The 52168-nt window shown below is 69.3% G+C and carries 49 protein-coding genes and 1 tRNA gene; 24 read left to right on the top strand and 26 right to left on the bottom strand.

Annotated elements, in window-relative coordinates:
- Nucleotides 1-91: 91 nt before the first annotated feature.
- Together EV278_RS12490 and EV278_RS12485 are read right to left on the bottom strand one after the other, a co-directional pair.
- Nucleotides 92-565, bottom strand: coding sequence for a PaaI family thioesterase (locus EV278_RS12490; protein ID WP_132091528.1), 474 nt, complete (start codon nucleotides 563-565; stop codon nucleotides 92-94).
- 25 nt (nucleotides 566-590) lie between these two features.
- A complete protein-coding gene (locus EV278_RS12485; protein ID WP_243692173.1) occupies nucleotides 591-2177 on the bottom strand; it encodes a DHA2 family efflux MFS transporter permease subunit in 1587 nt (528 codons plus the stop codon).
- A 64-nt stretch (nucleotides 2178-2241) separates the two neighbouring features.
- Here EV278_RS12485 and EV278_RS12480 point away from each other — a divergent pair, with 64 nt between their 5' ends.
- Together EV278_RS12480 and EV278_RS12475 are read left to right on the top strand one after the other, a co-directional pair.
- Nucleotides 2242-2835, top strand: a complete 594-nt coding sequence (locus tag EV278_RS12480) for a TetR/AcrR family transcriptional regulator (RefSeq protein WP_132091576.1) — start codon at nucleotides 2242-2244, stop codon at nucleotides 2833-2835.
- Nucleotides 2832-3971, top strand: coding sequence for an HlyD family secretion protein (locus tag EV278_RS12475; protein ID WP_132091525.1), 1140 nt, complete (start codon nucleotides 2832-2834; stop codon nucleotides 3969-3971). The genes EV278_RS12480 and EV278_RS12475 overlap by 4 nt, the downstream gene beginning before the upstream one ends.
- A gap of 107 nt (nucleotides 3972-4078) precedes the next feature.
- On the opposite strand, the gene EV278_RS12470 is transcribed toward EV278_RS12475, so the two are convergent.
- A tRNA-Leu gene (locus tag EV278_RS12470) sits at nucleotides 4079-4165 on the bottom strand.
- A gap of 112 nt (nucleotides 4166-4277) precedes the next feature.
- On the opposite strand from EV278_RS12470, the gene EV278_RS24015 reads away from it, so the two are divergent.
- From EV278_RS24015 to EV278_RS12425, 10 genes are all read left to right on the top strand, one after another.
- Nucleotides 4278-4442: a hypothetical protein gene (locus tag EV278_RS24015; protein WP_165916625.1), complete on the top strand. Its 165-nt coding sequence runs from the start codon at nucleotides 4278-4280 to the stop codon at nucleotides 4440-4442.
- A 127-nt stretch (nucleotides 4443-4569) separates the two neighbouring features.
- Nucleotides 4570-5856: an amidohydrolase family protein gene (locus EV278_RS12465; RefSeq protein ID WP_132091523.1), complete on the top strand. Its 1287-nt coding sequence runs from the start codon at nucleotides 4570-4572 to the stop codon at nucleotides 5854-5856.
- 108 nt (nucleotides 5857-5964) lie between these two features.
- Entirely contained in the window at nucleotides 5965-8082 is a 2118-nt protein-coding gene (locus EV278_RS12460; RefSeq protein ID WP_132091520.1) for an ATP-binding protein, read from the top strand.
- Nucleotides 8083-8179: 97 nt separating this feature from the next.
- A complete protein-coding gene (locus EV278_RS12455) occupies nucleotides 8180-9196 on the top strand; it encodes a methionine ABC transporter ATP-binding protein (RefSeq protein ID WP_132091517.1) in 1017 nt (338 codons plus the stop codon).
- Nucleotides 9193-9858, top strand: a complete 666-nt coding sequence (locus EV278_RS12450; RefSeq protein WP_132091514.1) for a methionine ABC transporter permease — start codon at nucleotides 9193-9195, stop codon at nucleotides 9856-9858. Before EV278_RS12455 ends, EV278_RS12450 begins: the two co-directional genes overlap by 4 nt.
- A gap of 142 nt (nucleotides 9859-10000) precedes the next feature.
- A complete protein-coding gene (locus EV278_RS12445; protein WP_132091511.1) occupies nucleotides 10001-10369 on the top strand; it encodes a hypothetical protein in 369 nt (122 codons plus the stop codon).
- A gap of 143 nt (nucleotides 10370-10512) precedes the next feature.
- Nucleotides 10513-11316, top strand: a complete 804-nt coding sequence (locus tag EV278_RS12440; RefSeq protein WP_132091509.1) for a MetQ/NlpA family ABC transporter substrate-binding protein — start codon at nucleotides 10513-10515, stop codon at nucleotides 11314-11316.
- A 162-nt stretch (nucleotides 11317-11478) separates the two neighbouring features.
- The gene (locus EV278_RS12435; RefSeq protein WP_132091506.1) at nucleotides 11479-12222 is read left to right on the top strand and encodes a GntR family transcriptional regulator; all 744 of its coding nucleotides are present in this window, start codon (nucleotides 11479-11481) and stop codon (nucleotides 12220-12222) included.
- 203 nt (nucleotides 12223-12425) lie between these two features.
- Nucleotides 12426-14837 carry a TonB-dependent receptor gene (locus EV278_RS12430; RefSeq protein WP_132091503.1) on the top strand — a complete coding sequence of 804 codons (2412 nt, stop codon included), beginning with the start codon at nucleotides 12426-12428 and terminating at the stop codon, nucleotides 14835-14837.
- Nucleotides 14837-16084 carry an MFS transporter gene (locus EV278_RS12425; protein ID WP_132091500.1) on the top strand — a complete coding sequence of 416 codons (1248 nt, stop codon included), beginning with the start codon at nucleotides 14837-14839 and terminating at the stop codon, nucleotides 16082-16084. The genes EV278_RS12430 and EV278_RS12425 overlap by 1 nt, the downstream gene beginning before the upstream one ends.
- 69 nt (nucleotides 16085-16153) lie before the next feature.
- On the opposite strand, the gene EV278_RS12420 is transcribed toward EV278_RS12425, so the two are convergent.
- Complete coding sequence (locus EV278_RS12420) at nucleotides 16154-16876, bottom strand: TorF family putative porin (protein WP_132091497.1); 723 nt, start codon at nucleotides 16874-16876, stop codon at nucleotides 16154-16156.
- 253 nt (nucleotides 16877-17129) lie between these two features.
- The gene (locus tag EV278_RS12415) at nucleotides 17130-17933 is read right to left on the bottom strand and encodes an SDR family NAD(P)-dependent oxidoreductase (protein WP_132091494.1); all 804 of its coding nucleotides are present in this window, start codon (nucleotides 17931-17933) and stop codon (nucleotides 17130-17132) included.
- A gap of 89 nt (nucleotides 17934-18022) precedes the next feature.
- Between EV278_RS12415 and queF the strand changes: the two genes are divergently transcribed.
- Nucleotides 18023-18478, top strand: coding sequence for a preQ(1) synthase (gene queF, locus EV278_RS12410; protein WP_132091491.1), 456 nt, complete (start codon nucleotides 18023-18025; stop codon nucleotides 18476-18478).
- A 33-nt stretch (nucleotides 18479-18511) separates the two neighbouring features.
- On the opposite strand, the gene EV278_RS24625 is transcribed toward queF, so the two are convergent.
- Nucleotides 18512-21370 (bottom strand): Plug domain-containing protein, encoded by a 2859-nt coding sequence (locus tag EV278_RS24625; RefSeq protein ID WP_132091488.1) that lies wholly within the window; start codon nucleotides 21368-21370, stop codon nucleotides 18512-18514.
- Nucleotides 21371-21671: 301 nt separating this feature from the next.
- On the bottom strand, nucleotides 21672-22289 hold the full coding sequence (locus tag EV278_RS12400; protein ID WP_132091485.1) for a nitroreductase: 618 nt from the start codon (nucleotides 22287-22289) through the stop codon (nucleotides 21672-21674).
- A gap of 75 nt (nucleotides 22290-22364) precedes the next feature.
- Here EV278_RS12400 and EV278_RS12395 point away from each other — a divergent pair, with 75 nt between their 5' ends.
- Together EV278_RS12395 and cysE are read left to right on the top strand one after the other, a co-directional pair.
- Nucleotides 22365-22985 (top strand): NUDIX hydrolase, encoded by a 621-nt coding sequence (locus EV278_RS12395; protein ID WP_132091482.1) that lies wholly within the window; start codon nucleotides 22365-22367, stop codon nucleotides 22983-22985.
- A 99-nt stretch (nucleotides 22986-23084) separates the two neighbouring features.
- Complete coding sequence (gene cysE, locus EV278_RS12390; protein WP_132091479.1) at nucleotides 23085-23915, top strand: serine O-acetyltransferase; 831 nt, start codon at nucleotides 23085-23087, stop codon at nucleotides 23913-23915.
- Nucleotides 23916-23995: 80 nt separating this feature from the next.
- Here cysE and EV278_RS12385 read toward each other — a convergent pair whose 3' ends face one another.
- Nucleotides 23996-24943: a hypothetical protein gene (locus EV278_RS12385; RefSeq protein ID WP_132091476.1), complete on the bottom strand. Its 948-nt coding sequence runs from the start codon at nucleotides 24941-24943 to the stop codon at nucleotides 23996-23998.
- A 140-nt stretch (nucleotides 24944-25083) separates the two neighbouring features.
- Here EV278_RS12385 and EV278_RS12380 point away from each other — a divergent pair, with 140 nt between their 5' ends.
- Entirely contained in the window at nucleotides 25084-25677 is a 594-nt protein-coding gene (locus EV278_RS12380) for a PAS domain-containing protein (RefSeq protein ID WP_347812826.1), read from the top strand.
- Between the two features lie 161 nt (nucleotides 25678-25838).
- Here the strand turns inward: EV278_RS12380 and EV278_RS12375 are convergent, their stop codons facing one another.
- Nucleotides 25839-27503: a choline dehydrogenase gene (locus tag EV278_RS12375; RefSeq protein ID WP_132091470.1), complete on the bottom strand. Its 1665-nt coding sequence runs from the start codon at nucleotides 27501-27503 to the stop codon at nucleotides 25839-25841.
- Nucleotides 27504-27664: 161 nt separating this feature from the next.
- Between EV278_RS12375 and EV278_RS12370 the strand changes: the two genes are divergently transcribed.
- The 4 genes from EV278_RS12370 to EV278_RS12355 all read left to right on the top strand — a co-directional run bounded on the left by EV278_RS12370 (nucleotide 27665) and on the right by EV278_RS12355 (nucleotide 29556).
- Nucleotides 27665-28141: a DUF305 domain-containing protein gene (locus EV278_RS12370; RefSeq protein WP_132091467.1), complete on the top strand. Its 477-nt coding sequence runs from the start codon at nucleotides 27665-27667 to the stop codon at nucleotides 28139-28141.
- A gap of 106 nt (nucleotides 28142-28247) precedes the next feature.
- On the top strand, nucleotides 28248-28535 hold the full coding sequence (locus EV278_RS12365) for a hypothetical protein (RefSeq protein WP_132091464.1): 288 nt from the start codon (nucleotides 28248-28250) through the stop codon (nucleotides 28533-28535).
- Entirely contained in the window at nucleotides 28535-28975 is a 441-nt protein-coding gene (locus EV278_RS12360; protein WP_132091461.1) for a periplasmic heavy metal sensor, read from the top strand. The genes EV278_RS12365 and EV278_RS12360 overlap by 1 nt, the downstream gene beginning before the upstream one ends.
- Entirely contained in the window at nucleotides 28972-29556 is a 585-nt protein-coding gene (locus EV278_RS12355; RefSeq protein ID WP_243692172.1) for an RNA polymerase sigma factor, read from the top strand. Before EV278_RS12360 ends, EV278_RS12355 begins: the two co-directional genes overlap by 4 nt.
- A 191-nt stretch (nucleotides 29557-29747) precedes the next feature.
- Here EV278_RS12355 and copD read toward each other — a convergent pair whose 3' ends face one another.
- The 4 genes from copD to EV278_RS12335 all read right to left on the bottom strand — a co-directional run bounded on the left by copD (nucleotide 29748) and on the right by EV278_RS12335 (nucleotide 33967).
- A complete protein-coding gene (gene copD, locus EV278_RS12350) occupies nucleotides 29748-30677 on the bottom strand; it encodes a copper homeostasis membrane protein CopD (RefSeq protein WP_132091459.1) in 930 nt (309 codons plus the stop codon).
- Between the two features lie 2 nt (nucleotides 30678-30679).
- Nucleotides 30680-31039: a copper homeostasis periplasmic binding protein CopC gene (copC, locus tag EV278_RS12345; protein WP_132091456.1), complete on the bottom strand. Its 360-nt coding sequence runs from the start codon at nucleotides 31037-31039 to the stop codon at nucleotides 30680-30682.
- An 83-nt stretch (nucleotides 31040-31122) separates the two neighbouring features.
- Nucleotides 31123-33303 carry a copper-translocating P-type ATPase gene (locus tag EV278_RS12340; protein WP_132091453.1) on the bottom strand — a complete coding sequence of 727 codons (2181 nt, stop codon included), beginning with the start codon at nucleotides 33301-33303 and terminating at the stop codon, nucleotides 31123-31125.
- Between the two features lie 133 nt (nucleotides 33304-33436).
- Nucleotides 33437-33967 (bottom strand): gamma carbonic anhydrase family protein, encoded by a 531-nt coding sequence (locus EV278_RS12335; protein WP_132091450.1) that lies wholly within the window; start codon nucleotides 33965-33967, stop codon nucleotides 33437-33439.
- Nucleotides 33968-34282: 315 nt separating this feature from the next.
- Between EV278_RS12335 and EV278_RS12330 the strand changes: the two genes are divergently transcribed.
- Together EV278_RS12330 and EV278_RS12325 are read left to right on the top strand one after the other, a co-directional pair.
- Nucleotides 34283-35068: a PhoH family protein gene (locus EV278_RS12330; protein ID WP_132091447.1), complete on the top strand. Its 786-nt coding sequence runs from the start codon at nucleotides 34283-34285 to the stop codon at nucleotides 35066-35068.
- Between the two features lie 184 nt (nucleotides 35069-35252).
- Complete coding sequence (locus EV278_RS12325; protein WP_132091444.1) at nucleotides 35253-37241, top strand: oligopeptide transporter, OPT family; 1989 nt, start codon at nucleotides 35253-35255, stop codon at nucleotides 37239-37241.
- Nucleotides 37242-37439: 198 nt separating this feature from the next.
- Here the strand turns inward: EV278_RS12325 and EV278_RS12320 are convergent, their stop codons facing one another.
- From EV278_RS12320 to EV278_RS12310, 3 genes are read right to left on the bottom strand one after another with little or no spacing between them, the layout of a single operon-like run.
- On the bottom strand, nucleotides 37440-38126 hold the full coding sequence (locus EV278_RS12320; RefSeq protein WP_132091441.1) for a GNAT family N-acetyltransferase: 687 nt from the start codon (nucleotides 38124-38126) through the stop codon (nucleotides 37440-37442).
- On the bottom strand, nucleotides 38123-38398 hold the full coding sequence (locus EV278_RS12315; protein ID WP_132091438.1) for a hypothetical protein: 276 nt from the start codon (nucleotides 38396-38398) through the stop codon (nucleotides 38123-38125). The genes EV278_RS12320 and EV278_RS12315 overlap by 4 nt, the downstream gene beginning before the upstream one ends.
- 18 nt (nucleotides 38399-38416) lie before the next feature.
- On the bottom strand, nucleotides 38417-39055 hold the full coding sequence (locus EV278_RS12310; RefSeq protein ID WP_132091435.1) for a TetR/AcrR family transcriptional regulator: 639 nt from the start codon (nucleotides 39053-39055) through the stop codon (nucleotides 38417-38419).
- 70 nt (nucleotides 39056-39125) lie between these two features.
- Between EV278_RS12310 and EV278_RS12305 the strand changes: the two genes are divergently transcribed.
- Nucleotides 39126-40397, top strand: coding sequence for an MFS transporter (locus EV278_RS12305; RefSeq protein ID WP_132091432.1), 1272 nt, complete (start codon nucleotides 39126-39128; stop codon nucleotides 40395-40397).
- Here EV278_RS12305 and EV278_RS12300 read toward each other — a convergent pair whose 3' ends face one another.
- The 9 genes from EV278_RS12300 to hfaA all read right to left on the bottom strand — a co-directional run bounded on the left by EV278_RS12300 (nucleotide 40398) and on the right by hfaA (nucleotide 50873).
- Entirely contained in the window at nucleotides 40398-40820 is a 423-nt protein-coding gene (locus tag EV278_RS12300) for a type II toxin-antitoxin system VapC family toxin (RefSeq protein ID WP_207905481.1), read from the bottom strand. It lies immediately after the preceding gene.
- The gene (locus tag EV278_RS12295) at nucleotides 40820-41104 is read right to left on the bottom strand and encodes a type II toxin-antitoxin system Phd/YefM family antitoxin (RefSeq protein WP_132091426.1); all 285 of its coding nucleotides are present in this window, start codon (nucleotides 41102-41104) and stop codon (nucleotides 40820-40822) included. Before EV278_RS12295 ends, EV278_RS12300 begins: the two co-directional genes overlap by 1 nt.
- A gap of 69 nt (nucleotides 41105-41173) precedes the next feature.
- Entirely contained in the window at nucleotides 41174-41383 is a 210-nt protein-coding gene (locus tag EV278_RS12290; protein ID WP_089924627.1) for a DUF3126 family protein, read from the bottom strand.
- 51 nt (nucleotides 41384-41434) lie between these two features.
- Complete coding sequence (locus tag EV278_RS12285) at nucleotides 41435-42409, bottom strand: LysR substrate-binding domain-containing protein (protein WP_132091423.1); 975 nt, start codon at nucleotides 42407-42409, stop codon at nucleotides 41435-41437.
- Between the two features lie 354 nt (nucleotides 42410-42763).
- The gene (locus EV278_RS12275) at nucleotides 42764-45688 is read right to left on the bottom strand and encodes a M16 family metallopeptidase (RefSeq protein ID WP_132091417.1); all 2925 of its coding nucleotides are present in this window, start codon (nucleotides 45686-45688) and stop codon (nucleotides 42764-42766) included.
- Between the two features lie 278 nt (nucleotides 45689-45966).
- A complete protein-coding gene (locus EV278_RS12270) occupies nucleotides 45967-47118 on the bottom strand; it encodes a hypothetical protein (protein WP_132091414.1) in 1152 nt (383 codons plus the stop codon).
- A gap of 1119 nt (nucleotides 47119-48237) precedes the next feature.
- A complete protein-coding gene (gene hfaD / locus EV278_RS12265; protein WP_132091570.1) occupies nucleotides 48238-49428 on the bottom strand; it encodes a holdfast anchor protein HfaD in 1191 nt (396 codons plus the stop codon).
- Nucleotides 49394-50407: a holdfast anchoring protein HfaB gene (gene hfaB / locus EV278_RS12260; protein ID WP_132091411.1), complete on the bottom strand. Its 1014-nt coding sequence runs from the start codon at nucleotides 50405-50407 to the stop codon at nucleotides 49394-49396. The genes hfaD and hfaB overlap by 35 nt, the downstream gene beginning before the upstream one ends.
- Nucleotides 50397-50873: a holdfast anchoring protein HfaA gene (gene hfaA, locus EV278_RS12255; protein ID WP_132091408.1), complete on the bottom strand. Its 477-nt coding sequence runs from the start codon at nucleotides 50871-50873 to the stop codon at nucleotides 50397-50399. The genes hfaB and hfaA overlap by 11 nt, the downstream gene beginning before the upstream one ends.
- Nucleotides 50874-51108: 235 nt before the next feature.
- Here hfaA and EV278_RS12250 point away from each other — a divergent pair, with 235 nt between their 5' ends.
- Nucleotides 51109-51540, top strand: coding sequence for a CBS domain-containing protein (locus tag EV278_RS12250; protein ID WP_132091405.1), 432 nt, complete (start codon nucleotides 51109-51111; stop codon nucleotides 51538-51540).
- A 70-nt stretch (nucleotides 51541-51610) separates the two neighbouring features.
- Here the strand turns inward: EV278_RS12250 and EV278_RS12245 are convergent, their stop codons facing one another.
- A complete protein-coding gene (locus EV278_RS12245; RefSeq protein WP_132091402.1) occupies nucleotides 51611-52051 on the bottom strand; it encodes an Rrf2 family transcriptional regulator in 441 nt (146 codons plus the stop codon).
- Between the last annotated feature and the right edge of the window lie 117 nt (nucleotides 52052-52168).

Raw genomic sequence — 52168 nt, 5'->3', positions numbered from 1 at the left:
GCGCTACGACAAGCTGGCGGCCACCTTCATGGGCTTCGTAACCCTCGCCGCCATCATGCTATGGCTCAAATAGCTAAATCGTCACCACAGCCTAGGACCGCTGGGTTGAGGCGTCCGGTGGCCGTTTCTCGAACACCAGCAGCGTCGATGTCGCGGTCGCACAAAGATTGCCTGCGGCGTCGTGAAGCGTCGCCTCGGTAAAGGCTGCCCGCCCGCCCATCGACAAGAGCCGGCCGACCGCGCGCACCGTCCCGCTTCGCTCGGTGAGCGCGCGCAGGAAGGACACCTTCAGTTCCAGCGTGGTGTAGGCGAAGCCTGGCTTGAGGGCGGTGTGGGCGGCGATTCCGCAGGCGCTGTCGAGAATGGACGAGATATAGCCGCCGTGGACCGAACCCATCGGATTGTACGCGCTGCCGTCGGGCTCGGCCTCGAACACCGCGTGGCCGTAAGCCGCCTCGATCAGCGACATGCCGATTTTCCGGCCGAACGGCGGCTGGACGCCGCCCGCCAGCAGCGCCTGCACCTGTTCGAGCCCGCTCGCTCCGCTATCGGCTTTGTACGACATCCAGGTTCTCCTTCAGGGTCACGGCCTAGTGCGCGTCCGGGGGCGGCTTGGCGCCGGCCAGGGGCGGGGGCTTGCAGAACGGGGCCATGACCAGGGCGGCCACGAACAGCATCGCCATCACCCGGAAGACGTCGTTGAAGGCCAGGGTCAGGGCCTCACGACCCACCACCTTGGCCAGTTCGCCTTGCAGGATCAGGGCGGCTTGGCCCGCGTCGGGCGTGCGCTCGGCGATGCGGGCGGCCAGGGTTCCGAGGGCGCCGGTTCCCGAGCGGCCGGCCTCGCCCAGGGCTTCGCCGAAGCGGGCGACGTGGATGCGGGCGTTGTCGCCCAACCAGGTGTTGACCACGGCGATGCCGATGGCGCCGCCCAGATTGCGCATCAGGTTGAACAGCCCCGAGGCGTAGCGCAGCTCGGCCATCTCGAAGCCGCCCAGCGCCAGGGTGACGCTGGGCACGATGCACAGCATGATGGCGAAGCCCCGCAAGGCCTGGGGAGCGAGCAGCGCCGCGAAGCCCCACTGGCTGGTCATGTGCGAGGTCAGCCAAAGGGCCGCGGCGAACAGGGTCAGGCCGATGCTGACGACGATACGCTGATCAACCCGGGTCGAGAGCCGCGCGGCGATCACCGTCGACAGGATCTGGGCGATGCCGGTGACGAACACCGTCGTGCCGATCTCCAGGCTGTCGTAGCCGCGCACCCGGCCCAGAAAGACGGGGATCAGGTAGGTCGATGAATAGAGCCCGAAACCGATCACCAGGTTGAAGGCGCAGGCGAAGGCGAAGGTCGGCTTGCGGAACGGCGTCAGCTTGACGATGGGTCCGCCGGACCGGAACGAACGCTCGACGAAGAGCAGGAAGGCCACGAACGCCACCCAGGCGGCGATGGCGATGTGCGTGTCCTCGAACCACTGCTTGCGCGGGCCCTCCTCGAGCACATACTCCAGCCCGCCCAGAAAGACGGCCATCGCGACCAGGTGGGAATAGTCGATGGTCTTCAGCATCTTGAGCTTTGGGCGATCGACCTTGATCAGGGTGATCGCCAGGAGCGTCACCAGGGCGCCAGGCGCGATGTTGATATAGAAGATCGAGCGCCAGCCGACCGCCTGCGTCAGCCAGCCCCCAACCGTCGGGCCCAGCGTCGGGGCCAGCACCGAGACCATGCCCAGAATGGCCGGGATCATCGCCCGCTGGGGTCCCGTGAACATCGCAAAGCCGGTGGCGAAGACGGTCGGCACCATGGCCCCGCCGGTGAAGCCCTGCAGCACGCGGAACAGGATCATCGAGTCGATGTCCCAGGCCATGCCGCACAGGGCCGAGGACACGGTGAAAAGCCCCGCTGACAGCGCGAACAGCCACCGCGTCGACAGCGCCTGCCCCAAGAAGGCCGCGAACGGGATCATCACCAGCTCGGCCATCAGGTAGCCCGTCTGCACCCAGCTGATCTCGTCGGGCCCGGCCGACAGGCCCGCCTGCACGTCGTTCAGCGAGGCCGCGACGATCTGGATGTCGATCAGCGCCATGAACTGGCCGAACGCCATCACCGCAAAGATCAGGAATTTCGTCCGGGTCGGCAGGGCGCCGGGATCGATCGGAGTCTGGTTCGCGCCGCTCACGGGCCGCCCCTTGAAAGTATGATGTCTATAATATTGTATGCGTCATGCAATCGAGGCCGGCAAGATGCGTTACGACAGCGAGCACAAGGCGCGCACCCGCCAGAAGGTGTTGGACGAGGCCGCCAAGGCTATCCGTGAGGACGGGCCGCACCGGCTGGCCGTGGCCGGGGTGATGGCGCGCGCCGGCCTGACCCATGGCGGCTTCTATGCGCACTTCGCCTCCAAGGAAGCCTTCGTCGCCGAGGCCATCGCCCACATGTTCGAGGGCGGGCCGACGGCGATGCTGGAAAAGGTCAAGGGCGCGCCGCCGCGCGATGCCCTGAGCGACTACATTGACTTCTATTTGTCGGCCCGCCACCGCGACACGCGTTCCGGCGGCTGCCCGCTGCCGTACCTGGCGGTCGACTCGCCGCGGCTGTCTGAAGTTTCGCGCGCGCGCTACGCCAGGGGCGTGGCGCACCTGACGGAGATCCTCGCCACCCATCTGGCGGCGCTGGGCCGTGACCACGCCGAGGACGAGGCTAGCTCGACCCTGGCCGAACTGGTTGGGGCCGTCACCCTGGCCCGCGCCGAGCCCGATCCCACCCGTTCCGACGCCATTCTGGAGCGCTCGCGGACACATCTGAAGCGTCGCCTCGGCTTGGAGGCCGCTCAATGACCGACGCCACGCTCAAGGAGGCCTTCGGCGAGGAAGGACGGGTCGAGGCCCCTGCCGCCCGGCCGCGCAAGGGCCCATTTTCCCGAAAGACCGTGCTGGCCGTCGGCGGGGCGATCAGCGTCGCCGCCAGTGGTTCGGCGCTGATCGCCATGCCCAAGAGCTCGGTCTCGACCGACGCGGCCTACCTTCAGGCCGACAGCTCCAGCGTCGCGCCGCGGGTGCGGGGCCTCGTGTCGCAGGTGCTGGTCGGGCACAATCAGATTGTTCGCCGCGGCGATCCGCTGGTCCGCATCGATCCGGAGGAGTTCGACGCCCGCGTCGCCGCGGCCGAGGCCGACGTCGCCAACGCCGAGGCGACGGCCGCCGGCGCCCGCGCGGCCCTGGTGTCGCTGGACGCCGAACAGCGCCTGGCCGGCTCCAACGTGCGCGCCGCCCGAACGGCCATCGCCGCCGCTGACGCCGAGAACAGCCGCGCCCAGGCCGACCGCAAGCGCTACGAAGACCTGGCCGACAGCGGCGCGGTGGCCCGGCGCGATGTCGAGCGCTTCCGCGCCGCGGCTGTCGGAGCCCAGTCGACCGCCGATCGCAGCCGCGCGCAGCTGGCCGTCTCCGAGGATCAGGCCGGGGTCACCGCCGCCAGGCGCGCGACGCTGCTGGCGGGCCTCTCCCAGGCCGACGCGGCGGTGGCCCGCGCGCGCGCCGCCCTGGTGCTGGCCCGGCAGGACCAGGCCCACGCCGTGATCGTCTCGCCGATCGACGGCGTGGTCGGCGACCGTCAGGCCGAGCCTGGCGACTATGTCCAGCCCGGCACGCGGCTGATGACCATCGTGCCGACCAAGGCGCTGTACGTCGTCGCCAACTTCAAGGAGACCCAGGTCGAGCGCATGCTTCCCGGCCAGGACGCGACGATCAAGGTCGACGCCCTGGGCGGCAAGGCGCTGAAGGGGCATGTCGAGAGCTTCGCTCCGGGGTCGGGTTCGCAGTTCTCCCTGCTGCCCTTCGAGCCGGGCACGGGCAACTTCACCAAGATCGTCCAGCGCGTGCCCGTTCGTATTCGCATCGATCCCGGTCAGGCGGATGCCGATCGCTTGCGGCCGGGTCTCTCGACGACGGTGACGGTGCGCCTGAAGGACTAGTCACCGTCCTGATGTGGCGCGTCGCCCGAAATCTCGCGGCTTCCAGCGCCCGAGCGGCCATGCCGATGAGGCTTGGCGGGCGCCGTGGGCTGAGCCAGTCCGTAAAATGGTGCGGGCGGCCGGGATCGAACCGGCATAGCCTTGCGGCTGACAGATTTTAAGTCTGTTGCGTCTACCAGTTTCGCCACGCCCGCGTTGGTCGCACGACCCCTACAGCAGGTCGATTCCGGCGTCGAGGGCGGGCAACGCCGGACGGGTGGCCGGAACGCGGTCGGGCGTGAGGGCTTCTCCATCCAGGAGGACGCCATGACTCACAGGAAGACCGACGAACTGGCGGAGGCGCTCAAGGCCAATCCCAAGCCCAGGCTGGACGACCAGGGCGACATCGCCGCCGACGACGCCGGGGCCACCGCCATGGCCGAGCGGGTGACCCGTTCCGCCGGCGTGCAGGGCGACGAGGAAGACCGCTAGCCGCGACCGCCCGCCTTTCCGGCATCGCTTGCAAACGGGGCCGTCACGGCTCGACGCGGGGCCGATGCATGATAGCGTCGCCGTTCTCGATCGCCTGAGGACTGGGCGAGGGTTGGGGATAGTGATCATGCAGCGTGAACTGGCCGTCCTGGCCCTCCTGGCGGCCTGCGCCGCGCCCCTGGTTCCCGTCGCGAGCCAAGCGGCCGAGGTCGAGGTGGTGCGCGCCGCCCGGCTGCTGGACGTGGCCACCGGCAAGTATCTGGACAGGCCGCAGGTGGTGATCACCGACGGGCGGATCTCGGCGGTGGGCAAGGCCGGCGACGCGGTCCCGGCCGGGGCCACGGTGGTCGACCTGCCCGATGCGACCCTGCTGCCGGGTCTGATCGACATGCACGTCCACCTGGACAGCGTCGCCGAGATCGGCGGCTACACCGGCCTGCAGTACAGCGACGCCTTCTGGAGCGTGGTCCAGACCGCCAACGCCAAGCGCACGCTGGAGGCCGGCTTCACGACCGTGCGCAATGTCGGCTCGGAGAATTTCGACGACGTGGGCCTGCGCGAGGCGATCGACGGAGGCTACGTGCCCGGCCCGCGCATCGTCACGGCCACCTACGCCATCGGCGCGACGGGCGGCCACTGCGACCAGACCTTCTTCCCGCCGTCGATGAACCAGAAGGCGCCCTACAACGTCGACAGTCCCGACGAGGGCCGCAAGGTGGTGCGCACCCTGAAGAAGTACGGCGCCCAGGTGATCAAGATCTGCGCGACCGGCGGGGTGTTCTCGCATGGCGACGAGCCGGGCCAGCAGCAGCTGACCCTGGCCGAGATGCAGGCGATCGTCGACGAGGCGCACATGGCCGGGCTGAAAGTCGCCGCCCACGCCCACGGCGCGGCGGGGATCAAGGACGCCATCCGGGCCGGCGTCGACACCATCGAGCACGCCAGCCTGGTCGACGATGAGGGGATCAAGCTGGCGATCCAGAAGGGCGCCTACTTCTCGATGGACATCTACAACACCGACTACACCCAGGCCGAGGGCGCCCGGAACGGCGTGCTGGAGGACAACCTGCGCAAGGACCGCGACATCGGCGAGGTGCAGCGCGAGAATTTCCGCAAGGCGCTGAAGGCCGGGGTGAAGATGATCTACGGCACCGACGCCGGGGTCTATCCGCACGGGACCAACGGCAAACAGTTCGCGGTGATGGTCCGCTATGGCGCGACTCCGCTGCAGGCCATCCAGGCCGCGACCCTCACCGCCGCCCAGGCCCTGGGCCGCGACAAGGACGTCGGCCAGGTGGCCGTCGGCCGCTATGGCGATCTGATCGGCGTGTTCGGCGACCCGCTGGAGGACATCACGACGCTGGAGGAGCCGGTGTTCGTGATGAAGGGCGGGGCGGTGGTCGTGCGGCCGTAGTCGTCACGCTGCTACACAATGCCGCGGCGATGGCGGCGCCGAGTTAACGCCAAGGTTTCGCGGTGATGCTAGGCCAGTGTCCTGTCGTTCCTGGAGCCGCTGCGGACCATGAGGCTGACCTCCGCCCACCGCGCCTTCCGCCGCACCATGACCCTGATCGCCGGCGGCAACCCGCTGAGCACGGCGCTGCTGGCGATCGTCCAGGCGGTGGAGGCCGAGGACCCGAGCACCGTCTGCAGCATCCTGCTGCTGGACGCCGAGGGCGAACGCCTGCTGCTGGGCGCGGCCCCCGGCCTTCCCGATTTCTATAACCAGGCCATCCACGGCGTGCAGATCGGCCCGTCCGCAGGCTCATGCGGCACGGCGGCGTTCACCGGCCAGCGGGTGATCGTCGAAGACATCCAGACCGATCCCCTGTGGCGGGACTACAAGGCGCTGGCCGCCCAGGCCGGCGTCGCCGCCTGCTGGTCCGAGCCGATCCGCAGCGCCAGCGGCAAGGTGGTCGGCACCTTCGCCCTCTATCATCGCCAGTTGGCCAGGCCGAGCGAGGAGGACATCGCGTTCATCGAGGCGGCGGCGGAACTGGCGGCGATCGCCATCGACCGCCAGCGCGCCGAAGACACCCTGATCGCCAGCGAGGCGCGCGCCCTGCGCGCCGCCCAGAGCGCCCTGGAAACGGCCAGCAACCTCTCCACGTTCTTCGAGGTGTCGCTGGACATGCTGTGCATCCGCGACCTGGAAGGACGGTTCGTCAAGCTGAGCCGGGCCTGGGAGACCGTGCTGGGCTATTCGGTCGAGGAACTGCTGGGCGCGCCGCTGCTGCCGTTGCTGCATCCCGACGACGTCGCTGCCACCCAGGCGCACATGGCCCAGGCCAACGACTCGGGCGAGGTTAGCGGCTTCGTGAACCGCTACCGCCGCCGCGACGGCGAGTACCGCCAGCTGGAATGGCGGGCGCGGCGGTCGGGCGACCTGATCTTCGGCGTGGCCCGCGACGTCACCGAGCGGCTGCGCGACGAGGCCGAGATGGCCGCGGCCCGCAGCGCCGCCGAAGCCGCCAACCAGGCCAAGAGCGACTTCCTGGCCAATATGAGCCATGAGATCCGCACGCCGCTGAACGGCGTCATCGGCATCGCCGCGACCCTGGGCGACACGCCGCTGAGCCCCGCCCAGCGCGAGATGGTCGACCTGATCCGCTGTTCCGGCGCGACCCTGGAGCGCCTGGTGTCCGACATCCTCGACGTCTCCAAGATCGAGGCCGGCCAGATGACCGTCGAGACCGGCGTGTTCGACCTCGAGGCCGCCATCGACGGCCCGCTGGACGTCACCCGGCTGCGGGCCGAGGGCAAGGGTCTGGCCTTCCGGGTCGAGCGCGGCGAGAGCGCCCACGGGACCTTCCTGGGCGACAGCGTCCGCATCGGCCAGGTGCTGGGCAACCTGCTGTCCAACGCCCTGAAGTTCACCGACCAGGGTGAGATCGTCGCCCGGATCGACGTCGAGACCCTGGAAAGCCCGGCGGCGGACGGCCAGGCGGATGCGCGCCTGATCCTGGAGGTCGAGGACACCGGCGTCGGCTTCGACGCCGCGCAGGGCGAGATGATCTTCCAGCGCTTCAGCCAGGCCGACTCGACGATCACCCGCCGCTTCGGCGGCACCGGTCTGGGCCTGGCGATCAGCCGGACCCTGGTCGAGATGATGGGCGGCGAGATCTCGGCCCGGTCGCAGCCAGGGAGCGGGAGCCTGTTCCGCGTGGTCCTGCCGCTGCAGCCGATCGAGGCTGCGGACGTCGCCATGGCCGGCGAGGCGGGAGCCGGCGCGACCCCGGCCGCCAGACCCGACGGGCTCCGCGTGCTGCTCGCCGAGGACCACCCCGTCAACCAGAAGGTCGTGCAGCTGATCCTGGAGCCGCATGGCGTCGAGGTCACGGTAGTCGACAACGGCGCCCTGGCGGTCGAGGCGTTCAGGACCGGCGTCTATGACCTGGTGCTGATGGACATGCAGATGCCGGTCATGGACGGCCTGGCCGCGACCCGGGCCATCCGGCGCCTGGAGCCGCATGACCGAAGCGTCCCGATCATCATGCTCAGCGCCAACGCCATGGCCCATCACCGCCAAGACGCCTTGCTGGCCGGCGCCGACCTGCACCTGGCCAAGCCCGTCACCGCGGCCGACCTGCTCAATGGAATCGGCCAGGCCCTGGACGGGCGCGAGCGTCGCGCGGGCTGAAAGCGACCGGCCCGGCTTCACCTTTGGCCCGCCAGCGCCTAAATCGTGCGGCTCGCGGCGTTCGCGCCGACCGACCCTCCGCTGCAAGGCCGCGCCCGTGATCACCTTCGAAGACGTCTCCAAGACCTATGGCGGGCAGGCGAGCGGCCGCGCCGCCCTGGCCGGGGTCAGCCTGTCGGTCGCGCCCGGCGAGGTGTTCGGGGTGATCGGGGCCTCGGGGGCGGGCAAGTCCACCCTGATCCGGCTGATCAACGGCCTGGAGACGCCGTCGAGCGGCAAGGTGATCGTCGACGGCGACGATGTGGCGGCCCTGGGCGTGGAGGGGTTGCGCTCCCTGCGCCGCCGGGTCGGCATGATCTTCCAGCACTTCAACCTGCTGTCGTCCAAGACCGTGGCCGGCAATGTCGCCTTCCCGCTGAAGCTGGCCGGACGTCCGGACGCCGAGGTCAGGGCGCGGACCGCCGAGCTGCTGGCGCGGGTGGGGCTGAGCGACTTCGCCGGCAAGTATCCGGCCCAGCTGTCGGGCGGCCAGAAGCAGCGGGTCGGCGTCGCCCGGGCCCTGGCCACCGGCCCCAAGGTGCTGCTGTGCGACGAGGCCACCAGCGCCCTCGACCCCGAGACGACCGAACAGATCCTGGAGCTGGTTTCGGGCCTCAACCGCGAGCTGGGCCTGACCATCGTGCTGATCACCCACGAGATGGACGTGGTCCGCCGGGTCTGCGACCGGGTGGCGGTGCTGGAGGCCGGCAGGGTGGTCGAGACCGGGCCGGTCGAGCAGGTCTTCCTGCATCCCGCCAGCGCCACGGCCCGGCGCTTCGTGATGGAGGTTGAAGGCCCCCTTGGCGGCGTTCCCGGCGAGGCCGGCGCCTCGGTTGACGGTCGCCTGGTGCGCCTGACCTTCCGCGGCGAGGCGACCTACAGGCCGATCCTGGGCGCGGTGGCCCGCGAGACCGGCGTCGACTATTCGATCCTGGGCGGCCGTATCCATCGCCTGCGCGAGACCCCCTACGGCCAGCTGACCCTGTCCCTCACCGGCGGCGACGTCGAGGCGGCGATCGCTCGGTTCCAGGCCGACGGCGTCCGGGTGGATCTGGTCGGGGGGGCGGGCCGATGAGCGGTTTCATGGACAATATCGACTGGGCCGAGATCGGCCAGGCGACGCTCGACACCCTGTCGATGCTGGGCGGCTCGATGATCCTGACTGTCATTCTCGGCCTGCCGCTGGGCGTGATCCTGTTCCTGACCGGACCGGGCCAGATGCTGCGCAACCGGCTCGCCAACGGCGTGCTGTCGCTGGTGATCAACATCCTGCGCTCGGTGCCGTTCGTGATCCTGCTGATCGTGATGATCCCGTTGACCGTTGCCCTGGTCGGCACCTCGCTGGGCGTGGCCGGAGCGATCCCGCCGCTGGTGGTCGGCGCCGCGCCGTTCTTCGCCCGGCTGGTGGAGACCGCCTTGCGCGAGGTCGACAAGGGCGTGATCGAGGCCAGCTTCGCCATGGGGGCCAAGCGCCGGCAGGTGGTGCTGGGCGCGCTGCTGCCGGAAGCCATGCCGGGCCTGATCGCCGCGGCGACGGTCACGGCCATCGCCCTGGTGTCCTACACCGCCATGGCCGGGGTGGTGGGGGCCGGCGGCCTGGGGGATCTGGCCATCCGCTTCGGCTACCAGCGCTTCCAGACCGACGTGATGGTGGTGACCGTGGTGCTGTTGCTGGTGCTGGTCCAGGCACTGCAGATGGTCGGCGACGCGGTGGTGCGGAAGGTCTCGCACCGCTGACGCGGCCCTCTCAGCCGGCTTCGCCGACAGCTCCCCCAGAGGAGGAGCAGCTTGCAGAGCGTAGATCCTCCCCCTCTGGGGAGGTAGCCCGAAGGGCCGGAGGGGGCTCACGGTTTCGGCCGATCTGGGCTAGGAAGCCCCCATGACCGACAACGACACCCCCATCCTCTCCGCCCCGCCGCCCGAACACTGGGACGAGAGTTTCGCTCAGGGTCTGGTCGGCAAGACCATGCTGGTCAACCTGACCTTCCTGGACGCCGAGGGCGAACTCGAGGGGCGCGAGGCCTTCTACGGCGTGGTGATCACCGCCGATGCGGAGGAGGGGATCCTGCTCGACCTGCTGGGCCCGCAGGACGGCGACACCACCACCCTGCCGCCCCAGACCTCCAACATCCGCCGCGCCGAGCCGGGGCTCTATCCGCTGACCGACGGCGAGACCGTCGAGAACCCCGACTTCCTGTCCAGCTGGACGATCGCGGGACCGGAAGAGCCGGCGAACGACGAAGAGTAGTCATCCGGAACGGGCGTCCGAGCCCGCCCCTCAAGCACGCGAAATAGCCAAGACTCTGCGCGTCGGTTCAGGAAAACTGATTTCCCGATCCGCCGGGAAGCGGGCAATACCCTACCCGCATAGTCGTCTTAACGGAGCCGTTCATGGTCGCCCGCCGCGCCCTTCTCGTCAGCCTCGCCGTCCTCTCGCTGGCCGCCTGCGGCAAGAAGCCCGCCGCCAGCGGCGCCGGCGACACCCTGACCGTGGCCGCCACCGCCGTGCCCCACGCCGAGGTGCTGGAGTTCATCAAGCCCAAGCTGGCGGCCGAAGGGCTGAAGATCGACGTCAAGGTCTTCAACGACTACGTCCAGCCCAACATCCAGGTGGCGGAAAAGCGCCTGGACGTGAACTATTTCCAGACCCTGCCGTACCTGGAGACCTTCAACGCCGACAAGGGCACGACCCTGATCCCGGTGATCGGTGTGCACATCGAGCCGCTGGGCGCCTATTCGCGCAAGGTCAAGGCGATCGGCGAGCTTCCCGACGGCGCCGTGGTGGCCATCCCCAACGAGGGCAGCAACGAGGGCCGGGCCCTGCTGCTGCTGGCCCGCAACGGGGTGATCACCCTGGGCGACCCCAAGAAGGCGCTGTCGACCCTGAAGGACATCACCGCCAACCCCAGGAACCTGAAGTTCAAGGAGCTGGAGGGCGCGACCCTGCCGCGCGTGCTGGACCAGGTGGACCTGGCGGTGATCAACACCAACTACGCCCTCGACGCCAAGCTGGACCCGTCCAAGGACGCCCTGCTGATCGAGGACAAGAACAGCCCCTATGTGAACTACCTGGTCGGCCGGCCGGACAACAAGGACGACCCGCGCGTCCAGAAACTGGCCAAGGCCCTGACCTCTCCCGAGGTCAAGGCGTTCATGGAGCAGAAGTACCACGGCGCGGTGGTGCCTGCGTTCTAGGGGCGCGTTGCGGCTGGGGACACACACGCGTCCAAAGGCCGCTGGTCGCGAGGCAAAGCCCCGGAATGCGTGTGTGTCCCCGTCAGCACCCGCTGGCGCTCTGTGAAATTTCACATTACATATCAGGCTCCTCTTTCCCGGAGCGCCGCCTTGCGACAATTGATGGCCCCCGACGACGCCCTGGCCGCTGGCCAAGCCGCGGGCGGGCGCGAGCGGATGCTGGTGCTGGACGTCTGTTCGTCCTCGGGGCTGGAGGACTGGTCGCCGGACCTGCAGAAGGCCAAGGTCTACGAGCGCATCCTGCTGGACCTGATCCTGGGCCGCCTGGCGCCGGGCGCGCGGCTGGACGAGCAGTCGCTGGCGGCGCGCTATGAGGCGGGCCTGGCTGGGGTGCGCGACGCCCTGGGGCGCCTGGCCCTGGAAGGGCTGGTGATCCGCCGGGCCCGTTCGGGCACCACCGTCGCCCCGCTGGACCTGGTCGAGCTGCGCCAGGGCTACGAGGCTCGTGCCCTGATCGAGCCGCATTGCGCGGGCCTGGCCGCTAGGCACGCCAGCAAGGCCGAGGCCGACGCCATCCGCGCGGCGTTCGACGGCGGCGAGCAGGCGGCCCGCGACCGCGACCTGCCGGCCCTGGTGGCCATGGACCAGCGTTTCCACGCTTCCGTGGCCCGGGCCGGCGGCAACATGGCCCTGGCCCGCATCCTGATCCCCCTGCAGCACAAGGCCGCCCGCTACTGGGTGTTCTCGTTCGGCGCGGCCACCGAGGCCGAGCTGATCGCCGACGTCGAACAGCACCGCGCCGTGGCCGAGGTGATCGCCCGCGGCGACGTCGAGGGCGCCCGGCTGGCCATGATGCGCGTGCTCAACATCATGCCCGAGGCGGCCCGACCGATGGTTCAGGGGTAGCGCAGGGACGCACGCTCTCCACACCTGTGTAGGTCCGGCTAGGCCGGAAAACGCGTGTGTGCCCCTTATCCGTGATGCGGTTCATCTAATAACGCCATCAGTATAATTCTTTCTGAAATGTCAGATAACGTTTTGACGAACGTTGCGTAAGGTCGCATTGGCTAGCTTCACCGCCTTCCTGCGGCGGACCTGGAGCTTTGACGATGTCGATCCGCGCCTGCCTGCTCGCCTCCGCCATGGCCGTCGGCGTCTTCGCCTCGGGCCCGGCCTTCGCCCGGGACGGGGCCCAGGACGCGCCCCAGGCCGACGCCGTCGACGCGGTGATCGTCCTGGCGCGCGACAAGGCGGGCCTGCTGGAGAAGCAGCCCAGCACCACGGTGTTCGGCCTGGAGAAGCCGCTGCTGGAGACGCCGCGCTCGGCCAGCTTCGTCAGCGACACCACCCTGACCCGCTACGGCATCGAGACCATCGACGGCCTGACCGCCGTCTCGCCTGGAACCTACACCGCCAGCTTCTACGGCGTGCCAGGCGCGCTCAACATCCGCGGCACCCTGGCCGAGAATTACTTTCGCGGTTTCAAGCGGGTCGAGAACCGCGGCACCTATTCGACGCCGATCGGCGGGGCGGCCCAGATCGAGATCGTGCGCGGTCCGCCGGCCCCGATCTACGGCGCGGGCAAGGTCGGCGGCCTGCTGAACTTCATCCCCAAGTCGGCGCGGGACGAGGGACAGTTCCTGACCGACCCCAGGGGCGAAATCACCGCCACCTTCGGGGCCTATGACAAGAAGAACCTGACCGGCCAGGTCGCCCTGCCGGTCAAGCTGGGGGCGGCCGACGGCGGCGTCTACGCCTATGGCGAGATCGATGACTCCAAGAGCTTCTATCGCGGCCTGCATCCCAAGCGCCAGCTGGCCGAGGTGTCGGCCGACTTCGATCTGGACAACGGCTGGAGCACCGCCTTCGGCGGCATGGTCTATCACTCGACCGGCGACATCCAGACGCCGGGCTGGAACCGCCTGACCCAGGACCTGATCGACCACCGGACCTATGTCACCGGCCGCGACACCTCGCTGGTCGACGCCGACGGCAACGGCCGGATCACGCCCGGCGAGGTGGGCCCCTATCCGTTCGGCAGCGCGCTCTACATCCCGTATTTCGGCTTCCCCGCCACCGACGCCAACCACACGCTGGACACCGGGGTGGGAACCACGAAACTGGACCCGCGCACGGTCTATGTCGGCGCCGCAGACTTTTCCAGGACCTGGACCAACACGCTCTATTTCGACCTGGCCAAGCGGTTCGGCGACGACAGCGTGCTGAAGCTGCAACTGTTCTATGACGACCAGGACAACAAGCGCTTCGTCTCGTACGGCTATCCCGCCTGGTTCGACAGCTGGGTCTGGGAGGCGCGGGCCAGCTACGCCTTCAGGCGCGATTTCGGGGCGGTCGGCGCCAGCACGATCGTGGGCGCGAGCTATCGCCAGTTCCGGGGCCGCCGGCGCGAGAGCTTCAACAGCGGCATGATCGCCATCGACCGTCGCGACATCTCGGTCGGCGCCCAACCCAACGACATCATCGACAGCCCGTTCAGCGCCGAGCCCGCCGGCGTCCAGGGCCTGGAATGGGAGAACGACAACCGGGGCAAGTGGCGCCAGATGGGGCTGTTCTTCACCAGCGACGTCAAGCTGGGCCAGCACCTGACCCTGACCCTGGGCGGCCGCTACGACGGGTACGACGTCGAGGCCGAGGACACCGGCGCCCTGCCGTTCACCGTCCCAGGTCGCCAGACCGACGATCGGGGGAAGGGGACCTACAGCGCCAGCCTGACCTACCAGACCCCGGTCGGGCTGATGCCCTATGTCAGCTACGCCAAGGCCGCGGCCCTGGAGGTCAGCCAGGCCGGCGAGATCGCGCCGGGACTGATCGCCGACGGTTCGTGGCTGTCGGACAGCGACCTGGCCGAGGCCGGGGTCAAGTTTCAGCTGCTGCGCGGGACCCTGGTCGGCTCGCTGGCCGCCTATCGCCAGAACCGCACCCAGCTGTCGGGCCTGACCCAGGTGGTGCAGGGCACGCGGGCCAAGGGCGTGGAGCTGGAAGTCCGCTGGCTGGCCTCCGAGCACCTGAGTTTCACGGCCACCGCCAACGCCCAGCACACCACCGTCAAGGGGCCCGACCAATCGTTCCAATACATCCCGGCCTACACGGCCGGCGTGCCCGGCCCCCAGGCCTATGGCGGCAGCTATGTCGTCTGGACGTTCAGCGGGCTGCCGGGGCGCGGCGGCGACTACGACTACACCCTGATCCCCAAGTCGGTGGTCAGCCTCTACGGCGCCTATACCAGCGACCAGCACGACTGGGGCCAGGCCGGGGCGACCCTCGGAGTCACCCACGTGACCAAGACCTCGGGGCTGGTGCAGGATGCGGTGACCTATCCCGCCTACGCCGTGGTCAACGCCTCGGCCTATCTGACGCGCGGGCCGTACACCGCCGAGCTCAACATCGATAATCTGTTCGACAAGCTCTATTTCACCCCGGACGCCGACACCTATGCCAATCTCGGCGCCTTGCCCGGCAAGGGGCGGGAGTGGCGCGTGACCCTGAGGCGGACGTTCTGATGACCTTCACCCCGTTTCGTCCCTGGCTGCTGGTCGCCGTGTTCAGCCTGCTGCTGTTCCTGATCACGGCGGCGACCTATTCGTCGCTGGGCGTGGTGATCCCGGCCATCGTTTCGGAGCTGGGATGGAGCTGGGAGCACGCCTTCCTCGGGTTCTCGATCCTGGGGGTGTTTACCGGCCTGTCGTCCTGGCTGCCGGCCCTGCTGATCCGGCGGATCGGCGTGAGAGGGACGGTCCTGGCCGGGGTGGCGGTGATGGCGGGCGGGCTTTACGGCCTGTCGCGGGTCCACGCCCTGCCGATCTATTACTTCGGGACGGCGCTGTGCGGGATCGGCTTTCAGATGGCCGCCCTGATCCCCGGCACCCACGTGCTGTCGGCGATCTTCAGGCAACGGGCCCTGCCGTTCGGGATCTATTTCACCTTCGGCGCCCTGGGCGGGGTGGCGGGGCCGTGGATGGTGGTCAGCGCCCTGTCGACGACCCACGGCGACTGGCGGCTCTATTGGGTGCTGCAGGCGGTCGCGGTGGGCGTGGTCGGCCTGGTCTGCGCCGTCGCCGTGGGCGGGCCGCGCTGGCTGGAGCAGGCCGGAGCCGCCCTGGACCGCGAGCTGGACGCCCAGGCCGCGGCGGGCAAGACGCCCGGTCCCGTCTACCATACCGACCACGAATGGAGCGTCCGCGACGCGGTGCGCACGCCGCAGTTCTATGTGCTGCTGGCCGCCTATTTCAGCCACCTGCTGGCGGGCGTCAGCGCCGCCAGCCTGACCCAGGCCCACCTGACCCAGCTGGGCGTCGCCGGGGCGGTGGCGGCCGGCATGCTCAGCCTGGAGGGCGGCATGCAGGTGGTCGCGCGGCTGGGCGGCGGCGCGATCGGCGACCGCGTCGATCCCCGCTGGCTGCTGGTGTTCGCCCAGGGACTGCTGGTGGTCGGACTGCTGGCCCTGTCGCGGGCGACCACGCCGTTGCTGCTGACGCTCTACGCCGTGGGGGTGGGGATCGGCTTCGGCCTGACGGTGCTGGCCGTCAGCCTGCTGCTGCTGAACTATTTCGGCCGCCGCAACAATGTCGAGCTGTTCTCCCTGACCTGCCTGATCGGGGCGGTGTCGGCGGCGGGGCCGTTCATCGGCGGCGCCATCCGCGACCGGGTCGGCTCGTTCACCCCGGCCTTCCAGCTGTTCGCCGCCCTGACCGCGCTGGTGTTCCTGGCGGCGCTGTTCATGCGGCCGCCGCGACCGAAATCGGCCTGATCGGCGCACAAAGAAAAAGCCGCCCCGACCGGGGTCGGGGCGGCTTCGTCAGGCTTGCGTAAGAGACGCTTAGAAAGCGACCTTCAGCGAGGCGGTGACCGTCGCGTGATAGATCGAGCCGTAGTCGCTCTTGTTGGTGTCCGAGTAGCGAATGTCGGCGCTGACGTGGTCGGTGATCGCGGCGGTGACGCCGGCGTTCCAGGTCACGTAGCTGTCGCTGGCGCCGCCGAAGTAGTTCGAGACGTCGACTTCCTGACGGCCGACGGCGCCGCTCAGGGTCAGCTTCTCGCCGATCGGGGCCGAGCCGTTCAGCTCATAGTACAGGGCCTCGCCGCCCTCGCCCGGGAATTCCGGCGAGTAGTAGAAGGCGGCGCCGACGGTGGCCGGGCCCACGGCGGTCGAGGCCGCGGCCTTGACTTCGGTGTAGCTGTACGAGCCCGGAGCGCCGTTCTTGTCCTTGGTGTAGCCGTAGTAGATCACGCCCAGGTCCAGATTGACCGGGCCGACGGTCGGCTTCACGCCGGCGTAGACGTCGATTTCCTGGTCGGGATTCGGGGTGCCGAAGTCGACGTTCGACGTCCAGACGCCCGCATAGCCGATGCCGTAGGTGGCGTCGACGCCGCCGAACACTTGGCCCTTGGTGTTGGTGTTGCTGATGCCGCGGAAGATGTAGTCGCTGGCCACGCCAACGTTGTACGACAGCTTCAAGCCGGCTTCGTCCTGAGCCATGGCGGCGCCGCCCATGGCGACCGAGGCGGCGGCGGCGACCAGCGCCAGTTTCAGAAACTTCATGTGTCTATCCCCTCTTATTCTGTTTCGCCGGCGCAAGGGTATGGAGCCTTCGCCGATCACGACGCCTGCAAGCGCGTTGAGCACGACGGCAGTAGTTGTCGGCCAAGCCTTTGTTGCAATCTTGCTGGTCAAATCGCCAGCAGAAAGCATGCCGCCGGCGCAAAGTTTGGGCGGAGTGTGACGATTTTGCTTCAGAAGTAGCGTCGGGCGCCACAGTGTCAACGGAACGATTGTTTCAGCTTTACCTGCGGCTTTAGCGCATCGCCAGACTCGCTCCGCCCAGGTGCAGGCCTGCGTCCACCAGCAGGGTCTCGCCGGTGACGTGGCGGGAAGCCGGCGAGGCCAGGAACACGGCGGCGCCGGCGATGTCCTCGGCGGTCGAGGCCGCCTTCAGCGGCGTGGCCGCGGCCGCGCCGGCGCGCAGACGGTCGATGCGCTCGGCGTCCATCGCCTTGCCGAACCACGGCGTGTCGATGAATCCCGGGCAGACGGCGTTGACCCGGATGCGCGGGGCCAGGGCCCGGGCCAGGGACAGGGTCATGGTCGTCAGCGCGCCCTTGGAGGCGGCGTAGGGCACCGACGAGCCGTTGCCCACCACGCCCGCGATCGAGGCGGTGTTGACCACCGCGCCCGGCTGCGGCGCGGCCTCCAGCAGGCTCCGCGCCGCGCGGACCATCTGGAAGGCGCCGACCACATTGACCGCATAGAGCCGCAGGAAGTCCTCGGCGTCGACCGCGTCGAGGTCGGCGTGGTCGGGGGCGAACTTGGTGATCCCCGCGTTGTTGAACAGGGCGTCGATCCGCCCCGTTCCCGCCGCCGCCTCGGCGATCCGGCGGCAGTCGGCGTCCTGGGCCACGTCGCCCTGGACCAGGACGGTCCTGGCGCCCTCAGCCTCGACCAGGCGGGCGGTCTCCTCGGCCTCCGCCGTGCTGCGGGCGAAATTGACCACCACCAGGCCGGCGCCGCGTCGCGCGGTCTCGACCGCCATGGCCCGGCCCAGGCCTGTCGAAGCCCCGGTGACCACCACCGTGAAGCCGTCGAAATCCCGTCCGCTCATCGCTCGCCTCGTCCCAACAGTTGTTTGACGTCACGATAGCGACGCCGCGCGCGCTTGTCTCGTGCTGGCGCGGGGCCTAGATGACCGCCATGACCGAACTTCATGTGACCCAGCTGGGCCAGGTGGTCGAGCCCGCCGCCAGCCCCGATCAGGCCGTCCTCGAGCGCGTGCCCAACCCGCAGAGCGACGTGACCTACCTGGCGCGCTTCGTGGCCCCCGAATTCACCTCGCTGTGCCCGGTGACCGGCCAGCCCGACTTCGCGCACCTGATGATCGACTATGCGCCGGGCGACTGGCTGATCGAGAGCAAGTCGCTGAAGCTGTACCTGACCAGCTTCCGCAACCACGGCTCGTTCCACGAGGACTGCACGGTCAAGATCGGCCGCAAGATCGTCGAGGTCGCGGCCCCGCGCTGGCTGCGCATCGGCGGCTACTGGTACCCGCGCGGCGGCATCCCGATCGACGTCTTCTGGCAGACCGGCCCGGCGCCGGAGGGCCTGTGGGTCCCCGACCAGGGCGTGGCGCCCTATCGCGGCCGGGGCTAAGCGGGTCGCCGGACCAGAAACGACGAGGGGCGCCTACCGCGGCGGCTGAGCCGGCGGCGGGGTCGGGGCGGCCGGGGGGCGCTGGCCCGGCGGCGGGACCGGGCGCGACGGGCCGATCAGCTTGCGGAAGCTGATGCGCACCGTCCGGCCGATCGGGTCGCGAAAGTCCGGCTGGTAGGCCTGGGGCGTCAGCCCCAGGCGGTCGTGCACGTCCTGGCGGGTGTCGAACAGGTTCTGGGCCTGCAGCTGCGCGCGCGAGCCGCGCAGCCACGGGTGGGCGCGCAGCAGGTCCGGCCGCGACGACAGGTCGGCGAACAGGTTCAGGCTGAAGGTCGACTGGTCGCTGAAGAACAGGTCCTGCTGCGCCGTCGCCCCGTTCAGGCGATAACCGCTGCGCCAGCTGCCGTTCAGGAACGCGCCCATGCCGCCCTTGAACACACCGACCTGCAGCTGGACCTCGTGCTCGGGCCCCGCGCCCGAGCCGCCGTCCAGGCGGTCGATGACCGGCAGGCCGTCGCGGATGGTGACCTCGTCCTTCAGTTTCCAGGTGTGGTAGAGCGAGACCTGCACCTGGCCCTGCCCGGGGCGCGGGCCGCCGCGGAAGCCGCCGCCGCCGCCACGGAAACCGCCTCCGCCAGCACCTGGGCCTCCGCCGGGGCCTCCGCCGGGGCCTCCGCCCGAACCGCCGTCAGGGCCCCGTCCGCCGCCGCCGGGAGGCGGTCCGCCGCCGAACTGGAAGCCTGGAACGCCGGGGCGCGGCTTGCCGAACGGGCGCGACAGGTTGAAGCCCCAGCGGATCTGCTCCTGCTCGGACTTGGCGTAGTTCACCGGGCGCGAGTCGACCGAGATCAGCCTCCCGCTGGCGTCACGGATGATCCGGTCGGGGAAGGCGTGTTCGATGTCGGCGGTGATGGCCGGGAAGCTGTTGATCGAGTCGTCGATCCGGGTGGCCGTGTAGTTGGCGCTGATCTGCAGGTTGGTCTTGGCGTCCTTGGGCAGCGGCCGGATGTTGACGCTCAGCTTCATCACCTGGCGGCTGTCGGAAACCAGGTTGGGATTGCCGCCCTCGATCCGCGTCGCCAGCACCGACTGGCCGGTCTTGAAGTCGTAGATCGAGACGTTCGGCGTCGACAGGATCGGGTCGTTCAGCTGCGACGGCGTCGGGGCGCCGTCCTCGCTGGTGTAGCTGACCAGGAAGCTGAGCGGACTGATCGGCGACCAGTTGGCGCCGGCCCCCAGGGTGATCAGCCCGCCGAAGTCCGACAGCCGCTCGTACTCGCCGTTGAAGTTGACCGACAGGTCGCCCAGCGCCGGCAGCACGCCCTTGTCCCGGTCGGAGATCGGCACGTTCAGGCTGGCCTGCAGGTTGCCGCTGGTGCGCGAGATGTCGCGGTCGGTCACTACGCCCCGACGGACGCTGCGGGAATCCAGGGTCTGGGTGTCCGCGCCGACCTTGAAGGTGGTCGACACGCCGCCGGCCGGGGCCTGCAGCAGGTTGCCGACGAACACCACCTCGGCGTTGGCGGTGTTGGAGGTCGACTTGGCGGTGTCGGGCGAGACGCGGGCCAGCAGGTTGGAGGGGATGTTGCCGAACGGGTTCAGGGCCGGATCCCCGGCGGCGACACCGGCCGCGAAGGCCGCCGCGTCCAGGCCGCGGCCGGTGGTGGTGTCGCTGGTCGAATAGACGTAGCCGCCGGTGGCGCTCCAGCGCCAGTCCTTGATCCGCCCATTGGCCGCCGCCGACACCGTGGCCTTCTGGGTGTCGGTCTTGCGGGCCATCGAGACATAGTCGTCGGCGTAGCGGTACAGCAGGACGTCCTGGCTGAACGGCGAATAGGGGTTGGTCTCGGGCACCTCCAGGCGGACGCCGGGCAGGCCGAGATAGGAATAGGAGGTGGAGTCCTCGAACGAACCGCTGAGCGTCGCCATCGACGACTTGCCCACCGGCCGGGTCAGGGCGCCGGTCAGCGAGGCCGAGGTTCCCCGGGGCGCCAGGCTGCGCCAGGCGGTCAGGTCGTCGGTGGCGGCGGTCCCGGCGTTGGTCGCGAAGTCGGCCAGGGTCGCGGGGCCGCCCAGCGCTGCGGTGGGAACCGGCGTGACGGTCACGGGCGAGCCGACCAGCGCCGTCAGGTTCGGGTCGATCGGCTGGAAATAGACGCCGTTGGCGACGTCCGGCGGCTGAAGGGCCAGGCCCGTGACATTGCCGGTCAGGTCGTAGGGCTGGCCCGACGGCGTGCGCACGATGTTGCGGTCGGTCTCGAACAGGGCCGTGTCGTGCGAGACCTTGCCGTTGAACAGCCACCGATTGTCGCCCTGGACACGGAAGAAGGTGCTCTGCAGGTCGGTCGAGGTGCGGTCGCCGGCGGTGGGGACCTTGACCCCGCCCTCGGTGGTCAGGGCGCGGAAGCGGCGGCGCAGGACGATGTTCACCACCCGCTGGTCGGCGCGATAGCCGTAGGTCAGCGACACTTCCTCGGGCAGGATCTCGAAGCGCTCGATCGCTTCGGGCGGGATGTCGCGGATCTCCTGGAAGCCCGAGATGCGGCGGCCGTTGACCAGCATCACCGGCTGGCCGTCGCCGCGGCTCTGGCTGGTGCGCAGCTGCGGCTCCAGGAAGGCCATCAGTTCCGAGATGCTGCCGGCCCCGTAGGCGCGGATCTGGGCCGGATTCAGGGTCAGCTCGGGCTTGATGTCGCCCTCGACCGAGCCGCGCGGCTTGCCGGCCACCACCTCGACCGCCTCGACCTCGGCGGCGTAGGGATCAGCGCCGGCCGGCGCGGCCTGCTGTGGCGCTCGCTGGGCCTGGGCGGCCGGTTCCTGCTGCCCGGGCGCGGCTTCGGGCGCGCCGTCCAGGACGGCGGACAGGCCAAGAATCAGGAGAGAGAGCGTCATGAACCCCGTCGGCCGTAGAAAGTTGGTCGGCGTGTAAGTACGCGGACATCGTCGAGCTTGGCCTTAGGCAACGCAAGGCCACATCACAAGTTACGGATGCTTAAGGTCGATTTGATGCAGGACTGTTACATAAGATGTCGTGGCTGATGCACGACAAAGCCTGCGTCTCGCAAGTCCCACGCCTTGGGATTACAGGCTGACGAGGTGGCGATTCTATGGCGTCGGACCGCTATTCCAGTCGTGCTTTGCCGAAGAATGACCTCGGACCGATGCGAAAAGGTCACAGGCGTCCGGCCGCCGCTCAGATGGCGGACCATTCGGTGGTGATCGCCGCCGCGTCCGGCCGCACCCGCTCCTGCGGGGCCTCGGTCGAGGTTCCCAGATAGACGAAGCCGGCCACCCGTTCCTCGTCGGCCAGGCCGAGAATGGCCTGGGCGCGGGGGTCATAGGCGTACCAGTCGGTAATCCAGTTGGCGCCCCAGCCCATGGCGGCGGCGGCCAGCAGCATCTGCTGGCAGACGGCCGAGGCGCTCTGGCGCTGCTCCCATTCGGGGATCTCGCCGGGGATGTGGCGCGAGATGACGGCGACGGCGACCGGCGGGCGGGTCAGCTTGCGCAGGGCGGCGTTGGCCTTGGCGGGATTGGCCTGGCTGTCGGCCAGGGCGGTGATCTTCTCGGCGAAGGCGTCCTTGGCCGGGCCGCGCAGGATCACGAACCGCCAGGGCGCCAGCTTGCCGTGGTCGGGCACCCGGGCGGCCAGGCGCAACAGGTCGGCCAGCTGGACGTCATCCGGTCCCGGCGCCGTCAGGCTCATGGCCGAGGCCGACCGACGCCGGGCCAGGAAGTCCAGCACCGCCGGCGACGGCGTGATCGGCAGCACTTCGCCGAATTCTGGGGCGGGGGGAACAGAACCGGCCAAGACGACCTCCGGGAAGCACGATAAGCAGCACACCTATGGCCGAGCCCCGGCCGCCACAAGTCGCGAGTCGTTCGCATGTCCGAAAAACCGCCCTGGCTCAAAGCGCACGGGACGCCCTGGAGCGTGACCCGGGAAACGGTCGTCTACGACAATCCCTGGATCACCCTGACCGAGTACGACGCCATCGCGCCCACGGGCCGGCCGGCGCTGTACGGCAAGGTGACGTTCAAGAACCGGGCGATCGGCGTCGTGCCGCTGCACGCTGACGGCACGGTCACCCTGGTGGGCCAGAACCGCTTTCCCCATGCCAACTACAGCTGGGAAATCCCCGAGGGCGGCGCGCCGCTGGCCGAGGACCCGCTGGACGGCGCCAAGCGCGAGCTGGCCGAGGAGGTTGGGCTGCGGGCCGCCGACTGGCGGCTGATCCTGACCATGGAGCTGTCCAACTCGATCACCGACGAGATCTGCCACGGCTATCTGGCCCTGGACCTGACGCCGACGGCGACCGCGCCCGACGACACCGAGGATCTGGCGATCGCCCGCGTGCCGTTCGCGCAGGCCCTCGACGCGGCGGTGTCCGGCCACATGCCGGACTCCTTGACGGTGGCTTTACTGCTCCGGGTGCACCATATGGCGGTGAAGGGCCAGCTGCCGGCCGACCTGGCGCGACTTGTGCTGGCCGAGGCGCGGTCTTAAGTGGCAACGGATCGGCGGCCTGGCCGTCGGATCCGAAGGCCGTTCTGGAGCATTTCCAATAAAGATGCTCTATTGTCGGCGTGGGCGAGGGAGATCCCGGTGGCCAAGCATCTTGAGGTCGTGACGCAGGAAACGGCGCCGCCCGTCTGGGCCGCCCTGCGCAACCAGGCCGAACACGCCGCCAAGGCCGAGCCGGCCCTGGCCTCGCTGCTCAACGCCGTGATCCTCAGCCACGACAACCTGGCCGACGCCCTGACCTTCCAGCTGGCGCGCAAGCTGGGCGACCAGGAGATGCGGGCCATGACCGCCCGCGAGTTCGCCGCCGACGCCTTCCGGAGCGACCCGGCCCTGGTCGCCGCCGCTGAGGCCGACCTGGTGGCGGTGTTCGAGCGCGACCCGGCCACCAAGGGTTATGTCCAGCCGTTCCTGTTCTTCAAGGGCTTCCTGGCCCTTCAGACCCACCGCGTGTCGCACTGGCTGTGGGGCCAGGGCCGCGAGACCCTGGCCTTCTACCTGCAGAGCCGGGCCAGCGAGGTGTTCCAGGTCGACATCAACCCCGCCGCCCGCATCGGCCAGGGCGTGTTCATCGACCACGGCACCGGCATCGTCATCGGCGAGACCGCGGTGGTCGGCGACGAGGTCTCGATGCTGCATGGCGTCACCCTGGGCGGCACCGGCGCCGAGCGCGGCGACCGCCACCCCAAGATCGGCAAGGGCGTGCTGCTGGGCGCCGGTTCCAAGGTGCTGGGCAACATCACGATCGGCGACTACGCCAAGGTGGCGTCCGGCTCGGTGGTGTTGAAACCCATCCCGCCGCACTGCACGGCCGCCGGCGTGCCTGCTCGCCTCGTCAACTGCCCCACCTGCGAAGAGCCGGCCCGGACGATGGACCACACGCTGGCCGACGTGGTCTACGACTACGTGATCTGAGCGGAAGGCTCGCCCGGATCCCGGATGCAAAAAGGGCCGCCTCGCAGCGGCCCTTCTGTTTCCCGGACTTGGCCGGCGGCTTAATACACCACCCCGCCGACGCCGCCGTCCAGGCTGAGGCTCAGGCCCGAGCTGGACTGCTCGCGCACCGTTTCCTCGCGATAGGCGGTGTACTTCTCGGTGGTCAGGATGGTCAGGATCTTCACCCCGGCGCCGTAGCGGCGCAGCAGCGAGCGCTCGTTGCAGTCGCGGGCCGGGCGTTGCGGCCGGCAGGAGAGGGCGCCGCCACGGCCGTCCGGGCCGCCGGCCAGGCCTGAGCCGCCGCGACCGCCGCCGCCGTAATAGAGGGCTTCGTTCTTGCCGCAAACATAGGTCTCGCCGCCGAAATTGGCCGCGCTGTAGCCTTCGTAGGCGCCGACCACGTACTGCATGCGCGAGCCGGCGATGCAGCGATAGAGCTCGCCGTCATAGCCGCTGTCGATGTCGCGGTCGGGGGTGACCTGCGAGGCCGGGTGGGGAATGTCGCGGTCGTCCAGGCAGACGGCGCGGATGACCACGCGCTTGAACTTGGTGCGGGTGGCCTCGTAGGACGCGCGACGGCGGGCTTCGCCGCCCTCGACGTTCAGGCCCTGGATGTAGCCGGTCGATATCGGGCCGGAATAGTAGCCGCCGTGGGTGCCGCCGCCGTAATAGACGGTCGAGCCGGCCGAGGCTCCCGCGCCCGCGCCGGCTCCGGCGCTGGATCCGGCCGTGGCCGTGCTGGTCGCCGAGGCGTTGGCGTTGACGATCACCGAGCCGCCGACATGGACGTTGATGCCGGGCACATAGACATTGTGGCCGCCGCCGCAGGTGTTGCAGCCGGGCGGGGTGGGCGGACGCGGCGGGGCCGGCGGCGGCGCGCAGCAGGGCGGAGGCGGCGGCGTGCAGCTGCCGCACTGGGCGTAGGCGACCCCGCCCAGCACCAGCGCACCCAGTCCGGTCGCCAGGCTGATCCACAGCCTGGACAAGGTCATTTTCGGCGCCTTCATCGGCCTCTTCCCTTCACAACACGTCGGCGTGCCGCGTGGCCAAAGGCCAAGCAAGTTTCACGCCATGTCCGCCGCTCCACCGGGAAACTGTCCCAGGACGGCACGGTCCTGGGGCTGGCCCGGTTCTCCCTGCAAGCCCGATGCGGTCGAAAACGACCGCGCGCGAGCCCGCCAGGGGAACGACGATGTTCCATCCAAGCACGGAACGGTTGATAGACTATTGGCGTAGCAAGGCCGTTAACGGCGCCATGCCCGCGCGCGCCGCCGTCAATCCGGCCGATTTCCTGGATCTGCTGCCGCAGGTTTTCATCCTGGGGCGCGACGGCAAGGGCCGCTATCCGGTGCGGCTGGCTGGCGGATTCGTCGCCGACCTTCACGCTCGCGACCTGCGCGGCGAGGACGCCCTGGGCTTCTGGGCCCTGTCGCACCGGCTGGAGGTCAAGTCCGCCCTGGAGGTCGCCCGTCGTCGGGGCGAGCCGGTGGTGATCACCGCCGACATCCGCGCCATCGGTGCGCCGTCGGTGGGCATGGAGGTGCTGCTGGCGCCGATGACCGGCGCCGACGGCCAGGCCGACCGTTTCCTGGGCCTTTACCAGCCGATCGCCATGATCCAGCGCCTGATGGGCCGACCGGCCTCGGAACTGGGCGTGCGCAGGATCCAGTCCCTCGGCCCGGCCAACGAGGAGGCGCCGCGCCTGCGGCTGGCGACGCTGCACGGGCGGCGGATCGCCTGAGGACCAGCACGAGCTTTCCGTCGGGGGGCGGAAAGAGCGGCGCGGGAGGGGCGCGCCGCGGATGGGGAGGGGGCGCCGCACGGCGACCCCTCCTTATCTCAATGGAGCAAGTCTCCCAGCGTGTAGCAGGGGAGGCGAAGTCGACGGACGCCCCCTCGGCTTCAGGCCGCCGCCGCCCGTCCGTCCTCGAACACCGGGACGTCCAGCGCCGCCGGCGTAGTCTTGCCGCGGATCAGGTCGGCGGCGCGCTCGGCGATCATCAGGGTCGGGGCGTTGGTGTTGCCGCCGATCAGGGTGGGCATGACCGAGGCGTCGACCACCCGCAGGCCGGCGATCCCCTGCACGCGCAGCTGGTCATCGACCACCGCCAGCGGGTCGCCCGCCGCGCCCATCCGGCAGGTTCCGACCGGGTGGTAGATGGTCTCGGCCTTGGCGCGGACCCAGGCGTCGATCTGCTCGTCGGTCCTCACCTCGCCGCCGGGCGCGTATTCGGCCTCGCGATAGGGATCCAGCGCCGCCTGGGCCACCACCTCGCGGGCGATCTTCATCCCCTCGCGGATAGCGCGGCGGTCCTCCTCGGTCGCCAGGTAGTTGGCCAGGATGGCCGGATCGTCGAACGGGTCGGCCGAGCGCAGGCCGATCTTGCCCCGGCTCTCCGGCCGCAGCTGGCAGACGTGCAGGGTGAAGCCGTCCTTCTCGACCGGCGTCTTGCCATGGTCCTGCATGATCGCCAGCACGCCGTGGATCTGCAGGTCGGGCCGGTCGAGGTCCGGGCGCGACTTCAGGAAGGCGCCGCTTTCCAGGAACTGCTGCCGCCCCAGCCCCTGGCCCAGCAGCATGTAGGACAGGCCCACGCTCAGCTTGTTCAGCCCCTTGTTGGCCGAATAGGCGGTGACCAGGTTCCTCGTCGTCCACGACAGGCAGACGTCCAGGTGGTCCTGCAGGTTGGCGCCGACGCCCCTGGACTCATGGACGACCGCGACCCCCTGGGCCTTCAGGTCGTCCGGGTCGCCGATCCCCGACAGCTGCAGCACGTGCGGCGACTGCACGGCCCCGGCGCTGAGCAGCACCTCGGCGTCGGCATGGGCGACCAGGCGCTCCGGGCTGGTCCCGACCACATATTCGACGCCGACCGCCCGGCCGTTCTCGACCAGGATGCGGGTGGTGCGCGCGCCGGTCACGCAGGTCAGGTTCGGCCGGGCCAGCACCGGCAGCAGATAGGCCGCCGCCGCGCTGCAGCGCTTGCCGTCGCGGATCGTCAGGTCGTAGGGGCCAAAGCCCTCCTGGCGATAGCCGTTGAAATCCTGGGTCACCGCGTGCCCCGCCTGGCGGCCGGCCTCGATCAGGGCGGCGTAGAACGGGCTCTTGGACTCGCCGCGCGACACGTGCAGCGGGCCCGCGTCGCCGTGATAGGCGTCGCCGCCGCCATGGTGGCGTTCCGAGCGCTTGAAGTAGGGCAGGACCTCGGCATAGGACCAGCCCGCCAGCCCCATCTGCCGCCACTGGTCATAGTCGCGGGCGTGGCCGCGGATGTAGATCATGCCGTTGATCGCCGAGCTGCCGCCCAGGCCCTTGCCGCGCGGCCACCACAGCTTGCGGTCGTTGAGATGCGGCTCGGCCTCCGTCCAGAAACCCCAGTTCTGGTCGCCCTTGGCCTTGATCAGCTCGCCCACCCCGGCCGGCATCCGCACCAGGATCGAGCTGTTCTTGCCGCCCGCCTCCAGCAGCAGTACCTTGACGGCCGGATCCTCGGTCAGCCGCGCCGCCAGGACGCAGCCGGCCGAACCGGCGCCGATGATGACGTAGTCGTAGCGCGTGCCGCCCATGGTCCGACGTCGCCTCCCTGCAATATTATCGTTGTTAAGGCAGAGAGTGGCGCGGCTTTGGACGGCCGGCAAGGGGTTGCGAGTTCGCCGACGAATCGAGGGCGCCGACCACGCGGGCCGTATGGAGACCCTGGACGGCAGCAGCAATCCCGGAGGCGACGATGGACCAGGGTCATTCCCAGCGGCATCAACCCCAAGAGCATCACCGGCCCTATCTGAGGCTGGCGGTGATGACGGCCCTGTCGTTCGCCGCCATGTACGCCTTGATGTACGCCATGGTCGACAGGGCCTCGAGCATTCGCCCCAACCTCAACCAGGCCTACATGGCCGGCCTGATGACCGCGCCGATGGTCGTGCTCGAACTGCTGCTGATGAGCATGATGTATCCGAAGGCTGGGCTGAACCGCGCCCTGGTCGGCGCCAGCCTGGTTCTGGGACTTGTCTGTTTCGTTGCCATTCGCCAGCAATGGCTGATCGGCGACCGGGAGTTCCTGCGCTCGATGATCCCGCACCATTCGGGCGCGATCCTGATGTGCGGCAAGGCCCCCGTGCGCGATCCGGAGATCCGGGCGCTATGCGCGACGATCATCAAGGGGCAGCAGGCCGAGATCGACCAGATGGATGCGATGCTGCCCTGAGCGATCGATCGGGCGCTGTCGGTCAGGGCGATCGCTCGTCCTGTGACGCTTGAGGGATCGGGGCGGCGCGTGCGTAGTCTGGGCGTGAAGGTCAGGGGAATCGGCCATGAGCGACGCGCTCGATGGATTGTTGAGAGACTTGCGACAGGCGCCGACGGCGGCCTTGCACGGTCTTGAAGGCGAGGTGTGGTCGCGTATCGATCGTCTTCGCGACGCCCGGCGTTCGTCCGGCGTCCTGCTGCCCCTGCGCGCGGCCTGCATCGTCGCTGCGCTGGGGATCGGTCTGGCCGGCGGGAGCTACGCCGCCACGGCCGCGGCGCGGCGGCCCGCTGAGATCTCGGTGTTCTCGATCGACGCGCATCTGGCGCCCTCGACCCTGCTGACGGGCCGCTGATGCCCAGGATCAGCCTCGGCCTCGTCCTGACCGTGGTCCTGGCCCTGCTGGCGGGCGCCGCGGGGGCGTGGATCGGCGCGTCCGGCCTGCTGCCCGGCCGCCATCCGGGCTCGCTGCACGAGATGGTCCACCATGACCTGGAGCTGACCCCCGAACAGGACCGGCGCCTGGAGGTGCTGGAACAGGATTTCGCCGTGCGCCGCAAGGCCCGCGAGGCCGAGCTCCGCGCGGCCAACGCCGAGCTGGCGGCGGCGATCCAGGCGCGTCACGAATATACGCCGCAGGTCGAGGCGGCCGTGGAGCGCTTCCATGCCGCCATGGGGGCCTTGCAGCTGGAAACCGTCCAGCACGTCCTGGCCATGCGCAAGGTGCTGACCCCCGAGCAGGCGGCCAAGTTCGACCGCCGCGTCAGCGAGGCCCTGACGAACGACACGCCGTGACCGTCCCCGCGGGCGAGCAGGACGACGCCGAGCTGGCGCGGCGGGCGGCCTCCGGGGACGAGCCGGCGTTCAGCCAGCTGATGCGTCGGCACAAGGGCGCGCTGTTCGCCTTCGCCCGCCGTCACGTCGGCGACCCCGAGGCGGCCCGCGACATCGTCCAGGAAAGCTTCGTCTCGGCCTGGAAGGCGCTGGACCGCTACGATCCGGCCCGTCCGTTTCCCACCTGGCTGCGCGCCATCGCGCTCAACAAATGCCGCGATCGCGGACGGCGTCTGCTGGTCCGGCGGCTTGTGCTCGGCGAACGCTCGATCGACGCGCCGGGATCGCCCGACTACGCCGACGGGGGCCTCGATCCCGAGGCGCAGGCCGAACGCGCCCAGCGGCTGGCCCGTCTCGAAGCGGCGATCGCCCGCCTGCCGGCACGGCTGAAGGAGCCGCTGATCCTGACCTATCTGGAAGACTATTCCCAGCAGGCCGCCGCGAACCTGCTGGGCGTCAGCGTCAAGACCGTCGAGACGCGGGTCTATCGCGCCCGGAAGCGGCTGGCCGAATGGCTCGGCGATGTTTCGCGCGGCGGATGAGGGGCGGGTCGGGCGCTAGGTTCTGTGGACCGTTAGCCGTTAGCCGTTAGCCGTTTGGCGTAGAGGCGCCGCCCTCGTCCTTCGACAGGCTCAGGATGAGGGCTACTGGCAAGGCGGTTGAGTAGAATTCCGCATCCTGAGCTTGTCGAAGGACGAGGAATTCGGTCCAAGATCGTCAACAACCACAGGCGCTAGAGCGAAGAGAGGGGCGCCAGGCGTCCGAGCCAGGCCACCAGGGCCAGGACGGCCAGGGCGGCGCCCGTCTCCAGGGCGAGGCTCTTCCTCAGCGCGACGACGGCCGCCGCGGCGCGGTCGGGATCGTCCAGCGCGCCGCGCAACGCCGGGGTGAGCCGAAACCGGTTGGCCGCGGCCAGAACCAGCATCGCGGCGAAGACCAGCAGCTTGAGAAGCAGCAGGCGGCCATAGAGCGTGGTGAAGAGGCCGGGCAGGCCCGCCATCCCGACCAGGAATCCGCTGTTGACCAGGCCGGTGGCCAGGAGCACGGCGACCAGCGCCGAGCCGATCCCGGAAAACCCCGCCAGCGCGTCGTGGAAGGCGCCGAGGCCGTCGGCATCCGTGCCGTCGGCGAGCCGGGCCAGGATCAGGAAGAAGACGATCGCGCCGATCCAGACCGCCGCCGCGGCCAGGTGCGCGATGTCGGCCGCCAGGTGGATCAGGGACCCGGCGCCCTCGGTCGCCGCGCCGTGCCCCATCCAGGCCAGGCTCGCGGTCGCGACGGCGCCGAGGCTGGAGCTCGCGACCCAGGCCGGGGTTCCAGGGCGCTTGGCCAGGAGCAGGCCCAGGGCCAGGGCGGCGCTGAGACCTCGCGCGACGGAGGCGGGCCCCATGGCCATGTCGGTCAGCACCGAGGCCAGGGTTGCGGGGGCGAGCGCGGCGGACAGCGACCCGGCGACGACGGCGGTCTGGGCGGAAAGGCCCAGCGCCGTCGCCAGCAGAAGGATGGCCGCTGAGCCGGCGAGCACACGCCGCGGCCAGGCCATCGCCGCCGCGCTCGACGGCCCGCGCGCCGGCAGGGCGTAGAGCGCGAACAGGGCCCCGCCGGCAAGGACGAAGCTCGCCGCGTACTGGACCCAGCGCAGAACGACGACCGCCGCCTCCACGGCTACTTCACCGTGAAGGTGACGACGCCGTCCATGCGGTGGCCGTCATCGGCGGCCGCCACGCGCCAGGTCACCTTGTAGGCGCCGGCCGCCAGCCTGTCGCGGGGCGCGCCCGAGACGGTCTTGCGGTCCTTGGAGACCGTCGTCTTCACGGGGATCTTCACGCCGTCGGCCCGGGCGATCTCGAAGGTCGAGAAGGCCGGCGCGAGTTTTTCGTTGAAGGTCAGCGACACGGTCTTCGGCGCCGCCACCGCGGCGTTCGCCGCCGGATCGGAGGCCACAAGCTTGGCGTGGGCGCTGGCCTCACCCGCGACCAGGGTCGAAACGGCCAGGGTGGTGACAAGGAGCGCGCGCAGGGTCATGGGACAGGTCCTTCGAAAGGTGGCATGGCCGAGCCAATACGCGCTGGCGACGCTCGCCCCTCGCCAGGATCCGCCAGGTTTCGCTACAGCTTGACGGCGCGCAGGCGCAGGGCGTTGCCGATGACGCTGACGGACGACAGCGCCATGGCCGCGGCCGCGATGGCCGGCGACAGCAGCCAGCCGAACGCCGGGTAGAGCGCGCCGGCGGCGATCGGCACGCCCGCGACGTTGTAGGCGAAGGCGAAGAACAGGTTCTGGCGGATATTGCCCATCACCGCGCGCGACAGCTTGCGCGCCTTGACCAGGCCCTCGAGGTCGCCGTGCAGCAGGGTGACGCCGGCGCTTTCGATGGCGACGTCGGAGCCGGCGCCCATGGCCACGCCGACCTCGGCGGCGGCCAGGGCCGGGGCGTCGTTGACGCCGTCGCCGGCCATGGCCACCTTGCGGCCCTCCGCGCGCAGGCGGGACACCACGTCCGACTTCTCGTGCGGCAGCACGTCGGCCTCGACTTCGTCGATGCCCAGGCGGCGCGCCACGGCCAGGGCGGTGGTGCGGTTGTCGCCGGTCAGCATGACCACGCGCACGCCCTGGGCCTTCAGCGCATTCACCGCGGCGGCGGTGGTGGGCTTGATCGGATCGGCGATCGCCAGGACGGCGGCCGGGCGCGCGTCGATGGTCACGAAGATCGCCGTGGCCCCGTCCTGGCGCAGGGTTTCGGCCACGGGCGCGAGCTCTCCCGGGGCCTGGTTCCGTTCGGCCAGGAAGCGCGCCGATCCGATGATCACCGCCTTGCCGTCCACCGCGCCGATCACGCCCTTTCCCAGGGGGGAGTCGAAGGCCTGGGGCTGGCTGAGCGTCAGCCCGCGCGCCGCCGCGGCGCGGACGACGGCGTCGGCCAGCGGATGTTCGCTGGCCCGCTCAAGGCTGGCGGCCAGGCGGAGAACCTCGTCCTCGGTGAAGCCGGCCGCCAGATGGATCGCGGTCACCGCCGGCCGGCCCTCGGTCAGGGTGCCGGTCTTGTCGACGATCAGGGTGTCGATGGTCTCGAAGCGTTCCAGGGCCTCGGCGTTCTTGATCAGAACCCCCGCTCGCGCGCCGCGCCCGACGCCGACCATGATCGAGATCGGCGTGGCCAGGCCCAGAGCGCAAGGACAGGCGATGATCAGCACCGACACCGCCGCGACCAGGGCGAAGGCCAGGCGCGGCGACGGACCGACCATCGCCCAGACCAGGAAGGCGACCGCCGCGGCGGCGATGACCGCCGGCACGAACCAGCCCGACACCCGGTCGGCCATACGCTGGATGGGCGCCCGGCTGCGCTGGGCCTGCGCGACCATGGCGACGATCTGGGCCAGCAGCGTGTCGGCGCCGACCTTGTCGGCGGTCATCAGGAACGAGCCGGTCTTGTTCAGCGCGCCGCCGATCACCGTGTCGCCGGGCGCCTTGGCGACGGGCATGGACTCGCCGGTGACCAGCGACTCGTCGATCAGAGCCTCGCCGCTGAGCACCCGGCCGTCGACCGGCACCTTCTCGCCGGGCCGGACGCGCAGCGCGAAGCCGGGCTCGATCTGGTCGACCGGGATTTCGAGGTCCTCGTCGCCCAGCACCCGGCGCGCGGTCTTGGGCGACAGGTCGAGCAGCGCGCGGATCGCGCCGGACGTGCTCTCCCGCGCCCGCAGCTCCAGGACCTGGCCCAGCAGCACCAGGACGGTGATCACCGCGGCGGCCTCGAAATAGACCGGCGTCGATCCATCCGGGTTGCGGAAGGCCGGGGGAAAGGCCTGCGGCGCCAGCGTGGCGGCGACGCTGTAGGCCCAGGCCACCCCGACGCCCATGGCGATCAGGGTGAACATGTTGAGCTGGCGAGTGAGGATGGAGCGGCCGCCGCGCACGAAGAACGGCCAGCCGCAGCCCAGCACCACGGGCGTCGCCAGGATCAGCTGGGTCCAGGCGGACACCCGCGGCGCCAGATGGAAGGCCATCAGGCCGACGTGGCCGCCCATCTCCAGCGCGAACACCGGAAGGGCCAGCGCCAGCCCGATCCAGAAGCGCCAGGTCATGTCCCGGAGTTCGGGGTTGGGTTGCGCTTCGGCCGTCACCGTCAGCGGCTCCAGCGCCATGCCGCAGATGGGGCAGGCGCCCGGCGCGTCGCGGCGGATCTCCGGGTGCATCGGGCAGGTGTAGGTCACGCCTGGCCTGGCCGGCTTCGTGGTCTCCGCCCCCATGCGATGGGGGTGATGCGCATGCCCGTGTTCGTCCGCCATTGCCGGTCCCTCGACGACGCCAACTGTTTGGCTACGCACCGATCGCGCCCCGCCCTCGGGGATTCCTTGAGGGATCTCAAAAATCGCGATCCGAGACGCGTTTCCGGGGTCTTGTCGCTGTCATCCCGGGCGCTCAGTCCAGGCGGGAAAGCTCGGTCCGGTAGCGTTTCCAGTTCTCGACATAGTGCAGGGCCGAGGCCTGCAGGATCAGGGCGTGGCCTTCGCCGATCTCGCGGACCACCTTGCCGGGCGCGCCCATCACCATCGAATTATCGGGGATCTCCTTGCCTTCGGTGATCAGGGCGCCAGCCCCGATCAGGCAGTTCTTCCCGATCTTCGCCCCGTTGAGCACGATCGCCCCAATTCCGACCAGCGAGCCGTCGCCGACCGTGCAGCCGTGAAGCATCACCATGTGGCCGATCGTCACATTGGCCCCGATGGTCAGCGGGCTGCCGACATCGGTGTGAAGTACTGAGCCGTCCTGAACATTGCTGTTCTCGCCGATCTCGATCGGATCATTGTCGCCGCGAACTATTGCGCCCCACCAGACGCTGGAATTCTTCCGCAACAAGACATTTCCCATCACCGAGGCGCTGGGCGCGATCCAATATTCGCCGTCCGCGGGCAGGGAAGGACTTGCGGCGCCCAAGGAATAGACAGTCATCCGTACACCTCGTGTTCTGGAAGCAGGCAGGGCCTTAACGGGTCATAAACCATGCCTGCCCCATTGTATTTGTGCGATTCGAGGGGGAACACTCCGACATCGGGAGTCATTCTTCTCGTATCCGAGCCGCGCTCGATCGCCGAACGCGGCCTCCCGGTAACGGAGACCTTGGGTGTCGGTTTTGGGGTTTGGGCGTTCATTACCGCCTTCGGGGGCAAGCTCCGAACCGCCCGGCCGCGCTCGCGTTTCCGTTTTTCTCCTCCCCACCTGCTCCAAGGACGTCGCCACCCGGCCACGTCCTTTTTTCATGCCTGAATGGAGGCTTACATGACCAAGCGAGCTCTCAAGCGGATGGTGCGCGAAGGCGCGAACGACGCCGGCCGTTACGACGACGACGCCAAGGTGCGTCGCCTGCCGGTGGAGCATCGTCAAGCTTGGTCGCCGCTGGGCAATCCGGGGCATGAGGATCGGGACCAGAGTTATCTCAAAACGATCAAACCCAAATCGCCGGGTCAGGCGACCCTGATGGAGGCGATCGACGACAAGAACCTGATCATGGCGCTGGGCCCGGCCGGCACCGGCAAGACCTACATCGCCATCGCCAAGGCCGTTGAGGCGCTCGAGGCCGGCAAGGTCGGCCGCATCGTACTGTCGCGCCCCGCCGTCGAGGCCGGCGAGTCGATCGGCTACCTGCCGGGCGACATGGAGGACAAGCTGGCCCCCTATCTGCGGCCGCTCTACGACGCGCTCAGCGACCGGCTGTCGGTCAAGCGCATGCGGGCCCTGATGGCCGAGGGCGCCATCGAGATCGCCCCGGTCGGCTTCATGCGCGGCCGCACCCTGAACAACGCCTTCGTGGTGATCGACGAGGCCCAGAACTGCACCTACATGCAGCTGAAGATGCTGCTGACCCGCCTCGGCTGGAACTCGACCATGGTGGTGACGGGCGACCCGAACCAGTCCGACCTGCTGCCGGGCATTTCCGGCCTGGCCGAGGTCTCGGCCAAGTTCGAGCCGGTCGAGAACATCGCGGTGGTCCGCCTGGCCGACCGCGACATCGTCCGCCACCCGCTGGTGGCCGAGATGCTGGGCGTGCTCTGATACTTGGAGCACGATGGCCGCCGAAACCGGCATCCACTTTCGGCTATCGTGCTCTAACCGTTCCCGCGAGGGGCGATTTCAAGGGTCGCCGCGACCCGGAAATCGCCGAAATGCGGAACAAGACTTGAGTTTGGGGCGGTCGGACGTGCAAGGTCCGGCCGCCTTAACTGTTTTGGGACCCTGCATGTCGTCCGACGCCGCCGCGACTCCCCGTTCGGAGTTCACGATCCGAGGGGTGCTCCTCGGCATCCTCATCACCCTGGTCTTCACCGCCGCCCAGGTCTATCTGGGCCTGAAGGTGGGCCTGACCTTCGCCACCTCGATCCCAGCGGCCGTGATCTCGATGGCCCTGCTGCGCGCGTTCAAGACCGCGACGATCCAGGAAAACAACATCGTCCAGACCATCGCCTCGGCGGCGGGGACGCTGTCGTCGGTGATCTTCGTGCTGCCGGGCCTGCTGATGATCGGCTGGTGGAGCCACGTGCCGTTCCTGACCACGTTCGGCGCCTGCCTGGTCGGCGGGATCCTGGGGGTGATGTACACCATTCCCCTGCGCCGGGCCCTGGTGACCAATTCCGACCTGCCCTATCCCGAAGGCGTCGCCGCCGCCGAGGTGCTGAAGGTCGGCACCGGCTCGCGGGCCGGCGCCGCCGAGGGCCAGGCCGGCCTGGTCGCCGTAGTGCTGGGCACCGTCGCCTCGGCCCTGTTCGCCGCCCTGGCCGCCGCCAAGATCTTCGCCGCCGAGGTGGCGGGCTATTTCAAGGCGGGGGCCGGCGCCACCGGCCTGGGCGCCTCCAGCTCGCTGGCCCTGATGGGCGCGGGCCATCTGATGGGGATCACCGTGGGCGTGGCCATGTTCGCCGGCCTGGCCATCGCCTGGGGCGTGCTGGTGCCGGTGATGACCAGCCTGCACCCGATGCCGGGCGCCGCCGTGGCCGAACACGCCCTGACCATCTGGCGCACCGAGGTGCGATTCATGGGCGCGGGCGTCATCGGCGCCGCCGCTATCTGGACCCTGGGCAAGCTGGCCCTGCCGATCTGGTCGGGCCTGATCTCGGCCTTCGAGGCCAACAAGACCCGCAAGGCCGGCGGCTCGGACATCCCCCGCACCGAACAGGACATCCCGATCAGCGTGGTCGGCCTGGTGTCGCTGCTGCTGCTGGCTCCGGCCGGCTGGTTCCTGGCCCACTTCCTGACCGGCGGTCCGATCACCAGCCTGGCCGCCCCCTTGGTGGCTATCGGCATCGGCTACGTCGTGGTCGCCGGCCTGCTGGCCGCGGCGGTCTGCGGCTACATGGCCGGCCTGATCGGCTCGTCCAACAGCCCGGTCTCGGGCATCGCCATCCTGACCGTGCTGGGCGCCTCGCTGATGGTCGGCGTGGTCGGCCGCGGGGTGATCGGCCCGGACATCGCCAAGGCCCTGGTCGCCTACGCCCTCTATGTCACCACCATGGTCCTGGCCGTGGCCGTCGTGGCCAACGACAACCTGCAGGACCTGAAGACCGGTCAGCTGGTCGACGCCACCCCGTGGAAACAGCAGGTGGCCCTGGTCATCGGCGTCGTGGCCGGCGCCATCGTCATCCCGTTCGTGCTGGAGCTGCTGAACCAGTCGAACGGCTTCGCCGGCGCGGCCAATCTCAGCACGGTGGCCGGCTCCACGCCGCTGAACGCCCCTCAGGCGACCCTGATCTCGACCCTGGCCAAGGGCGTCATCGGCGGCGACCTGAACTGGAGCCTGCTGGGCTACGGCGCCCTGATCGGCCTCCTCCTGGTGATCGTCGACATCGTCCTTCGTCGGACGAGCAATGGCCGTTTCAGCCTTCCGCCGCTCGGCGTGGGCCTGGCCATCTACCTGCCCAGCGCCGTGACCGCGCCGGTGGTGGTCGGGGCCGTGATCGGCTGGGTCTACGACAAGATGGTCGACAAGGACCGGATGGGCGAGGCGGCCAAGCGCCTGGGCGTGCTGATCGCCTCGGGCTTCATCGTCGGCGAGAGCCTGTTCAACGTCGCCCTGGCCGGCCTGATCGTCGCCACCCAGAAGCCCGGCCCGCTGGAGGTTCCCTTCGCGCCGTCCGAGCACGTGGGCATGATCTTCGCCCTGATCGCCGCGGCGGTCGTGGTGGCGGTGCTATACGGCTGGGCGCGACGGTCGGCGAACAAGATAGAGGCGTAGGGGTTCAGGCCCGAGCGTTTCGAGGGACCCGGAGGGCGAAGGCTCTCCGGGTCCTTTTTTGTTTCCGGCTTCCTACGATTCGCTCATCCCGGCGAAAGCCGGGACCCAAGCCGAGCATCCGGACGAGGCTCAGAGCTGGGGACCGCCAAAGCCGCTTGGGTCCCGGCTTTCGCCGGGATGAGCGGTTGTGGGGGCGGGCTAAAGAGGGGCCAGCACCGTCAGCACCTGCTCGCACCGGAACTGGAACCCCAGCGCCTCGTACAGCGCGATGGCCCCGGCGTTGTCGGCGAAGCTGTGCAGGAAGGGCGTCTCCCCACGTTCGACGATCTTGCCGGCCACGTGCAGCATCAGCCGCGCCGCATAGCCTTTGCCGCGATGGCCGGGGTGGGCGCAGACGGCGCTGACCTCGGTGAAGCCGTCAGGCCGCAGGCGCTCGCCGGCCATGGCCGCGAGTTGTCCGTCGACCTTGACCCCGACGAACTCGCCCAGCTCGTGGGTGCGCGAGAAGAACGGTCCCGGCGCGGTCAGAGCGGCCAGGGCCACCATCTGCGGCGAGTCGGCGTCGCCCAGGGGCTGGATCTCGAAATCCACCGGCTTGGGCGGGGCCAGGGTCTGGGCGACCATCTGGTGGAGGATCGCGCGCTTGGTCACCTGGGTTCCCGGGACCGGGGGAAGGTCGAACCGCTCCACCACCCCGACCTCGCCGGGATGGGCGCGGACCAGCCGGCCCAGGGCGGCCAGGGTCTCGGGCGCATGGTCGGCCGTCGCGGCGAACAGGCCGAAGTCGGGATGGACGCGCAGCGCCTCGCCGTCGCGCAGCGCCAGGTCCGCTTGGCGGCCGGTGAACGCCGACCAGACGGGACGGTCGAGCGGGTGGGCGTTCATGTGCGAGGCAGTTCCAACAGCCGGCGGGCCACGGGCGCCAGGCTCTCCCGGTTGGTCGGTCCCACGCCCAGATAGTCCTCCATCTCGACGAGCAGATCGACGACTCGCCCAGCTTCGCCTGTATCGATTGCCTTGAGGACCTTGCCCAGACAGAAGTCGTATTCGTCCGACAGCTTCGGATTGCTTCCCACGCTCAGCGGATCCCAGTCGGCCAGCAGGACCCGGCGGATTTCGTCGATGCGCCTTAGAGCGGCCTTGCGGTCCACATTCATGCCCCCGCTCCCTCAGACCTAAGGACAATAGGCCGCGATCAGCGCCTTGACCGCGCCGACCACGGCCAGGGCCGGCTTGTCGTCGTCGTCGAACATCTGGCTGGAGGTGAACACCCCCTCGACCAGCAGCATCATCGCGTCGCCCAATGCGCCGGGATCGGACGCGCCCATCTCGGCGGCCTTGGCCCGCAGGCGGGCGCGCAGGTCCTGCTTGTGGCCCTGGGCCACGGCCCGGCCGGCATGGTCGCGGTCCGGATACTCGACTACGGCGTTGCTCAACGCGCAGCCGCGATAGTCCGCCCCGCCCGACCGCGCCGCCAAGCCCTCGAAATAGGCGACCATCTGGGCCTTGGGATCGTCGGGGAACGCCGTTTCGGCCGACTCGAACCGTTCCCAGAACCCGGCCTCGACTTCGCGCAGCACGGCGGCCACCAGCTCGTCCTTGGACTTGAAGCTGCGATAGAGGCTGGGCTTGGTCACTCCGGCCCGGGTGACGATCTCGTCGACCCCCACCGCCCGGATGCCCTCGCGATAGAACAGGTCGCGCGCCGTCTCGAAGATCCGTTCGGCCGCGCGGGCGCCCGGATTGTACGGAGCCAGGTGTTCGGGCCCTTCCAACGGTTTTGGGGCGGAGGTTTTTTCGTCGATCTTCGTCATGGCTATTGACGATGTTACTTACCGGTACGTATGCAGGGCGACAACCCCGTACCGATCGGTTACATCGACCATGCAAACGCTCCGTCGCCTCTTCGGAAACCGCTACGCCTTCGTCGTGGCCGCAGCGACCTTTCTCGCCCTCTTGTCGGCCGCCGGCCTCAGGGCCGCGCCGGGCGTCCTGATCCTGCCGCTGGAGAAGGCCTTCCACTGGGACCGGGGCGCGATCTCGCTGGCCGCCGGTGTGGGCATCTTCCTCTACGGCCTGACCGGACCGTTCGCGGCGGCGCTGATGCAGTCGTTCGGCGTGCGCCGCACGATCAGCCTGGCCCTGCTCTTGATGGCGGTCTCGACCGGTTTGTCGGCCTTCATGACCCAGAGCTGGCAGTATGTGGCCACCTGGGGCGTGATGGCGGGCGTCGGCAGCGGGGCGGTGGCCATGGTGCTGGGCGCGACCATCGTCAACCGCTGGTTCGTCCAGCGGCGCGGCCTGATGCTGGGCCTGCTGACCGCGGCGACGGCGACCGGCTCGCTGGTCTTCCTGCCGGCCATGGCCTGGATCGCCGACCACGGCGGCTGGCGGCCGGTGGTGCTGACCGTGGCCGCCGTCGCCGCGATCATGGCCCCGATCTGCTGGTTGCTGATCCCCGAGAGCCCCGACGCCATCGGCCAGCGCCCGTTCGGCGCGCCGGACGACTGGACCCCGCCGCCCAAGGGGTCGGCCGCCAACGCCCTGGCCGCCGCGTTCGGCGCCCTGCACCGGGCCAGCCGGACGCGCACCTTCTGGCTGCTGTTCGGCGGCTTCTTCATCTGCGGCCTGACCACCAACGGCCTGATCGGCGTGCACATGATCGCCTTCTGCGGCGACCGGGGCCTGCCCGAGGTCAAGGCCGCGGGCCTGCTGGCGCTGATGGGCCTGTTCGACCTGTTCGGCACCACCGCCTCGGGCTGGCTGACCGACCGCTACGACCCACGCAAGCTGCTGTTCATGTACTACGCCCTGCGCGGGCTCTCGCTGATCTACCTGCCGTTCTCGGACTTCTCGGTGATCAGCCTGTCGGCCTTCGCGGTGTTCTACGGGCTGGACTGGATCGCCACCGTGCCGCCGACCGTGCGGTTGGCCACCGAGGCGTTCGGCGACCGCGACGGGCCGATCGTGTTCGGCTGGATCGGGGCGGGCCACCAGCTGGGCGCCGCGACGGCGGCGATCGGCGCGGGCGTGATCCGCGCCCAGTCGGGGCAGTACCTGGACGCCTTCGTGATCGCCGGCGTCGCGGGACTGCTGGCGGCGGGGGCGTCTCTGATGGTGCGTCGGTCGGCTGCGGTGGCGGGGGAGGCGATCTGATCAGTCCGGTAAGGACCATGGGTCGAAGACCGGTCCGCCCCAAACCTCGAAGTCGCGGACGTTGCGCGTGACCAGGGTCAGGCCATGCACCTGCGCCGTGGCGGCCAGGAAGGCGTCCATTATGGGAATAGTGCGACGAGCCAGATCCGTCCGACGTCTCAGGTCGCCCCAAAGCTCGGCGATATCGCGATCGATCGAGAGGATGCGATCCCTGAAGGTCGCCACCATTCCGGGATACCAAGCTTCCAGGGCGCGCCGACGCCGCCCCTCGGCGCGCAGCTCGATGCCGTAGCGGATCTCAGCCAGGCTGACGACGCTGAGATGCAAGGTGGTCGGGGCCTGCGCGGCGACCCAGTTCATCACCGCCGGCAGCGGCGAGAGCTTGGTCGCTTCGGACGCGATATTGGTGTCGAGCAGAAACATCAAAAGTCGATCGGCCGTCCCACATCCTTGTCCCGGGCGAAAAGCTCATCGGCTTCCTCGTCCGTGAACATACGGATGGATGGGTCGAACAGCGTCTCGTGCAGACTGCGCTTTGACTTTGTCTCGACCGCCTCGCTGAGCCTTCGGTAGTCCTCGGCGGACAACACCACGGCGGCGTCCTTGCCGTTCTTGGTCAGGTGCTGCGGGCCCTGGGTCTTGGCGCGTTCGACCACTTCGCTCAGCTTGGCCTTCGCGTCGGCCAGGCTCCAGGTTCCATCGGGCATGACGCCCTCCAATGACCACTTCAACCTATAAATAGTCAAAGTGGTCATTTTTGCCAAGCGGAGGGGGCTTTAGCCGTCAAGATCCTCGGCCAGGATCGCCATCTCGAACATGAACGAGCCGTCCTCGTCCTCGTCCTGGAAGATGACGCCGATGAACTCGCCCTTCACCTCGACCTCGGCGGAGTCCTTTTGCTTGGGGCGGGCCTTCAGCGCGATGTGCGGATTGCCGAAGGTGCGCTTCAGATGGCCTTCGAGCTTGGCGATGGTGGCGGCGTCCATGACGGCTCCTGATATCGATGGGGCGCGCGGGGCGCGGGGGATCGGCGGAAACTAGAGGGCCGGACGCGAAAGTGTAAGGGGGTTTGCAGCGCCGGGCCCGACCATCTGTTGAGAACCGGGCGCGAAACCGGGCGGCGGCGGCGAGGTCGCCGCGCCCTGGGCGACCAGCCAGTCGCGAAACCGCCGGGCCGCGCGGCTGGCCCGGCCCCGGGGCGTCAGGGCGCAGACCTCGGCCTGACCGGGGACCAGGCCCAGCGGCGCGACCAGCCGGCCGGCGGCCAGGTCGTTCTCGACGAACGCGAAGGGGCTGAGCGCCACGCCCAGGCCCGCGGCGGCCGCCTCCAGCATGTAGAAATAGTGGTCGAACTCGCGGTTCACCGTCGCCGGCGGCAGCACCACGCCGGCCGCCGCCTCCCACTCGGCCCAGCTTTCCAGGAAGGTGCGGGTGTGCAGCCGGGGCAGCTTGGCCAGGCTTTCCAGGTCGCGGACCTGGGCGGCCAGGCCGGGCGAGGTCACCGGGCCGACGGCGTGCTTGAGGAACGGCGTGACCTCGGCGTCGGGCAAGGGCGGGGCGCCCGGCAGGCGCATGCGGATGGCCAGGTCGACGCCGTCGGCGCGGAAGTCGAACGGGCCGTTGGACTCCACGATCCGCACCGGGATCTCGGGATGGGCGGCCACGAAGTCCGGCAGGCGCGGGATCAGCCACTTCATGGCGAAGGTCGGCAGGCACGAGACCACCAGGCCGGCGTCGCGCTCGTCGACCGCCGGCGGCAGGGCGTCGTCGATCAGGTCGAAGGCCCGGGTCAGGCCCTGGGCCAGCTTAAGCCCCGCCTCGGTCAGCACCAGCCGGGTGCGCGGGCCCTCGGTCAGGGCCACGCCCAGGTGGTCCTCCAGCTGGCGGACCTGCCGGCTGATCGCCCCGTGGGTGACGCACAGCTCGTCGGCGGCCAGGGTCATCCGCCCGCGCCGGCCGAAGGCCTCGAAGGCGCGCAGGGCGTTGAGCGGCGGGAGCGGGCGGGCGACCATGTGATGAAACCTCACAGATGTCCGCTGATAAGTCGTTATTCGGGGCGAGGCAACCAGGGCGATAAGGCCGACATGACGCCGACCAAGCCTCACCATGTCACCCTCGCCCAATGGCTGGCCGTGGCGGTGGTGTGGGGGCTGGTGGGGTACGGACTGGTCGCCGGGCCGAAGGCGGAGGCGAGGCGGGACCGAATGAGCCTGGCCGCCTGCGCCCCCAATCTTCCGCTCATCCCGGCGAAGGCCGGGACCCAAGCCGAGCATCCATAGAGGCCTGCGCGGTTGCGAGCCGCCGGCTGAGCCCTGAGGCGCTCCTTGGGTCCCGGCTTTCGCCATGAGCGGGGTTTTGGCCAGCCCCTACTTCCCCTCCGGCTTGACCACCATCGTCCACGACCTGTCGTCGCCCAGGAAGGTCTGGGCCGCCTTCTGGATGTCGGCGGCGGTCACCCGCTGCAGGCCGGCCAGCACCGAGCGGGTGGCGGTCAGCAGGCGCGGGTCGGTCTGGGCGCCCGACAGGACTCCCAGCCAGTACTCGTTGGTCTCGCGGGCCTTCTCGATCTGGTCGATGCGCGGCTTCTTGGCCCGGTCAAGCTCGTCGGCGGTGACCGGCTTGTCGCGCAGGTCGGCGGCGATCCGGCGGATGGTGGCGGCCACGCCGTCGATCTTGTCGGGCGGAGTCTCGACGCTGACCGCCAGATAGCCCCAGCCGGTGAAGGCGACGGTGGCGGTCGACGAGGCCGAGGGCGAATAGGTCGCCCCCTGCTTCTCGCGCAGCTCGTCGGTCAGCCGCAGTTGCATCACCTGGGCCAGGATCTGGATATTGCGGGCTCGCTGCAGGTCGCTGAACAGGTCGTCGGTCTTCCAGGCCATGAACAGCTGGCCCTGGTCGGCCCGGCCCTTGTGGGTGCGCACGACGGGAGTCGGCGACGGGGCGGGGAAGGGGACCCTGTCGGCCCCGGCCGGGGCGGGGGTGTCGGCGCGGGCCGGCAGGGCGCCGAAGGTCTGGGCCACCGCGGCCACGGCCTTGTCGACCGTGATGTCGCCGACGATCACCACCTCGATGGAGTCGGCGGCCAGCGGGCCCGACAGCGAAGCCTTCAGCTGGTCCAGCGAGGCGCCGGCGATCTGCTGGCGGCTGGGGAAGGTCCAGCGGCCGTCGCCGCCATGCAGCAGCCCGCCCAGGTCGCGGCTCATCACCCCGCCGGGCGTGCTCTCCAGCTGGTCGTGGATCGTGCCGTAATAGGTCTTGATGCGGTTGAAGGCCTCGGGCCGCCAGCCGCCCTCGGTGGCGTAGGCCGCCAGCACCTGCAGCTCGGTGTCCAGGTCCTCCGGACGCGTGCGGCCCGACAGGCTGAAGGCGTCGTCCTCGACCCCCAGGCCGGCGTTCCACACCTTGCCGTTCAGCACCCGCTCCATGTCCTGGGTGCTGATCTGCTTGAGGCCGCCCTCGATATAGGCCGAGCCGGCCCACAGCGGACTCTGGGCGTTGGCCGGCAGGTCCAGCAGGCCGTGGCCGATCCGCGCCTTCACCAGGATCTGGTCGTCGCGGAACTTGGTCGGCTTGACCGTCAGCCGCACGCCGTTGGCGAACCGCACGAAGACGGTGTCCAGGTCGGTGACGTCCTTCTGCTCGACCACCTGTCCCTTCGCCCCGAAGGTCGCATAGGGCCAGGTGGTGACGCCCGGCGCGGCCGGGGCGGCGACCGGGGTCTTGGCCGAGGCGGCGTAGACGTCGGTCACCGCCTTTTCCCCGCCGTCGATTGCGGTCGGGGTCGGAATGGTGATCAGCGGGCCGGAACCGGCGAACTGGGCCTTCAGCAGGGCCGAGACCGTCTCGGCCTTCAAGCTCTTGGTGGCCTCGTCGAACACCGCCAGGTTCTGGGACGGGCTGGTGACGATCTCGCGGTCGTCCAGCGTGCCGACGATGGCCCCGGCCAGGGCCGTGGTGCGCTGGGTGGCCTCGCCGGCCGCGGCGGCCACGAAGCCGGCCCGCATGGCGGCGATCTCGCGGTCCAGCTCGTCCTGGCGTACGCCGTACTGGACGATGCGGCGCTGCTCCTGTTCGAGCGCCGTCAGCGCCTCGTTCCAATGGCCCGGCTGGACGGTGGCGGCCAGGGTGGTGATGTCGGCGGCGTGCTCCTGGTCGTTCTGCATGGCCATGGCGACGATGAACGGCGGGGCGTCCGACCGGGTCAGCACCTGCAGCCGGCGGTTCAGCACCGCGAAGCCCAGGGCCTTGACCAGCTCTTCCTTGTCCTTGGCGCGGGTTTCCAGCGCCAGGTCGGGCGGCAGGACCCAGGCGATCTGGACCGAGGTCTGGGCCCCCGGCTCGACCAGCACCTTGGCGGTCAGGCCGCGCTTGGCCACCGGCCCCAGGTCCGGCCTGACGCCGGCCGGGCCGACGGCCTTCCAGTCGCCGAACTGGGCCTTGATCTTGGCCTCCATGGCGTCGACGTCGAAGTCGCCCACGGCCACCACCACGGCGTTCTCGGGCCGGTACCAGGCCTGGTAGAAGTCGCGGATGCGCTGAGCCGGGGCGGCCTTCAGGATCTCGGTCTTGCCGATCGGCAGGCGCTGCGGCGGCCGCTGGCCCTGCAGCTGGAAGCCGAACGTGTTGACGAAGGTGCGGTAGCCGGGGCTGTCGCGGGTGCGCTCCTCCGACAGCACCACGCCGCGCTCGCGATCGACGGCGTCGGGGGCGATGGTCAGCTCGCCAGCCGCCTCGCGCAGCAGCATCAGCGAGGTGTCGACCGTGTCGTCGTCGGTCTTGGGCAGGTCCAGCTGGTAGGTGGTCTCGCTGAAATTGGTCGAGGCGTTGGTGTCGGCGCCGAACGCCAGGCCGTGGCGCTCGAGGATCTTGGTCATCTCGCCTTCGGGGACGTTCTTGCTGCCGTTGAACGCCATGTGCTCGAGGAAGTGGGCCAGGCCCTGCTGCTCGTCGGTCTCGTCCAGCGAGCCGGCGTCGAACCACAGCCGCAGGGCGGCCTGGCCGGGCGGGGTGGCGTTCTTCTGGATCGCGTAGCGCAGGCCGTTGGGCAGCACGCCGAACCGCACGCGCGGATCGGGCGCGACGTCCGACACCGCCTGCGGCCACTGGCCGGGCTTGACCAGGTCGATGGTCGGCGCGCCCGAGGTCCTGGCGGGCGTCGCGGGGGCCTTGGAGGCCGACGACGGCGGCGCGGCCTTGTCGCTTGGGCCGGGCTTGGGGTGGAACAGGGTCGCACAGGCGGAGAGGCTGAGCCCGGCCGAGAGAACGAGCGCCAGGCGCGAAACGCGGATCATGTGCGACCTTGAAGTGGAGCGTTGGACGGTCGCGCACCTTGGCCAAAGCGCGTGGCGCAAGCAAGGCGTCGGTGGGGCGGAACGGCCACGCTTCGACGTCGGCGTTGCGATGCTGGGCGCTTGATCCGTCCGCCCCCTGTTCCCTTGTATCTGGATCGCGGCTCGAAGGCGTGATCCAGATACAAGGGAACTTGGGGGCGGCCTTACGAAGGCCGCGGCGACAGCAAACTACCTCAATCGGCGCCCGGGAAGACCTCCCGGGCGCCTCCGGAGACCGCCTAGACGCGGTTGCCCGTCGAGTTCGGGTGGGTCGCCCCGGTCAGGGCGCCGAGGTTGTTGCCGTGCAGGTCGTTGCCGACCAGCAGCACGTTGGCGTTCGTCACCACGCCCCAGTCCTGCTGGCCGCCGAAGGCCTTGGACCGCACGCCGCTGACCACGCCCGAACCGCCCGTGAAGAAGTAGATGCCGTTCGACCGCCCGCCGTGGTGCAGCCGGCCGTTGGCGATGAACTGGCCGCCGGTGATCGTCACGTCAGGGCAGTTGACCAGGATGCCGTCCTCCCCGTTGTTGACGACGATGCTCGGCCCCACCTGCACCTCGCTGTTGTGGTCGGACAGGTAGATGCCGCACAAACCGGACAGCTCGATGAAGCCCGGCTTGATCAGGTGCTGGGCGCCCCAGGTGTCCAGATAGATCCCGTGACCGCTGTCCTCGCCATAGAAGCCGCCGTCGATGCGGATGCTGGCGATGGGGTTGGTCTGCAGACCCACTGCACTCACGCCGTGACCGAGATTGGCCCAGGTGACGCAGTTTTCCAGCGCGCCGACCGAGGTGGTGACGTTCCCGGTCTGCTGGGCGCCATGCTGGACGGCGTAGTGGTAGCCGTTGCCCTGGTTCTGCGTGGCCGTGCACTTGGTCAGGTAGTACTGCAGCGGGTTGGTCGCGTAGTCCGGATTGGCGGTGAAGCTGAACCCGTGCGAGAGGTTCTTGGCCGCGCCGCAGTTGACCAGGGTGGTGTAGGCGGTCATGCCCAGGTTCCAGCCGATATGGTTGGAATTGGCCCGGACGTTGGTGATGACGCCGTTGTCCCAGCTGTAGTTGGCCGCCACCTGCAGCTTGATCCCGTCGCCGCCCGCCACGGCCGTGACGCCCAGGTGGTCGACGGTGAAGTCCATCATCGTGACGTAGTCGGTGGCCGCCGGGATCAGGATCACCGGCTGGTTGGCCGCGGTGGACCGCAGGAAGGTCACGCCGATCCCGCAGCCCTTCAGCGCGGTTCCGCCCCGCGGGAACGTGACCGGACCGCTGACGAGGTAGGTTTTCGCCAGCATGCGGACCTCGTTCGAGGCGGCGAAGGCGCGCTGGAAGCTGAGGGTGTCGTCGGGGTCGCCGGGCAGACGATAATCGTCGGCGAAGACATAGTTGGTCATTTCAAATTCTCCAAATATTTCAAAAATATAGCCGCTAAAAATGCAGCACCGCCGCGTCCTTGGCCGGTTGATCCCGACGTCTGGCCCGCAACGGATGGTTTCAATTTGGAGGATCGGTGCGTCAGATACGGACGCAGATTGTTCTATCTTTGTTCTAATTTTTAGTCGAGGTCGGGAGGTCCACGAGGCCAGCGCCGAAACCGGGGACGCGCACTCACGGCAAGGCGCGATAGGCTCTATCTTGATCCGCCGAGCCTGGCATTGGCGCGTCGTTCTGGATTGAAGACGGCCCGACGGTGGGTCCGATGCTCGGACTGGGGACAGGCGCATGCGCCTGTCCCCAAGCGCGTGTCCCAGCTTTGGGAGCATGCCACAAACGGGGGCTATCCCCGGGCCATCGGTCATGAACCCAAGCATTTTCAATGCCCTGAACTTTTTCGACCCGTTTTCGTCCTCACCTTGCCAGGCGGCCTTATCCTGATCTCACCTGAGAGCACGGGGAGGGCGCACGTACGGCGACCGATGCGGCCTTCGGGGGTGGACGAGCGGGTAGGCCTTGTCCGCCGCGCTTCTTCGGAAGCATCCCGGATCGGTCCGGAGCAGGTTCGCCTCAGTCGCGACGAAGCTTCGGCGTCCGGGACAGGCGGATGGAGCCAGCAGGCCCGGGCTGAAATCGCCCGGGCGGTCCAGGACGCGCCAACGTCCTGCCCGTCGGGGGCCTCCATCGGAGCGGGTTAAAAATCCGCGACCCGAAGGCTTCCGGATAACGGCTCCACGCGAAGCGCTCGAACTTCGTCGAAACGGTATTTACAACTGCAAATCATCCGGGCGAGGCCCGGGCGCTTCGCACCCTTCCCAGCAAGCTCAGCGGGCTTCCGCGTGAGGCGGCCAAGTCGTGACCACGATTGGGGACAGGCGCATGCCGCCTGTCCCCGGCCGCGCGCAAGGCCGCCTCAGTCGGCGGAGTTTATCCTGCGGCCGGCCAAAGGCCGGTCCGGAGGGCCGACAGCTCCCCCAGAGGGGGAGCATCTATTCGGTGCGGCGACCGCCGACCAGATCCTCCCCCTCTGGGGGAGGTGGCCCCGAAGGGGACGGAGGGGGTCTTGCGGCGCCCGCCCCCTAGTTCGTCACCGAGAACGTCGCGTTGTTGCCGGTGGCGGTCGAGATCCCCACGACCGCGCGGCCCGAATTGCGGACGGTCACGGTCGAGCGGGCGCTGACGTCGACATTGTTGGACTGGCTGTTGGTGGCGCTCATCGTGCCGCTGCACAGGTTGCAGGCGTAGCCGCTGACCGCGTTGCCGATCGCCGTGGCGCTGGCCCCGGCGTCATAGCCGGTATTGCCCTCGAAGCTGGCGATCACCTCGACCCCGCCGCCGTCGTTGACCTGGACGTTGTCCAGCACCAGGCCCGGGCCGTTGGCGTTGCTGGCCATGGCCGAGTTGCCGACGCCATAGGCCGTGGCCTGGGCGCCGCCGAACTCGTAGGAGGTCCCCTCGGCCTGGGCTCGCACATAGGCGGTGTTGTACTGGTGGCTGGCCACGTCCAGCAGCGTGCCCTCGTTGGCGGCGTTCAGATTGTTGCCCGAGGCCGTCGCCGCCGTCGTGGTCAGGTAGCTGTTGCCATAGGCCGTGAACTTGGTGGCCGTGACATTGGCCGCGCCGTTGTTCTGGTCGGTGATGACCCGAGCGGCCGACTGGTTGGCGCCGGTCAGGTCGATGTTGTTGCCCGCCGCCGTGCCGGCCACGACCGCGGTCCCGGCCACGTACTGCAGGATCGCCCCGCCGTCGGCGGCGACGTCGGCCTGGTTGTTCTGGCTGACCCGCGCGCCCATCGACCCGTTGACCAGCAGCAGGCCCTGGCTGTTGCCGGCCGCCTGGCTGGTCTCGATCACGTCGCCGGCCTGGGCGGCCTCGCCCTCGATCTGGCTGCGGGCGGTGACCGCGCCGCTGTTGGTCTGGACCATGAAGCCGCTCAGCGTCCCGTAGGCCGCCGTGCCCGTGCCGCTGTTGCCGACCGCCGTGGTGGTGATGTTGCTCGACTCGCCCATGGAGCCCGAGGCGTTGACCACCCCGTGCGCCGTCACGGCGCCCTGGTTGACCTGGTTGGAGGTCAGGCCGGCGTCCGCGCCGACCACCGTCGCGCCGAAGGTGTTGGCCCCGGCCGTGGTGGTGGCGGTGACGCCCTCGTCGGCGGTGACGACGTCCAGCGTCTGGTCGGCGAACACATTGCCGAGGTTCAGCTGGTCGTTCGAGCCCTGGACGGGGATCGTCTGGCTAGTAGCGGCCCCGACGGCCAGCATCGCCCACATTGGGATCGCTGCGATCGTTCCAGCGAGACGGGTCTTCGCGGGTCTGCGCATTGTTGGTTCCCAGGTTGTTGTAGGCGGGCACGAAGGCCCCGGTCGCGCCGACGGTGTTGGCGGCGTAGGGGTCGTACTGCATGCAGCTTTGCGGACCCGGCATGCCGTAGAGGTTGGCGCTCATCTCGATGGTGGCCCGCTCGATCAGCGAGCGCACGGCCAGCTGCATCGGCTCCAGCGCGCCGCGGCCCGCCGAGATGTCGAAGATGTTGCCGTTCAGGAAGTCGAAGACCCCGGCGCTGATCTCGCGGCCGACCACCTGCTTCTGGTAGGAGATCACGTCGACCACCTCCAGCGTGCGAGTGTTGATCAGGCGCAGGTCCAGCGCGATGTTCATCACGAACACCCGCCGGCGGAAATTGCCCTTCAGCCCGTCGGTGTCCTTGTCGCCAGCATAGGCGTCCACGCCCGCCGAGCGGATGTTGTAGTTCAGCTCGGTGATGCCGCCGGCCACGTAGAAGTCCGAGCCCGGCACCTGGCCCGCCAGGATGCGGCGGTACTCGGCCGGCACGTCGGCGCCCGGCTTGGGGTTGTCGGAGATCAGCTTGTTGTTGGCGTATTTCAGCTCGTACTCCGACACCGAGGTGTCGAAGCGCTCGACCATCGGCATGCCGGCCTTGGCGAAGGCGGTCATGGCCAGCAGCGAGGCGCCCTGGGTGACCTTGCGGCCCGACCCGTCGGACTCCTCCTTGCCGGTGTAGTCGGCGATGCGGCCGATGGCGACGCGCGGCGCCACCACGTGGTTGGCGCGGGCGTACTGCGCCAGGCAGACCAGGCCCGCGGTGTAGGGCGTGGGGTTGGCGGTCACCGGCGCCCCGCCGATCGGGGTGGCGTAGTTGCCATCCATCATCGGCTTGGGGACGCCGCCGCAGGCGCTGAGCACGGCGCAGGCGCCGGCCAGCAGAAGGTTGAGGCGCTTACTGGCCATTTCCCGATTTCCCGACGTTCGTTCCGGCGCTGATATTGCCGTTGTTGATCTGGTTGGAGTTGACGATCACCGTGTTGTTGTTGCCCTGGGTGACGACCGTCAGGTTGTTGCCGATCGCCGTGGAACTGCCCCAGCCCCCCAGGCTGCCGACCCCCGAATAGCTGTCCAGCGATCCCGACGACCGGCTGGACGAATAGACGCTCTGGTCGGCGCCGGTCAGCATGACGCCATCAACGATGACGCGGTTGCCGTTGGCGTCGCGGGTCGAATACTCGACCACATGGTTCTCCGAACCGGCCACACGGCCGTAGCCGGCGTTGAACGCGGCGGAATTGGTGTCCAGGGTCTGGGCCCCGGCCGGGCTGGACAGCACCAGGCCGGTCGCGGCGGCGGCCAGGGCCAGAATGGCCACGCTGATCGCCAGCGGGCGCCCGGCGCCCGGCAGATTCTTCTCGTTCGCAGCCATCAGAAACCTCGTGAACTCCGACGCGTCCGACGGCTAGCAACCCCCGTGCCAATATCGGACAGCGTTGGGTTTAACGCCGAAGGTCTCGCGATTTGGTTAAGTTCTCCGGCGCGAGGGCGACTTTGACGGGCGCCATAATAATGCGGTCGCGTCAGCCTCTGGGCGATCCAGCCCATTGATCAGGGGCCCGCTTTGCGAGACCCTGGCCTGAAATAAGTATCAGGGAGGATGAGCTTTGCTGGTTTCTCAGATCCTGAAGGACAAGGGCGACCTGGTCTTCACCGCCTCGCCCCACGAGACGGTGGGCGCGGCCGCGGCCCTTCTGCACACTCGGCGCGTGGGGGCCATGGTGGTGCTCGAGGAGGACGAGACGATCGCCGGCATCCTGTCCGAACGCGACATCGTGCGGGTGATCGCCGAGAGCGGGGCGGCCGCCCTGTCCAAGCCTATCTCCACCTGCATGACCCGCGACGTGGTCTTCGCCCAGCCGGAAGAGACGGTGGACGCTTTGCTCGCCCGGATGACCGATCGCCGGATCCGCCACCTGCCGGTCTGCAAGGGCAAGCGCCTGGCCGGCATCATCTCGATCGGCGACCTGGTGAAATACAAGATCAGCGAGGCCCAGGCCGAGGCGGAAGGCCTGAAGGCCTACATCGCCGCCGGCTGAGACGGCGTTCGGGCGGCCCGCGGCGGTCGCTCGCCCACGCTCCATATAGCGCCTCTATATAGAGCGTGGATCAGGCCGCCGGTTCGCCGAGCAGTTCGGCGCCCGAGCCGGCCACCGCGTCGGCCAGGCTGTAGCCCTCCAGAACCGTCGCCGTGGCGTCGCGAGCCCTCAGCAGGGCTTCGCGCAGCGCGCAGGTCGCCAGGTCGCGGCAGTCCTCGCAACGGCGAAAGGCCGTGCGGCTGACGCAAGGGGTCAAGGCCAGCGGCCCGTCGACCAGGCGGATGATCTCGGCGAAGCTGATCGCGGCCGGCTCGCGCCCCAGCAGGTAGCCGCCGAACTTGCCCCGCCGGCTGGTGACCAGGCCCTGACGTGACAGTGTAAGAAGTATGGCCTCCAGGAACTTGCGCGGCGCGTCGGCGCGGATCGCCAGTTCGCCGGCGGTGACCTGTCCGTTCTCACGGGCCAGTTCGATCATGGCGCGCAGGGCGTAGCGCGCTTTCTGGGACAACATGGACGCGGGGCCTCCTCTTGTAGAGGTCTATGAAGCCAGGGAAGGGGATGGCGCAAGCGCTGTCGCCGCGACAGATCGCGCGGCGTGGCTGGGCGCCGGCCCAAAACCATTCACAGA

It is taken from the genome of Caulobacter sp. BK020 (genome assembly GCF_004342605.1).
Lineage (GTDB): Bacteria > Pseudomonadota > Alphaproteobacteria > Caulobacterales > Caulobacteraceae > Caulobacter.
The sequence above is the reverse complement of the archived record's forward strand: the minus strand, read 5'-3'. Positions and strand labels throughout refer to the sequence as shown.

Coding starts and splice junctions, on each gene's coding strand:
- EV278_RS12490 (WP_132091528.1), bottom strand. CDS start 565: ATGTCGTACAAAGCCGATAGCGGAGCGAGCGGGCTCGAACAGGTGCAG.
- EV278_RS12480 (WP_132091576.1), top strand. CDS start 2,242: ATGCGTTACGACAGCGAGCACAAGGCGCGCACCCGCCAGAAGGTGTTG.
- EV278_RS12475 (WP_132091525.1), top strand. CDS start 2,832: ATGACCGACGCCACGCTCAAGGAGGCCTTCGGCGAGGAAGGACGGGTC.
- EV278_RS24015 (WP_165916625.1), top strand. CDS start 4,278: ATGACTCACAGGAAGACCGACGAACTGGCGGAGGCGCTCAAGGCCAAT.
- EV278_RS12465 (WP_132091523.1), top strand. CDS start 4,570: ATGCAGCGTGAACTGGCCGTCCTGGCCCTCCTGGCGGCCTGCGCCGCG.
- EV278_RS12460 (WP_132091520.1), top strand. CDS start 5,965: ATGAGGCTGACCTCCGCCCACCGCGCCTTCCGCCGCACCATGACCCTG.
- EV278_RS12450 (WP_132091514.1), top strand. CDS start 9,193: ATGAGCGGTTTCATGGACAATATCGACTGGGCCGAGATCGGCCAGGCG.
- EV278_RS12445 (WP_132091511.1), top strand. CDS start 10,001: ATGACCGACAACGACACCCCCATCCTCTCCGCCCCGCCGCCCGAACAC.
- EV278_RS12440 (WP_132091509.1), top strand. CDS start 10,513: ATGGTCGCCCGCCGCGCCCTTCTCGTCAGCCTCGCCGTCCTCTCGCTG.
- EV278_RS12435 (WP_132091506.1), top strand. CDS start 11,479: ATGGCCCCCGACGACGCCCTGGCCGCTGGCCAAGCCGCGGGCGGGCGC.
- EV278_RS12430 (WP_132091503.1), top strand. CDS start 12,426: ATGTCGATCCGCGCCTGCCTGCTCGCCTCCGCCATGGCCGTCGGCGTC.
- EV278_RS12425 (WP_132091500.1), top strand. CDS start 14,837: ATGACCTTCACCCCGTTTCGTCCCTGGCTGCTGGTCGCCGTGTTCAGC.
- EV278_RS12420 (WP_132091497.1), bottom strand. CDS start 16,876: ATGAAGTTTCTGAAACTGGCGCTGGTCGCCGCCGCCGCCTCGGTCGCC.
- EV278_RS12415 (WP_132091494.1), bottom strand. CDS start 17,933: ATGAGCGGACGGGATTTCGACGGCTTCACGGTGGTGGTCACCGGGGCT.
- queF (WP_132091491.1), top strand. CDS start 18,023: ATGACCGAACTTCATGTGACCCAGCTGGGCCAGGTGGTCGAGCCCGCC.
- EV278_RS24625 (WP_132091488.1), bottom strand. CDS start 21,370: ATGACGCTCTCTCTCCTGATTCTTGGCCTGTCCGCCGTCCTGGACGGC.
- EV278_RS12395 (WP_132091482.1), top strand. CDS start 22,365: ATGTCCGAAAAACCGCCCTGGCTCAAAGCGCACGGGACGCCCTGGAGC.
- EV278_RS12385 (WP_132091476.1), bottom strand. CDS start 24,943: ATGAAGGCGCCGAAAATGACCTTGTCCAGGCTGTGGATCAGCCTGGCG.
- EV278_RS12380 (WP_347812826.1), top strand. CDS start 25,084: ATGCGGTCGAAAACGACCGCGCGCGAGCCCGCCAGGGGAACGACGATG.
- EV278_RS12375 (WP_132091470.1), bottom strand. CDS start 27,503: ATGGGCGGCACGCGCTACGACTACGTCATCATCGGCGCCGGTTCGGCC.
- EV278_RS12370 (WP_132091467.1), top strand. CDS start 27,665: ATGGACCAGGGTCATTCCCAGCGGCATCAACCCCAAGAGCATCACCGG.
- EV278_RS12365 (WP_132091464.1), top strand. CDS start 28,248: ATGAGCGACGCGCTCGATGGATTGTTGAGAGACTTGCGACAGGCGCCG.
- EV278_RS12360 (WP_132091461.1), top strand. CDS start 28,535: ATGCCCAGGATCAGCCTCGGCCTCGTCCTGACCGTGGTCCTGGCCCTG.
- copC (WP_132091456.1), bottom strand. CDS start 31,039: ATGACCCTGCGCGCGCTCCTTGTCACCACCCTGGCCGTTTCGACCCTG.
- EV278_RS12340 (WP_132091453.1), bottom strand. CDS start 33,303: ATGGCGGACGAACACGGGCATGCGCATCACCCCCATCGCATGGGGGCG.
- EV278_RS12335 (WP_132091450.1), bottom strand. CDS start 33,967: ATGACTGTCTATTCCTTGGGCGCCGCAAGTCCTTCCCTGCCCGCGGAC.
- EV278_RS12330 (WP_132091447.1), top strand. CDS start 34,283: ATGGAGGCTTACATGACCAAGCGAGCTCTCAAGCGGATGGTGCGCGAA.
- EV278_RS12325 (WP_132091444.1), top strand. CDS start 35,253: ATGTCGTCCGACGCCGCCGCGACTCCCCGTTCGGAGTTCACGATCCGA.
- EV278_RS12320 (WP_132091441.1), bottom strand. CDS start 38,126: ATGAACGCCCACCCGCTCGACCGTCCCGTCTGGTCGGCGTTCACCGGC.
- EV278_RS12315 (WP_132091438.1), bottom strand. CDS start 38,398: ATGAATGTGGACCGCAAGGCCGCTCTAAGGCGCATCGACGAAATCCGC.
- EV278_RS12310 (WP_132091435.1), bottom strand. CDS start 39,055: ATGACGAAGATCGACGAAAAAACCTCCGCCCCAAAACCGTTGGAAGGG.
- EV278_RS12305 (WP_132091432.1), top strand. CDS start 39,126: ATGCAAACGCTCCGTCGCCTCTTCGGAAACCGCTACGCCTTCGTCGTG.
- EV278_RS12300 (WP_207905481.1), bottom strand. CDS start 40,820: ATGTTTCTGCTCGACACCAATATCGCGTCCGAAGCGACCAAGCTCTCG.
- EV278_RS12295 (WP_132091426.1), bottom strand. CDS start 41,104: ATGCCCGATGGAACCTGGAGCCTGGCCGACGCGAAGGCCAAGCTGAGC.
- EV278_RS12290 (WP_089924627.1), bottom strand. CDS start 41,383: ATGGACGCCGCCACCATCGCCAAGCTCGAAGGCCATCTGAAGCGCACC.
- EV278_RS12285 (WP_132091423.1), bottom strand. CDS start 42,409: ATGGTCGCCCGCCCGCTCCCGCCGCTCAACGCCCTGCGCGCCTTCGAG.
- EV278_RS12275 (WP_132091417.1), bottom strand. CDS start 45,688: ATGATCCGCGTTTCGCGCCTGGCGCTCGTTCTCTCGGCCGGGCTCAGC.
- EV278_RS12270 (WP_132091414.1), bottom strand. CDS start 47,118: ATGACCAACTATGTCTTCGCCGACGATTATCGTCTGCCCGGCGACCCC.
- hfaD (WP_132091570.1), bottom strand. CDS start 49,428: ATGTGGGCGATGCTGGCCGTCGGGGCCGCTACTAGCCAGACGATCCCC.
- hfaB (WP_132091411.1), bottom strand. CDS start 50,407: ATGGCCAGTAAGCGCCTCAACCTTCTGCTGGCCGGCGCCTGCGCCGTG.
- hfaA (WP_132091408.1), bottom strand. CDS start 50,873: ATGGCTGCGAACGAGAAGAATCTGCCGGGCGCCGGGCGCCCGCTGGCG.
- EV278_RS12245 (WP_132091402.1), bottom strand. CDS start 52,051: ATGTTGTCCCAGAAAGCGCGCTACGCCCTGCGCGCCATGATCGAACTG.